Genomic DNA, 57671 nt, shown 5'->3' on the forward strand with positions numbered 1-57671 from the left:
TCAATGAAATGGACATTTCTTTCTCCCCTTCCTCTTTTATTACCTGGTACTAATATTACATAATAAAAAAGAAAAGTGCAATTCACACTTTTCTAGAGCGGACCAAGGAACAGCGTCGCAAGGCCCAGGTAGATGACGATGCTGATGATGTCGTTCAGTGTGGTGATGAACGGACCGGAAGCCACCGCCGGATCGATTTTCATCCGGTGGATCAGCAGCGGGACGAAGGAACCAGCCAGCGTCGCTACAAAAATGGAACTGAGGATCGCAGCGCCGACCAGCAGGGCGATCACAATATCCCCTTTCCAGAAGTAAACAAGGCCGATGACGACAGCCGAGCAGGCAATTCCGGTGATCAGTCCGGTCCCGGCTTCCCTTGCCAGCAATTTCAGTTTGCTTTCTTCCTCGATATCACCCGTCGCTATCCCACGGACGGCGACTGCCAGCGCCTGGGTTCCGCTGTTCCCCGCCATACCGGCGATAAGCGGAATAAAAACAGCCAGCAGGGCGACCTGATCCAGCGTCTCTTCGAAAAGCCCCATAAGATTCGCTGTCACCATTCCAAGGAACAGCAGGAGCACGAGCCAGGGCAGCCGTTTTTTCGCAGCCGTGAACGGGCCGCGGTCGAACGTTTCCATGTTGGATACCGCTGCGAGCTTCGAATAGTCATCGGAAGCTTCTTCTTCCATGACATCGATGACATCATCGACGGTGATGATACCGAGGAGGTGGTTCTGGAAATCGACCACGGGCAGTGCCAGGAAGTCATAATCCCGGATCATGCGGGCCACTTCCTCCTGGTCTTCGCTGACCGAAACGCTGACTACGCGCTCATTCATGATTGCGCTGATCAGCGTATCTTCATCTGCAATGATCAGGTCACGGAGTGTGACGATGCCCGCCAGGCGCTTCTCTTCGTCGATGACGAATACATAATAAATCGTCTCGGCATCCGGTGCGGCATTGCGGAGGATGTTCATCGCGGACCGGACAGTTGAGTTCATCGGGATGGCGACGAATTCAGTGGTCATGATCGAACCGGCCGTGTACTCCTCGTAATGCAGCAAGTCTTTGATTTCCTGTGCGGCTTCCTTATCCATCATGGTCAAGTAGCTTGCCACTTGTTCCTTGTCCAATTCATTCAGGATGTCGACCGCATCATCCGTATACATATCCGCCAGCAGGTCCGCCGCATAATTGGCATTCATTTCACGGAAATACATTTCATATTCATCATCATCGAGTTCGATCGCTTCGAAAATATCCGCCATTTCAGCCGGGGATAAGTACTGATAGAGCAGCTGCCGGGCTTCCTGTTCCGACTTCACGTAAAATGTCGCCTGGTCGTACGGATGGTGGGCGAGGAACTCTTCACGGAACGCCTCGACTTCTTCGCGCTCAAGCAGTTCCTGAAGGAGTTCTTCGTCCATCTCGCCTCCGGCCGCTGTCTGGTTCTGCTGTTCTTCTGTCATCAGCTGCTCCCTCCTTTCGGCTGAATGTATTCTTTCCACACCTTAAGATACAATATAATGCGAGGTGAGGAAAGGTGAAAGTTGATGTTATCGGAGATATTCATGGCTGCAGGGAAGAACTTCTTGAACTGATCGAAAAGCTGGGCTACCGCGAAGAGGGAGGCCTCTTCCGCCACCCGGAAGGAAGACAGCTTGCGTTTGTCGGGGATGCGGCGGACCGCGGTCCGGATTCAATCGGCGTTCTCCGGCTGCTGTTCAGCATGCAGGATGCCGGCATGCTTTCCTATTCCCCCGGCAACCACTGCAATAAACTGTACCGTTTTTTCAAAGGCAACAACGTCCAGATCACGCATGGACTCGAGACGACCATCGCTGAGTGGAGGGGGCTTCCTGAAACAGAACAGGAAGCGTTCAGAAAACGCTATAAGCGGTTTTACGAAGCGCTTCCTGTTTACCAGACATTCGAAGACCGGCTGATCGTCGCCCACGCTGGAATACGGGAAAACATGATCGGCCAGCCTTTGTCCAAAAAAATCATTTCCTTCGTCCTTTACGGCGATGTGACCGGTGATTTCCTTCCGGATGGACGGCCGGTGCGACGCGATTGGGCAAAGCACTACAGCGGAGAGCGCTGGATCGTCTACGGGCACACCCCCGTGGAACAGCCCTATTTCAGGAACCGAACCGTCAACATCGATACCGGATGCGTATTCGGCGGCGCGCTTTCCGCATTCCGCTACCCTGAAGAAGAAATCCTATCCGTCCCTTCACGGCAGCCGTTCGAGCCCGACCGGTTCCACCGGTATCATCCCTGAATCAGCCGGCTCATATCGTCAGGAAGCGGGACAGTGAACGACAGCAGTTCGCCGGAGATCGGATGGCTGAATTCCAGCCTGTCGCAGTGCAGCGCCTGCCGTCCGATAAGGTGCGCCTCCCCGCCGTACAAATCATCTCCAAGCAACGGATGACCGCAGTGCGCAAGGTGGACCCGGATCTGGTGGGTCCTTCCTGTTCCGAGCCGCAGCCGGACAGCGGTAAACCCGCAAAACCGGCCGGCCACTTCCGCTTCCGTCAGTGCCTGCTGGCCGTCCGGGCGGACTTGGCGCTCAATGATGGAACCGGGTTTCCGCCCGATCGGCGCATCGATCCGCCACTTCCCTTCTTCCGGCAGCCCATGGACGAGCGCTGTATATTGCCGTCTCATCGTGCCGCTTTTCTGCTGCCCGGAAAGCACATGGTGGATATGGCGGTTTTTCGCGATACAGACCAGGCCGGTCGTATCCCGGTCGAGCCGGGTGACGACATGTACGGTGGCGGGGGTTCCGGAGCGCTCCAAATACCCTGCTACGAAATTCGCCAAAGTCCCATCGGGGTGGTCACGGGAAGGGATCGTGCTTTGACCGGCGGGTTTCGAGACGACCAGTACTGCTTCATCCTCAAATATGATCTGGAGCGGACCCTGTTCGGCCAGCAGCCCTCCGCTCCGCTTTTCAACAGGAAAAACGACGGTCACGGCATCCCCGATATCCAGGAGATGCCGGACCGTCTTTTCTTCTCCGTTCACCAGGAGCTGACCGCCGTCATATTTGACGGCAGTAAGCGTCCTTTTCGAAAGGCCCCACTCCGCCAGCGCTTCCCGGAGGAGCTGGTTCCGCTTCGCGGTGAACGTCAGCCGGAACGGCTCCATCAGTACTCACTGCCCTCGATGAACGAATCGTGCACCCGCTGCCAGAACGGGAACGGACGGAACCTGGCGAACCGCACTTTTTCTTTCGCGACATGGTAACCGATCGCCTTGACATCTTTGTGCAATAAATGAAGGTGATCCACAGTGACCATGAAATCCTGGACTTTAACCGGTTTCAGGACGCATTCGTGATGGGAAGGGAGCACAAGTGACGATCCGACCGTCCGGAAGACGCGATTGTTGATCGACGCCATTTCCGTCAGCTGCATCGCCTGGAGAGACGGATGGATGATCGCGCCGCCGAGCGCTTTATTGTAAGCTGTGCTTCCGGAAGGGGTCGACATGCAAAGTCCGTCCCCCCTGAACCGTTCGAAATGGTCATCATTGAGGAACACGTCCATGACGAGCGTGACGTCCGGGGATTTTACAGTCGATTCGTTGAGCGCCAGGTAGCTTGCGGATTCATCGGGTTCTTCGCACATGATGTTCACTTCAAGGAGCGGATACTCGATCACTTTGTACTCCTTCTTGGCGATGGACAGCACCAATTTCTCGATCTCGATCGGCTTCCAGTCCGCATAAAAGCCGAGATGGCCCGTATGGACACCGACGAACGCCACCCGGTCCAGCTGGTCCCGGTACTGGTGGAACGCGTGGAGGAGCGTCCCGTCGCCGCCGATGGACAGGACGACATCCGGTTCCTCCTCATTCCACACCATCCCGAAATCCTCCAAATAGCCTCTGGCTGTCGCTGCCAGCTCGTTCGAAAGTTCATCGCTTCTTGACTGTATGTAAAAATTCATGATTCTTCACGGCCTCCTTTGCGTTCCGATGAAAAACGGCTTCCCGGCGCTTCCTTGTACTCACTGAAATATGCCTGCGCTTCCTGGATCTCATGCCGGATGAGTGACATTTCCTCATCCAGGCGGAATGCCGCTTCAGCGGCTCCCTGCAGCCGCTGCTTGATTTCTTCGGGAAAAGCGCCTTTATATTTGTAATTCATGGAATGTTCAATCGATGCCCAGAAGTTCATCGCGAGCGTCCGGATCTGGATTTCAACAAGAATGATCTTTTCCCCTTCGATCGTCTGGACCGGATATTCCGCGATGACATGATAGGACCGGTAGCCGCTTTGTTTTTTATGGGATATGTAATCTTTTTCTTCCACAATATGCAGATCTTTCCGCTGGCGCAGCAGCTTCACCACTGCGCCGATATCGTCGACGAACTGGCACATCATGCGGAGTCCCGCAATATCCTGTAGTTCACGGGCAAGACGGTCGGAAGGCTCAAATGGCAGCCCTTTCTCCATCGCTTTGTCGTAGATGCTCGGAAGCGGCTTGACCCTGCCTGTGACGAACTCGATCGGTGAATTGCGGTTCTCTGTCTCGAACTGTCCGCGCATTCCCCGGAATTTCACTTTCAGCTCATCCACCGCCTGCTTATAAGGCGCTAAAAATTGTTCCCATTGCCCCATTTTCCGATCCTCCTCACATGTCCTGCCGGCGGGCCGCAGCTGATTCCGGAAATGCCGCGCGCACCGCCTCAGCGAATTCATCCGTCCCCGGTGAACCGGTCAGCCGGCGGAGTTCTTCCTGGAAGCGCTGCAGCGGGACGGTCTGGTTTCCCCACACGAGTACAGGCAGCAGTTCCTGGTGAAGAGTGCGGGCCATGTCCGGCCAGAATTCTTTTCCGAACCGGATGTATACCGCTTTCTTACCCGTGCTGAGCCGATAAAGGAAAGCGCCCGTCGTACGGTCAGCTTCCATTTCACCGGTCGCTTCAAGCAGCTGGAACGGTTCCGTCTCCCGGACAGTGAATGTGCTGCCGGTTCCGCTCTGCTCTGCTGAAGAGATATCCGTCAGTTTATGCATCTGTATCCTCCATCCCCGTACAGCTGTTTTAATTCCATTTTAGCACAGCTTCCCTTCCGTTGCAGATTGAAGAAGATTGACCGATAATGGAAATCAGACGGGCCTGTCCCGCTGATTGGAGGATGTCCGATGACAAAAGAACTTGAAATTGAATATAAGAATATGCTGACCGAAGAGGAATACAAGAAACTGCTGCGCCACTTCGGTCTGGAACAGGAAAACGCCCGCGTGCAGGTCAATCACTACTTCGACACACCGGACGGCGAGCTGCGGAAAAAACGCTGCGCCCTCCGGATCCGCCAGACGGAAGACCGGGCGGAATGCACGCTGAAGACACCGGCGCCCGACGGCAACTATGAGACGACTGATCCCCTGACCGGTGAGCAGGCGGCCGCCATGCTCAATGGCGAACGCTTTTGTGCACCGGAAGTGGAAGAGGCACTGAGATCTATCGGAATCGGAACTGGCGCCCTTCAGCCATTCGGCACCTTGACGACCCGCCGTCATGAAGTGTGCCAGGACAAGGATCTCCTCGTGTTCGACCATTCCGAATACGGCACCCAAGAGGACTATGAATTCGAATTCGAGACGGAAGAGGCGGAAGAAGGAAAAGAACGGTTCCATGAATTCCTCCGCGCCCATCAAATCCCCGTCAGGCCAGCCGATAAAAAGATTGCAAGACTCGTAAATTCTTTAAAAAGAGGGTGAATCCGTGGATATCCGTCCTTACCGATTGCTCATGGAACTCCAGTCGCTGAATACACTCGGAGCGGTCCGTTCGTTTGCGGAAAACAGCGGGATGTTCGCCGGCCTCCTCGCTTCAATGCAGGATTCCGCCCCCGCATCCGGCAGCCGGCCTCCTTCCTTCACCTATTCCGGCTTTCCCGGCACGGGCCTCTCACCCGCTCCGCGGATGAACCGTCCCGAACAAGCGGCAGAAGGAGGAAATGGACCGTTCAGTGCAGAAATCACGAAAGCCGCGCAGACATATAATATTCCCGAGAAGCTCATCCGTTCTGTCATCCGGCAGGAATCGGGGTTCGACCCTGGAGCAAGAAGTCCGGCCGGCGCTTCCGGTCTGATGCAGCTCATGCCGGGAACCGCCCGGTTTCTCGGCGTTCAGGATCCGTTCGATCCGGCGGATAACATCATGGGCGGCACAAAATACTTGCGGCAGCTCCTGGATCAGTTCGATCAGGATCTCGAGACCGCCCTTGCGGCGTACAATGCCGGACCCGGCAATGTACGGAAATACGGCGGCATCCCTCCTTTCAACGAAACCCGGAATTATGTTGAAAAAGTCCTTGGCCACTACTTAGCCTGATCATCGGCCGGTCGATATATTTGTAGAATATGGCTGGCGTTGATAGAATGGGTACACAGGTTGAAGCAAAGGGGATTGTTATATGACTGAAAAACCGTTACTTCCGTACGATCAGATCGGTGCGGAAAAACTGTCAGAGCTGCTTGACGCTTTCTATGAGCGCGTCGGCAAGCATCCGAAGCTTAAGCCGATTTTTCCCGATGATTTATCTGAAACGATCCGGAAACAGAAACAGTTCCAGACGCAGTTTTTAGGAGGACCCAACCTCTATTCCGCCGAACATGGCCATCCGATGCTGAAAGCCCGGCATATGCCCTTCCCGATCACACCGGAACGGGCGCAGGCATGGCTTGAATGCATGAGCGAAGCCATGGATGAAGTCGGCCTGGATGGGAAATTCCGCGAAATTTATTATCAGCGGCTCGTAATGACCGCTAACCATATGATCAATCGGCCTGACGACGAGGAGGGATGGGAGTGAACAGCCGCGACTTGGCGCCGGATGTCTTTAACGCCTCTCAAGTCACGGACCCGGGAAAACCTTTGGAACTCTATGTATTCGTAAATCCGCTTTGTCCGGAAAGCTGGAAGCTCCAGTCACTCATCCGCAAAATGCAGATCGAATACGGCACTTATTTCACCGTCCGGATGGTCCTTGCCACTAAGCTTTCAGCACTCAACACATCCAAGGGCGGACAATCGGATGAAGCGCCAGCTATCACCCACCCTGTCCTTGCGTCGGTTGCCATCAAAGCGGCCGAACTCCAGGGGAAGAAAGCAGGGCTCCGTTTTCTTCAGAAACTGCAGGAACACTTGTTTCTGAAGACAGAAAAAATCCCATCCTATTCTGTGCTGCTGGAAATCGCCGATGAAGCGAAGCTGGATCTGGAAGAGTTTCAGCTGGATTTCCATTCAGCACAGGCTTCGAAAGCATTCCAGTGCGATTTGCAGATCTCGCGGGAAATGGAAGTCGATGAAGCGCCCAGCGTCGTGTTTTTCAACGAGAACATTGAAGATGAAGGCGTGAAAGTTTCCGGTCTTTATTCATATGATATTTACGAAGCGATTTTAAAGGAAATGCTCGGCAAGGAGAATCCTTCACGCCAGGATCCGCCGCCGATCGATGAGTTATTCAAAAAATACCAGACGCTGGCGACGCAGGAAATTGCGTCGATCTATAATATTCCGGAACAGCTTGCGGAGCGGGAGCTAAAAAAACACATGCTCCAGCAGAAGCTTACTTGTGTAAACCTTCCGGAGGGCACTCTCTGGAAAATGAAATAGTGGCACGAAAAAACCTCCTTCAAAAATGAAGGAGGTTTTTCAATAAATAAAGGGGATGGGAGAAATGTTCACGCTCAAACAAAGGGGTGTAAGTTTGGTTGTGATTTATTTCACATCCTTACTTTATCATGCCATAATTGTTTATGCAATATTTCACAAGTATTTTCACATCTTTGTCACAAACCGGCGATTTTCTTCTTCTCCATAAATTATTGTGGAGAAACAAGGGTGAACATAGTCAGCTCCGGTTTGCAGTTGAATCGGATGGGAATGGTGCTCATCCCGATTCCTCTATTGACGTAAAGCCGGTTTCCTTCAGCCCCATAGCCGTCAATCCATCCATCGGCGTGGACTTCCGTATTGGACGTCAGGGACATCCAAGACCATTCCGGCAAGCCCGGCAGCCGGATCTGCCCTCCGTGAGTATGCCCTGCTATGGCGAGAGGAGCGGCATCCGCTTTAATTTCATCGAACGAATTCGGATTGTGCATCATGACCACACGTGGTGCCTCAGCCGGAATGTCATTCAGCGCTTCAGCCGGGACATCGTTATCCGCCCATTCAGAGCCGATTCCGGCGATGAAAAGCCCCGGCTCTCCTTCAGGCAGCACAGCACCTTCTCCGTCGAGCGCCACCGCTTCATTGTGAAGAATCTGGATGCCGATGTCCTGCAGTGCGTTCCGCAGACGTTCCGCCGCTTCCGGATCGGGATTTCCGCCATTCTCTTTCTGCAGGCCGAAATCGTGGTTCCCCAGCACTGCGTAAACCGGGATGGATGCTTCCCCGATCGGCCGGAGCACTTCAAGCGCCTGTGCAACTTCCTGCTCGGACTGGTCGTTCACGTGATAAATAAAGTCCCCCAGCATCAGTACGGCCACGGGATCCCGCTCCACGATCTCCGCTACTGCTTCTTCGACCGTGCTGCCGTTATCGAGCCACATGCCGATCTGATAATCACCGATTACCGCTACTTCCTGCCCTTCCCATTCTTCCGGAAGGTTCGGAATGACCGCTGTTTCCTCTTCTACATCCAGCAGTCTCGGCTCAATGAGCCCGTAAATCAAAAAAGCGCCGATTGCCAGCGCAACTGCCACTAAAATCGTCTTGAGTGTCGCCCCCATACATTCTCCTCCTGTTCGGCTTCTTTTATAATTAGGTGCTTTCTATTCATAAATAGTTTTCCCAAGGCATTTCGGCCTAAACATTTAACCATACAGTCTATTAACGCAAAAAGGACCGGACAGCCGGCCCGGTCCTTTTCGTGCTATTCATGTTTCAGCAATAATTTTTCGAGTTCATCAAGTTTTTCTCCGAACACCCTGCAGGCTTCTTCGACTGGAGCTGCGGACGTCATATCGACTCCGGCCGCCTTCAGTACCTCTATCGGGTAATCCGAGCTCCCCGCCTTCAGGAAGTTGTCGATATACCGGCGCACGCCCGATTCGCCTTCCTCCAGGATTTGGTTGCTCAACGCTACTGCAGCGCTGAAGCCCGTTGCATACTGGAATACATAGTAATTGTAGTAAAAATGCGGAATCCGTGCCCATTCAAGCCCGATTTCCTCATCGGCCACCGCATCCTCGCCGAAGTATTTTTTGTTGAGTTCATAATAGACTTCCGTCAGACGGTCGGCAGTCAGCGCTTCACCGTTCCGATCCATTTCGTGGATCAAATGTTCGAACTCCGCAAACATCGTCTGGCGGAAAACCGTCCCTCTGAAACCATCCAGCCAGCGGTTCAGAAGGTAAATGTGCTCCTGTTCATTTTGCGTATTCTTGACGAGGTAATCATTCAGCAGCGCTTCATTACAAGTGGAAGCGACTTCCGCAACGAAAATGGAATAATCGCTGTAGACGTACGGCTGATTCTGCCATGTGTAATAACTGTGCACACTGTGGCCGAACTCGTGGGCGAGCGTAAAAAGATTTTCGATGTTATCGTTCCAGTTCATCAGGATATACGGATTCGTGCCGTATGCCCCTGAAGAATAAGCACCGCTGCGCTTGCCTTTCGTTTCGACCACATCCACCCACCGGTTCGCGATGCCTTCTTTCAGGATATTCTGGTACTCTTCTCCGAGAGGAGCCAATCCTTTGAGCATCAGTTCCTGCGCTTCTTCGTACTTCGTATCCATGTCCACTTCCTTCACAAGCGGCGTGTACATATCGTACATATGGACTTCATCGACGCCCAGCACTTTTTTCCGGAGGCTCACATACCGGTGCAGCAAGTGGAGGTTCTTATTGACCGTATCCACCAGATTCTCGTACACGCTTTCCGGAATGTGATCGGAAGACAGAGCAGCTTCCCGCGCGGATTTGTAGTTGCGGATACGCGCATTCACGTTATCCCGCTTAACTGTGCCGGCAAGCGTGGAAGCGAACGTGTTGCGGAACTTCCCGTACGTTTCATAAACCGCCTGGAACGCATCCTGCCTCACCCGCCGGTCGCCGCTTTCAAGGAACCGGATATACCGGCCGTGCGTCACCTGCACTTCTTCCCCGTCTTCGTCTTTGATGGATGGGAACTCGAGGTCCGCATTGTTCAGCATACCGAACGTCTGGGACGGCGCGGCGGTCACTTCCGCCAGCTGGGCCATCAGGGCTTCCTGTTCTGCAGGGAGCACATGCGGCCGCATATCGTTCAGTTCCTTCAGTTCCTGTCTGTAGACATGGAGTTTTTCATTTTCTTCAATAAACCCTGCCAGTTTTTCTTCCTCCATCGCCAGAATTTCAGGCGTCAGGAAAGACAGAGCGGCACCGGTAGCTGCCATCATCGATTTCATGCGGCTGTCCATCGCCTGATAGCGGGAATTTGCGGTATCCTGATCATAGCGCATGTGGGCGTATGTATAGAGCCGGTGAAGACGCTCTGTCAGCTCATCCCGGTAAGACAGCACGTGATACAGCGCATCGGAGCTTTCTTCCAGCGTCCCTTCATATGTGCCCGCTTTGGATGCAAGCGCTGAAACCTCCTCGAATTCCTTTTCCCATGCCTCGTCGGTCGGAAAGATGTCTTCCAGCCGCCAAGTCAGTTCCGTCGGCACTTCGGCCCGTGTCATCACTTTATTGCTCATTGTGCAGCCCTCGCTTTTCTTTTTCCAGTTTCATTCCTCTTTTATTTTCTCAACGTTCCTACTGTTTTGCAACTTTCAGCATAAAGCCGGCTGATGGCTTCCTCGCGTGTTGGTGCGTGACCGGCAAGGCGGCAAAGTTTTTTATAGCGACGCATCACGCCAGAGAGCGCTTCCGCACCGGTGCGCCCGCCATCAAACACCCGGGCAGGCAGCCGGGCAGGGTCGAAGGCTGCCCTTTGGGCCAGGAGCTGCCACTCCACCAGATGGCAGCGAAATAGCGCTCCGGCTTCAATCGGTATCCCGACGGACCATGGCAGATTTTTCGGATCATAGCCGAGCCGGTACATTGTCCGCCAGACCGGATTGGAAATGCTCTTTCCTTTATAGCTCTGCGATCGGAAAAATTTATCCCGCTCCGCTTCAAACAGCTGAAACAGCTCCGTGAATTCCGGCTTTGTCAGCCGCTTCGGCCGGGCGAAAGGATACACTTGATCGTTCAGAGGCAGCGTCTTCACTTTTCCTGCCCATTGTGTCGCAGAAATGCGATACAAATTGGACACGTAAGTGAATAAAGCGGTTTCAGGATCAAAGAACAGGATTTCTCCTTGCCGGGTTGCTGCTTCCTGTTCAAATGCTTTCAGCCTGACGAGCCGGATGCCTTCTTCCTGAGGAGCAGGTGTTCCGAAGAGCCATACCGGATGAAATCCGGCCGCTTCATACTGGTTTGTCCGTCTTGCGATTTCCTCTTTGGTGATGGGGCTGCACTGGTACTCGAGTATATCGGAATCTTGGACTTGGATGTCGGCACGCTGAGCAATGGAAGGGATAAAAACTTCAAGGCGGACCGGGATACCCCGCTCCTGGAAAAAACCGTAAAGTCTGCTTTTGCCTGCAAGATGTCTTGGGGATTCGGGTTCACTGTAGATGGAACATGAAGAAAAATGACGGTGAGCGAAATGGGGGGTTCTCACGCTGCCTGCTTTCAGGATAAGCTGTCCGAAGCACTGAGGACACGAAAAGGATTGTTTTTCCCTCAGCACTCTGAGGTGTGCCGGTTCCATGGAATTACATATGGTGAACAGCTGTCCGTTGGAAGTTCGGGCGACCAGTATAGGGATCACTCCTTTCCTTTCCAGTATAATTTTCCGTATCCGAATGCACAATGAGGCGAATTTGTGAAGAGTGGCAATTTTCCGCCGCTTGTCAGCGGAACAGCTATCCTCGCCGGCGGAATAGGGACTGCATGGCGAAAAAAGGAACAACAAAAAACCTCCTTCAGCAGGAAGGAGGTTTTCAGCCGAAATAATGTCCGATATTTTCAAGTGCCCGGTCTTTGAATATTTCCTGGCCATATTCCTGAAGGCGATGTACCGTTGTCATCGAACCTTCCAGGTGCTCGGAAATGATGCTGACGTAATTCTGGATATCCTCATCGGAGTGCAGAATTTCATCGAATGCCACATAAAGATAGTAGCTGCCTTCGAAGAAATAAAGCTGGGAATCCAGCTGGACATACTTCAAGTTCTTGGCAACCGGGACCAGTTCTTCCACTTCCGACAGGGAGAACGTATAATCCAGCCGGCCTGCGGTATGCTGATCGAATACCGGATCATATCCATCTGCACTGAAATCAGTGCCGTCTTCACCCATGAACATCTTTCTCCGCTCTTCCAGTTCGCCTGGAATGTCCATTTTCTGGCCGTCTTTTGTAAGCTGCGCTTTCGTAACTGTCACTTCAAGCCCTTTATCCATCGCCTGAACTTGGATCCACAGCGGTCCTTCCAGCTCGAAATCCGCTTCTTCGTGGACCTCGTCCATCATTTCCCAAAAGAGCTCTTCACTTTTTTCTTTATTGAACCATATCTCATCGCGCGTAAATCCTCGTTCTTCAACATCGACATAGGAAATGTAAAACTTTACTGTATTATCATTTATGCGCTCAATGTCCATTTTACATCTCTCCTCTCGAAATGGACTGGAAGAATCATTCTCCTAATCCGGGCTTTGAAATCCATCTATTCTTACCCTTCCCCATTTCAAGGCAATAAAATCATCACACGGGAAAGTAAAGTGAGTTTAACTTAAATAGGGTGCAGATGCAACTAAAAAAACCAGGAATGGGTTCTTCAATCGCTATCGTAAAAGAATACCGCATTGCCACCAAATCCGAAAAAGGATAGAAAAAAGCCGCCGGATTTATCGTTATGTGTTTTCAACGGATCCGGTCAGCTTTTGCATTTCTATTCTAATTCACCATGCGCTGTGCTTCGAGCAGCTGGTAAGCCCGCACTTTCCGCGGCAGGAACCGGCGGATTTCATCTTCATTGTATCCGACCTGCAGCCGCTTTTCGTCCATGATGATCGGACGGCGGAGCAATCCTGGATGCTCTTGAATCAGCTCATACAGACGCTGTAAAGGAAGCGATTCGAGATCGACATTCAGCTTCTGGAAAATTTTCGAACGGGTTGAAATGATTTCATCCGTCCCATCTTCCGTCATCCGGAGGATCTCTTTAATCTCACTGATAGTCAGCGGTTCAGAAAAGATGTTCCGTTCTGTATATGGAATATCGTGTTCTTCCAGCCACGCTTTCGCTTTTCTGCATGAGGTACAACTTGGTGAAGTAAACAATGTTACGATCACTGCGGACACTTCCTTTCGGATTCGGCGAAAATATGAACTATTTTCAAATTAGAATCACTTTAATTTAGAAGGCTAAACTCATTATACAACATACGTTCTCGTTTTCATATACAATGGTCATAAAAAATGTGACATTTTATTGTTGCGCTTACATAAGCAATACATCCCAATGAAACTCTTCTTCTAGTATGGTATTAATTTACCCTTCCCTTTTAAAAACTAAACTCTATTTTAGAGACAAAATTATTCTCATTTAGCCCGATTAAGCTGAAAAAGAATCCTTTACTGAATTATACGTTTGACAGCCTGAAAAGTTTCAGGAACCTCAAAAAAACCGCTCCGATTAAAGAGCGGTTTTCTTTATTCCGGCGTGTAATCCACGCCAGGCGTATAGCTGTTTCCGGCATTCCACAAAAGGAACTCCTCTATGCCGTTATCGTTCAGCGCGCGGATTTGGGCTTCCACTTCCTCTTTACCGTAGACTTTGTAATTCCCGTCTCCGAGATAAGAAGCGGTGAAGTCCTGGATCCAAGGACGGGAAACGGGTGGGGTCTCAAGCGTTTCCATGCGCTTGTTCTCGACTTTTGCATACTCTGCGACAAGCTCATAAGGATGCAGATCCGGTTTTTCAAGACCGAAGTACGGTCCCCAATGGCTCGGGTAGATCATAGCGGAGATTACATCGACATTCTCGGAGATTTTCGAGAAATTCTGTCCGATATTCGGCGCGGCAGGAATGGTCGCCGCATAGCCGAAAATATCGACGGAGACATCGACGTCATACGGCTCCAGTTTCTTCTCAGCATAGTCAACAAAATCAGTGACCGCCTGCACACGGGCTTGCACCGGATCTTCCATATCGGCATATTCGCCCATCTCAAAATTCAGGTTGTCGGCCAGGTAACCGAATCCTTCCGGAAAACGGACGTAATCGAACTGGATTTCCTGGAACCCCATTTTTGCCGCTTCAATCGCGATCTGCACATTGTAATCCCATACTTCCTTCATGAACGGACTTACGAACGCTTCTCCGCGTCCGTTTTTGTATACTTCTCCGCTGTCGTATGTGTAAGAGAGGTCCGGCCTTTTCTCGGCAAGCTCGGTGTCCTTGAACACGACGACACGGGCAATCGGATAGATCTGCTTTTCTTCCATTTCCTCGAGCAGCCGCGCGGGTCTCCGATATAGGGACGGCCGATTCCATAATCAGCGAGCGGTGAATCCGCTTTCGGTTCGTACGTCAAATTCCCGAAATCATCTTTTACATCAATGACCATGGCATTCAGATCAGTCGATCCGACATATTCTGCAAGCTGGTCGAAACGGGCTCCGCCAGCAGAGTGGCCTGTCAGGAATATTCCCCTTACCGCGTCCGGGTACTCAAAATCCAAACCTGAGTCGTAAAAAAACAATTCGGTGGACGCGACCAGTTCAGGATCAATAGAAGCCATACTGTATGTACGGGTTGAAAATTCCTCCTGGTTCTGCTGCTCTTCAGCGCTTACGGCTGGAACAGCGGTCAGAGTGAAAGCAGCAGCAGCGAAGGTAAGTTGTTTCAGCCACTTCATTCTTTGCAGCACCTCTTCTCTATAGTTCCTTCCATTTTAACAAGCTCTCCGCCGGATTGAAAGCAAAAAAAAGGTGACGCCCGAATAAGCGTCACCTCTTTCATCCTGTTATACAGTTGCCATTTCTTGCTGTATCGATTTGAATTCCCGTTCCGAGCAGAGGACGAAGTGGCCAGGAGTCACTTCACGCATCGAGAGTTCCTCGCCTTCTTCGTAATTATGCGAAGCCGGGTCATATGCCTTTCTCACCCGGTTCCGTTCATAATCCGGATCCGGCAGCGGAATCGCGGAAAGGAGCGATTGCGTGTATGGATGCAGCGGATTTTTGTACAGTTCATCCGCCGGTGCCAATTCGACGAGTTTACCGAAGTACATGACACCGATCCGATCGGAGATGTATTTGACCATCGACAAGTCGTGTGCGATGAACAGGTACGTCAGCCCTTTTTCTTCTTGCAGTTCTTTCAGGAGATTGACGACCTGCGCCTGAATCGACACATCGAGCGCGGAAATCGGCTCATCGGCGATGATGAATTCAGGATCGACCGCAAGGGCACGCGCGATTCCGAGGCGCTGGCGCTGTCCGCCTGAGAACTCGTGCGGATAGCGGTTTGCATGTTCTTTGCTGAGACCGACCGTTTCGAGCAGATCATGGACCATTTCTCTGCGATCCGTCTGATTTTTCGCCAATCCATGGATGTCAATGCCCTCGGCGATGATATCCATCACTTTCATTCTTGGATTGAGTGACGCATACGGATCCTGGAAAATCATCTGCATTTTCCTGTTGAATTTCTTCAAGTCCTTTTTGGATTTTTTCCCGTGTACGTCTTCGCCATTGAAGAACACTTCTCCGCCTGTCGCATTGTACAGGCGGATGATGGTGCGCCCGGTCGTCGATTTTCCGCAGCCGGACTCCCCAACGAGTCCTAGGGTTTCACCTTTATAAATGTCGAACGTAATATCATCTACAGCACGAACTTCATTCGCTTTGCCTTGATTAAAATACTGCTTGAGATTCCGTATTTCAAGGAGTTTCTCAGACATTCACTTTGCCTCCTTCATAATAGCGGCTGCCCGGGAAGCTCTTCATCCGTTCAATGATCGTACCCGGCGGCTCCACGTTAGGTGCATCCGGATGAAGGAGCCAAGTTGCGGCATAGTGGGTATCGCTCACTTTGAAGAACGGCGGCGGCTCTTCCAGGTCGATCGCCAGTGCATAGTCGCTTCTCAGGGCGAACGCGTCCCCTTTAGGCGGTGACAGAAGGTCCGGCGGTGTGCCTGGAATAGCATATAGTTTCTCATCATCCGTATCCGTGGACGGCATCGAACTCAGCAATCCCCATGTGTATGGGTGCTGCGGGTTATAAAAGATTTCATCCACCGTGCCGATTTCCACGATCTTTCCTCCGTACATGACCGCAACGCGGTCCGCCACATTCGCTACGACACCGAGGTCATGCGTGATGAAAATGATCGATGTATCGATTTTCTTCTGAAGATCCTTCATCAGCTCCAGGATCTGAGCTTGGATCGTTACGTCAAGGGCCGTTGTCGGCTCATCCGCAATCAGGATCTTCGGATTGCAGGCAAGCGCGATGGCAATGACAATCCGCTGGCGCTGACCACCCGAGAACTGATGCGGATACTGTTTCATCCGCTGTTCCGGATTCGGCATACCAACCATGCGGAGCAGGTCGATGGCAATCCTTTTCGCTTCCGCTTTCCCGATTTTCTGGTGTTTCAGGAGCGGCTCGGTAATCTGCTTGCCGATCGGCATTGTCGGATTCAAGGAAGTCATCGGATCCTGGAAGATCATTGAGATGTCCTTCCCGCGTATTTTCTGCATTTCTTTATCTTTCAATTTTGTCAGATCCCGGCCGTCGAAAAGGATTTCCCCGTTTTTAAATACAGCGGAATTTTCCGGCAGCAGGCGCATAATTGACTTTGTCGTCACGGATTTACCTGAACCGGACTCCCCGACGATTGCGAGCGTTTCCCCTTTATACAAATCGAAATTCACACCACGGATCGCTTTCACTTCACCCGCAAATGTATTGAAGGAAAGCTCAAGGTCTTTTACTTCCAGAATTTTTTCCATTGTCTGCTTTCCTCCTATCAGTCTTTCATTTTCGGATCGAGCGCGTCGCGCAGTCCGTCACCGATCAAGTTGAACGCAATCATGATGATGCTCAGCACAATTGCGGGATACCAAAGGATATGAGGCTGGAACTCGATCAGTTTATATCCATCGTTGATGAGAGTTCCAAGTGAAGCCGCCGGTGCCTGGAGACCAAGCCCGATGAAGCTCAGGAACGCCTCGAAGAAGATTGCCGTCGGAATCGTGAACATCGTGTTAATGATAACGATTCCAAGAATATTCGGAAGCAAGTGCTTCGAAATGATCCGGTAGTTGCTTGCACCCAACGTTCTGGAGGCTAGGACGAATTCCTGGTTTTTGAATTTCAGGATCTGGCCGCGGACAACCCGCGACATACCAATCCACCCTGTGATGGTCAGTGCGATGATGATCGCAGTGATTCCAGGGTCCATGACCATGATCATCAGGATGACGACGACCAAGTTTGGAATACCGATCAGAATTTCAACGATCCGCTGCAGGACGTCATCGATGCGGCCGCCAAAGTAACCGGAAATCCCGCCATAGATGACGCCGATTCCCATATCGATGATAGCAGCAGCAAACGCGATGAACAGGGATACTTGCGTCCCTTGCCAAACCCGGCTGAACATGTCGCGGCCGAGACCGTCCGTACCGAACCAGTAATCGACTTCGACATTTTTCATTTCATATAAGTCTACTTCCTGTCCGCCCAATACTCCGACGCCATCGAACAGCGGAATGAATTCCAGACCGGAAATTTTCGGCGGCAGATTCGCATGGATGAGTTCCTGATCAGTCGCATTATGAGGACTGATGACAGGGCCGAGGAAAGCCATGGCGACGACCAGCAGGAATACGACCAGGGAGACGACCGCTCCGGTATTCTTGCGGAGACGGCGCCAGGCATCCTGCCAGAAATTCAAACTTGGTTTTGCTATTTTTTCTGCCTGCGACGGGTCGATGGTCACCCGCTCGAACGCATTTTTCGGCAGCTGCTCTTGATGCTGTGTCATTATTCTTTACCTCCAGACAAACGGATCCGCGGGTCGATGATTCCGTACAGAATATCCACCACGAGAATGATGAAAATCAGGAACGCCGAGAAGAACAATGTCGTTCCCATGATGACTGCAAAGTCGTTGACCATGATCGCTTTTACGAACTGTTCACCGATTCCCGGGATTGCGAAAATTTTCTCGATGACGAGGGAACCGGTCAGAATTGCGACGGCCAGCGGGCCGAGGACAGTGACGAGCGGGATGAGCGCATTGCGGAAAGCGTGCTTGAACGCTACTTCTCCCCGGCTCGCGCCTTTCGCCTTCGCAAGTGTGATGTAATCGGAACTAAGTACTTCAATCATCTCCGTCCGGATAAAACGGGCTGCAACGGCCAGCGGAGACATGGCGAGTGCAATCGTTGGCAGCACACTGGACATGAAACCGTCATCCCAGAGAGCGACCGGGAACCATCCGAGTTTCATGGCAAGCGAATACTGGAGCATTGTAGCAAAAACGAACGACGGGATGGAAATGCCCAGGATCGCGGTAAAGGTGCTTGTATAGTCGATCCAGCTGTTTTGACGAAGGGCAGCGATCATCCCGAGAAGGATTCCGATAACAGTGCCGACAAGCATGGCCTGGAAACCGATCTGGAATGACGGTCCGAGTCTGTCAAGGATGAGCTGGGTTACAGGCACTCCCATGAACTGGTTGATGGAAACTCCAAGATCGCCCTGGAAGATTCCGGTGATGTAATCAAAGTACTGTACCGGCAGTGGTCTGTCTAGCCCGTACTTAGCTAGCACAATTGCCTCTTGCTCTGCGGTGAGTTTAGACGCGGCGGCTAACGGGGAGCCTGGCAGGATTTTCATCAAGAAAAACGTGGCTGTCGCGATCAGGTATAGCGTGATCAGCATATAAATCAGCCGCTTTCCAATATACTTTAACATTGTTGCACCTCCTGAAAGATTACTTCTATTATACAAGCATTCCTTTTGTTTAAAAAGGCTGTTCTCGTCATTTTCTAAATTTAAGTTCAAAAAGTGTAATCTTCAGTGAACTTTTTCCCATCAAAAAAAGAGTATACCGCGCAATACAGCGATATACTCTCTTTTTTGATTCTTAACAGGTTCTTACTCTTTACCGTCGATGTACGCCCACTGGTAGCTGTAGTCGCTTCCGAATGGATGTGAAACGAGGTTATGCACATATGGCTTCTGGAGTGACATTGTTCCGCGCTGATAGATCGGAGCGATTCCAGCGTCTTCCAGGAGAATTCTTTCTGCTTCAGCCATTGCTTCCCAGCGTGCTGCCGGATCCAGAGCAAGTTCAGTTTTAGCAGCTTCAACAAGCGCATCGAATTCTGGGTTCGAGTAGCTCATTTTGTTGTGAGCGCCATCAGTGACGAACAGGTCGATGAATGTCATCGGATCCTGATAGTCAGGAGCCCATCCAGCGTTCTGGATATCGTAGTCCTGAGCTTCATCCGCTTCGAGACGTACAGCGAATGGAACCTGGCGGAGTTCGATAGTCAGACCTGGCAGGTTTTCTTCAAGCTGTGCTTTCAGGTACTCGTCCATTTTCTTAGCGAGTTCCGAGTCACCGCCGAGGAGTTCGAGCGTGATTTCTTCTACGCCGAGTTCTTCAAGGCCAGCTTCCCAAGCTTCAAGCGCCGCTTCAGGATCGTAGCCGAGAACGTCACCGTTGATATCACGGAAGTCTTCCCCTTCTTCATTGAACGCGAAATCAGTCGGCACCAGGTAATCTGCAGGGAGGGATCCGTTTGCAAGGATGACGTCAGTCAAGTCCTGCTTGTTGAAGCCCATTGCGATCGCCTGACGGATGTTTTCATTTGCAAGCGGAGTCGGTTCACCGTTGCGCTCCTGGTTGAACTTCAGGTAGAACAAAGTCGGCTCAAGTTCAGTGATCAGGTTCGGGTCGTTTGCGTACTGCATCGCAAATTCACCAGAGAGTCCAGTACGGTCTTTTTCACCAGACTGGTAAAGGTTGATTGCAGTCGAAGTTTCCTTAACAACATCGAATTTGATTTCGTCAAGGTTCACTGTGTCTGCATTCCAGTAGTTTTCGTTCTTCGCCAGTGACCAGCTCAGGCCAGTTCCATCCCAGTTCTCGAGAGTGAACGGTCCGTTGTAGAGAAGAGCGTCAGAGTTGGATGCGAACGCATCGCCCTGTGCTTCTACGAATTCCTGGTTAAGCGGGAAGAACAATGGGAATGACATGAGTGATTCGAAGTATGGAGTCGGACGCTCCAGCTGAACTTCGAGAGTCTTGTCGTCGATAGCAGTGACGCCGAGCTCGCTTGGCTCCAATTCGCCGGCTGCGATTTCAGAAGCGTTCGCAATGACACCTGACATCATGTATGGACCGTAAGAAGATCCAGTTGCAGGGTCGATGCTGCGCTGCCAAGAATAAACGAAGTCTTGCGCTGTGACAGGTGTACCATCTGACCACACTGCATCGTCACGGAGCTTGAACGTGTAAGTCAGTCCGTCTTCGCTGATTGTTGCAGGTTCAGCCGCAACTGCCGGTACCGGCACATTGTCCGGGCTCAGGCGGTAGAGGCCTTCGTTTACGTTACCAAGGATATTGAAAGATACTGCGTCTGTAGAAAGTGATGTATCGAGCGACGGGATTTCCGCGCCTTCCATCAGGTTGAGCACCTGCGGCTCGTCGAGCTCAGGCACTTCTTCAGCAGGAACGAATTCAGTCGCCTCTTCTTCAGGCGCTTCTTCTGCCGGCTCTTCTTCATCGACTGGCTCTTCGACATCTGTCTCTTCTACATCTTCTTCAGGCGCTGCCGCATCGTCGCCACAGGCGGCGAGGAACATGCCAAGAACAAGAACCAGACCGAGAAGCCAAAAAATCTTGCTGCTTTTCACTTAGTTGACCCCCTTAAATTTTCTGAAAAATTGGTACAAGGTTAATTATACATATTCTGTTTTCGATGTACAGTCTTTTCAGGAAAAAAATTTAAATCAAAATAATTTATAGTTCACATTTTTGTCATAAAAGTCACTTAATTGTTACGTAAAATCCCGTGTGATGAGTAAATACAAACAGGATTTGCTTTGATTTTCACTCCGTTATCTTCTACAATAAGATGAAAAAGAGGTGCATCATTTGAAGAAAATAGCAATTGGCGCCGCCATTGTCCAAATCCTCATTTTCGTCACGATCGCCCTTCGGGATGAGCCGTTCTCCCTGCTGTCCTATATTAACACTTCTTTCATATTCGGCGGGATCCTCACATTTATCGGCGCCACGATCTACGTGGTCCAGAGCGGATTCTTCGATATCTTCACCATCAGCATACGGAAAGCTTTCCATGTCCGCTCCACTTTTGATCGTGATGAGATGCGGGCACCATCCGAGCTTCTTTCCATTCCGTTCATCCCGGTCCTGTCCATCGGATCCTTTACCATCCTTCTCATGGGCGTCGCGCTGTTTTCCTACTATCAGTAAGGGCTTCACAGGATGCCGCCGATGCTATATAATTTTCTGTATCAGTAAGGACCATCAGCAACGATGAAGAGTAGTACGCGGAGCAGCTTCCAGCAGAGAGCCTGTGGCAGGTGGAAACAGGCGCAGCACTCCGCCGAATGGACTTCGGAGCTGGGCCGGTGAACGCCATGTAGCCGGTCCCGTCACTTCCGCGTTAAGGAACAGAGCGGCCGGCAACGGCAATCAGGGTGGTACCGCGGAACCAGCACATCATTCGTCCCTTTCCATACGGGATGGATGATGTGCTTTATTTAGTTGGGAGGAAAAGGGAATGAAACGGATTTTTTCAGGAGTCCAGCCGACAGGTACTGTCACACTCGGCAACTACATCGGGGCTTTCAAACAGTTTACAGAACTTCAGCACGACTATGATTGCGTCTTCTGCATCGTGGACCAGCATGCGATCACGATGCCGCAGGACCGCCTGGCATTGCGGAAGAACATCAAATCCCTCGCAGCGCTTTATCTGGCAGTCGGAATCGATCCGGAAAAATCGATCCTGTTCGTCCAGTCGGAAGTGCCCGCACACGCGCAGGCGGGCTGGATGATGACGTGCATCGCGCATATCGGGGAACTTGAACGGATGACCCAATACAAGGACAAATCCGCCGGCAGCCAGGGCGTATCGGCCGGACTCCTCACCTACCCGCCGCTCATGGCGGCGGATATCCTGCTTTACCAGACGGATATCGTACCGGTCGGAGACGATCAGAAGCAGCATCTTGAACTGACACGCGACTTGGCCGAACGGTTCAACAGCCGGTTCAATGATATCCTGACCGTACCGGAGATCCGGCTGCCCGAAAACGGCGCGCGGATCATGGCCCTTCAGGATCCCCTGAAGAAGATGAGCAAGTCCGATCCGAATAAAAAATCGACCATCACCCTGCTCGATGACTTGAAGACGATCGAGAAAAAAATCAAGAGCGCGGTGACCGATTCCGGAACTGACGTCCGATTCGATAAGGAAGAAAAACCGGGGATTTCAAATCTTCTTACCATCGAAGCGGCACTTACCGGCCAGCCGGTCAAAGAACTGGAAACGAAATACGAAGGGGCGAGTTACGGGGATTTCAAGGCCTCTGTCGCCAAAGCGGTGACCGACCACCTCGCCCCTATCCAGGAACGGTACCATGAACTTGTCGAGTCCGATGAACTGGACCGGATCCTGGATGAAGGAGCTGAGAAAGCCGCGCGGATTGCGAATAAGACACTCCGTAAAATGGAGAACGGCATGGGACTCGGCCGGAAACGAAAATAAAACAGGACAGCCCGTGCCGGATGAACGGCACGGGCTGTTTTTCTGTATTTTATGCTTCCGCTTTTTTGAACACAAGTGACGCGTTATGGCCACCGAATCCGAGCGAATTGCTCATCACGAAATCAAGTTCCTTCTCACGCGCGCTGTTGGCGACGTAATCCAAATCGCATTCCGGATCGGGTTCAGCCAAGTTGATCGTCGGCGGCATGATCCCTTCTTTAAGAGCCAGTACAGAGAACACAGCTTCGATGCCGCCGGCTGCTCCGAGCAAATGGCCTGTCATTGACTTCGTCGAACTCATACCGAGCCGGTACGCATGTTCGCCGAACACTTCCTTGACCGCCATCGTCTCATAAAGATCGTTATAAGCTGTACTCGTCCCGTGGGCATTGATGTAGCCGATCTGTTCCGGTCCGATGCCCGCATCCTCGATCGCCTGGGCCATGGCACGGGCTGCTCCTTCTCCGCCCGGCGCAGGTGCTGTGATATGGTGAGCATCGCCGGTTGAACCGTAGCCGATGATTTCGCCGTATATTTTTGCCCCACGCGCTTTCGCATGGTCATACTCTTCCAGGATCAGGATGCCTGCCCCTTCAGCGATGACGAATCCGTCCCGGTTCTTATCGAACGGCCGGGAAGCGCTGTCAGGGTCGGCATTGGTTGTCAGCGCCGTATTCGAACTGAAACCGGCGACAGCCAGGCGGGTGATCGGCGCTTCCGCTCCCCCTGTGATCATGACATCGGCATCGCCCCGCTGGATCACTTTAAAAGCGTCGCCAATGGAATTGGTACCTGAAGCGCAGGCTGTCACGGTACAGGAATTGATCCCTTTCGCACCGAAATAGATGGATACCTGTCCGGATGCCATGTCCGGGATGATCATCGGCACGAAGAACGGGCTTGTCCGCCGGTACCCGCGTTCGTTCAAAATGTCATGCTGCTTCTCGATCGTTTCCATCCCGCCGATTCCGGAACCGATCCACACACCCGTGCGGAGCGCGGTCTCCTCATCGAGCTCGAGAGAAGCATCTTTCATTGCCATAATGGAAGCCGCAAGTGCGTAATGCGTGAAGCGGTCCATTTTCCGGGCTTCTTTCCGTTCAATGTAATCTTCGATATTGAAATCCTTTACTTCCGCTGACACTTTCGCAGGGAATTCAGCCGGATCCAGCCGACTGAGCGGGCCGATCCCCGATTTCCCTGCCTTCACCGATTCCCACGATTCTTCGGCGGAATTCCCGACCGGCGATACCGCACCGATCCCTGTTATCACTACACGACGATTCGTCATTTCGTTTCCGTCCTTTCGCATACCGATTATTTACCCCATCTCATGGCGATGGCCCCCCATGTGAGCCCGCCTCCGAAACCGACCATGACAATCAAATCATCATCGCGGATTTTTCCCTTTTCCAATTCCTCAACAAGCGAAATCGGAATGGATGCAGAAGATGTATTCCCGTATTTATGGACTGTTTTGGACATTTTATGTTCCGGCAGTTCGAGCCGGTTCCGGGAAGATTCCATGATGCGGATATTCGCCTGGTGAGGAACCAGCAGGTCGATGTCCTCTTTTGTCAGCCCGGCTTTTTTTAAGACATTTTCAGCTGATTCCCCCATCTGGCGGACAGCGAACTTGAACACTTCGCGGCCGTTCATGGCAATGTAAGGCCCGTCCTGGAACAGGTACTTCCCGCCGCGCCCGTCTGTCCCCAGCTCAATCGACAGGATGCCGCGCCCTTCCGACACTTCACTGACCACCGCAGCGCCGGCACCGTCACCGAACAGCACAGCCGTGTTCCGGTCTTCCCAGTCCGTAATTTTGGACAGTTTCTCAACGCCTACCACGAGAATGTGGGAATAGACGCCGCCTTCGATGAATTGCTTGGCGGTCGCGAGCCCGTACATGAAACCGGCACAGGCGGCAGACAGATCCATAGCTGCCGCGTTCACCGCGCCAACTTCCTGCTGGATCATGCTGGCGACTGAAGGAAAGCCTTTGTCCGGCGTGACCGTCGCGACGAGAATCATACCGATTTCCGCAGGATCCACTCCTGCGCCCGCAATCGCCGTTTTTGCCGCTTCGATGGCCATGCGGGAAGTATCGACTTCATCAGACGCAATCCGCCGTTCTTCGATTCCGGTTCTTGTGCGGATCCACTCGTCCGTCGTATCCATCCGCTGCTCGAGTTCATGGTTGGTCACAATTTGTTCAGGCAAGTATCTGCCGATTCCGATGATTCCTGCATTCATAAGAATGACCTCTTTTCGTTAACATCAATTACTATTACCTGGTACCAATTCTACTCCACTGACCGGCCGATTTCAACTGTCTGACATACTTTCGCCACATTCCAGCCGGAATGACTGAACTTTCCTTATAGGCGGTTTCCTGTTATGCTAAACTACAGTTAGTCTATTAATGCAGAGGTGAATTCCGAATGGCCTACCTGATGACTTTCATCTGGTCAGCATTGCTGATCTCGATGGTGAATTACGTTGTTAGCGCAATTCAAGGAACAGATATGAATCTGGTGCTCGGTCTGATCATATCGGTTGGCGTCTCCCTGCTGATTTTCGCGCTGGACGCCATCATGCCGGGTGATCTGAAACCCGAAAAGCATCATTAAGATGTTAAAACCCCGGAAGCTCACCGCTTCCGGGGTTTTGTCATTTCTGTTCTGCATGGAGACGGCCGTCTTTCATTGTCAACATCAGTTCACTGCCTTCTGAAATGCCGCCTTTGATCAGTTCACGAGCGACCAGCGTTTCAATTTCCCGCTGGATGAACCGCTTGAGCGGTCTCGCGCCGAATACCGGATCCGTCCCTGCTTCAACAATATGCCGGATGACGGAATCGTCGACCGTCAGGCGGATTCCCTGCTGACTGACGCGGCTGATCAGCTCTCCCGTCATTTTTTTGGCGATGCCATAGAAATGTGCATTGCCGAGGGCATGGAAAATGATGATGTCATCGATCCGGTTCAGCAGTTCCGGCCGGAAATGCTTCCGCAGTTCCACCATGACGACATCTTCGGCCTCATGACTGCCGGCTTCTGAAATAAACGAAGATCCGATATTGGAAGTCATGATGACGACTGTGTTCGAGAAATTCACGAGCCTGCCCTGACTGTCCGTGATCCGGCCGTCATCCAAAATCTGCAGGAGGATGTTCGCGACGTCCGGATGGGCTTTTTCGATCTCATCGAGAAGCACGACCGAATACGGGTTGCGGCGCACCGCTTCTGTCAGCTGACCGCCTTCCTCAAATCCGATGTAGCCGGGAGGCGCGCCGACGAGCCGTGAAACGCTGTGTTTTTCCATGTACTCCGACATGTCGATCCGGATGAAATGGTCTTCGGAATCGAATAGATTAGCAGCAAGTGCTTTCGCCAGTTCCGTTTTGCCGACGCCGGTCGGACCAAGGAAAATGAACGAACCGATCGGCTTATTCGGATCCTTGATGCCGGCGCGCGCACGCCACACTGCCTCCGTCACCAGCTGGACCGCATTGTCCTGACCGATGACGCGCTCTTTCAGCGTATCGTTCAGGCGCAGCAGCTTTTCCCGCTCCCCTTCCACGAGTTTTGTCACCGGAATGCCGGTCCAGCGGGCCACGATATGGGCAATTTCTTCTTCAGTCACTTCTTCCCGAAGCAGCCGCTGTCCGCCTTCTTGCTGAAGGGCCGTCTCCAGCTGCTGCAGCTCTTTTTCCAGCTGCGGAATCTTCCCGTGGCGCAGTTCCGCAGCCCGGTTCAAATCGTACTTGCTTTCCGCGTCCTCCAGTTGACGGCGGGCTGTGTCCAGATTTTCCCGCTTGTCCTGGATCGTCTTCAGCGCGCTTTTCTCTTCCTGCCACTGCGCTTTCATCGTATCTGCCGTCCCACGGAGCGAACGGATCTCTTCCTGGAGCTGGGTGAGCCGCTTCTGGCTCGCTGCATCTTTCTCTTTGATCAGTGCCTGTTCCTCGATTTCCAATTGCATAAGCCGTCGGGTCGCTTCATCCAGTTCCTGCGGCATCGAGTCGATTTCCGTCCGGATCAGCGCGCATGCTTCATCCACCAGGTCGATCGCTTTATCGGGCAAAAACCGCTCTGTGATGTACCGGTCTGATAAAGAGGCTGCCGCGATGATGGCCCGGTCATGGATCCGCACACCATGATGCAATTCGAACCGTTCCTTCAGTCCGCGGAGGATGGAGACCGAATCTTCCACAGAAGGCTCCCGGACCATCACTTGCTGGAAACGGCGTTCAAGCGCAGGATCTTTCTCGATATTCATCCGGTACTCGTCAAGCGTCGTGGCCCCGATGCAGTGGAGCTCACCGCGCGCCAGCATCGGCTTCAGCATGTTCCCTGCATCCATCGCACCTTCCGTCTTGCCCGCGCCGACAATCGTATGGATTTCATCGATGAACAGGATGATCTGTCCGGCGGAGTCTTTCACTTCCTTCAGGACGCCTTTGAGCCGCTCTTCGAATTCGCCGCGGTACTTCGCTCCGGCAATCAATGCGCTCATATCCAATTCGTACAGGATATGGTCCTTCAGTCCTTCCGGCACATCGTTCTTCACAATCCGCTGGGCGAGCCCTTCCACGATCGCCGTCTTGCCGACTCCGGGCTCCCCGATCAGCACCGGATTGTTTTTCGTTTTGCGGGACAGGATCCGGATGACATTGCGGATTTCCTGATCCCGGCCGATGACCGGATCCATCTTTCCGGACTTCGCCTGCTCGATCAGATTCCGTCCGTACTGTTCAAGCGGTGATTTCTGTTCTTCATTGATATTCATCATGAGAGGTCCCTCCATCTGCAAGTTTGACCTTATTTGACTTTTATTATAAGCACTCTTTCTTTCTTTTGCAAACAGGAACAGCTCTCCGGGACGCAGCGGCCGGGGCATTTTTCTCCACAAAAAAAGACCGGAAACAGAGGGGATCCCTCCATTTCCGGGCTTGAGATTCTATTATCGGACGCCGAGCGCCATCTTCGCATAGCGGGACATCTTATCTTTCGACCATGCCGGCTGCCAGACGATATCAACCTGCACATCTTCCACTTCCGGCAATTCTTTCAGCGATGTCTTGACCATATCGACGATCATCGGTCCCATCGGACAGCCGAGAGATGTCAGCGTCATCGTGACGGTCGCTTTTCCTTCTTCATCCAGCTCCACGTCATATACAAGACCGAGATTGACGATATCGATGCCAAGCTCGGGGTCGATCACTTGTTCAAGAGCACCCATCATGCTGTCGCGCATTTCCTGATCCATTCGAGATCCCTCCCTTTTCGTATATAACCAGTTTATCAAATTCCTCTATGAAATAAAATCAGAGAGCTCCCCTACGGATTCTGGTGAGTTCCCTGCTTTATGAGATGCCTGCCGAGCCAGTCCGCTGCTGCGAGCATGCCGGCACGGGAAACCGCATGTCCCGCCTGGCGGTCGCGGATGAACCGGATCCGTTCGGGATAGTCGGCATAATCCTCCATGAGCTGCTCGATGAATGCGGACGTCGGTTCGAATGGGACGGTCGCATCCTGCTCACCATGCCAGAAAAAGACCGGACGGCCAGCCAGCTTCTGCCGGTCTTTCGTCAAATCGAACTGCTCGAGCGATTTCAGCATCGCAGCCCGTTCATCTGGAGTGAGCGGCAGCTTGAAGCCGCGCGACTCGAACTGCTCCATCTGGGCTTCCGCGAATTCCACGTAACCGGCTGAACCCATCATGATCGACGCCGCGCTGATCCATGGATAAACCGCAAGCGCCCCCAAGGCTGTGATGCCGCCCATCGACGTTCCCGCCACACCGATTTTCCCGTCGGTCAGCCTTTTGTCGGTCAAGTGCTGTTTGATCTCCGCCAATTCATCAATCGACGTCAGGATGATTTCCCAGAACCGGAGGCTCTGCTGCACTTCATCGATCGGTTCTGTCCGGTCACCGTGCAGGAGCGCATCCGGCAGGATGGTGCGGATCCCTTTATCCGCCAATTGATAGGCGTAGTGCAGGTTGTGCTCTTTCGCGCTAGTAAAGCCGTGCAGAAAAATGACGGTCGGAAGAGGTTCGCTGAACCGCTCTTCCGGGCCGGTCATGATCAGCGGCAATTTCCCCCACTGCTGTTTCTGTATCTTCATCAAATTGCCCACTCCTTTCTTCCATTTTAACGGCATTGGATGAAAAGTGCATCCCGCACCGGTAGTTTTTGACGGAATGCCCCTATTATCGCTAAACTGGAAAGTAGAGAGAAAGGGGATTTCCGACATGGAACAGCATTTGATAGTCCTCGATTTGGACGGAACACTGTTGACAGACGAAAAAGTCATTTCAGAAAAGACGAAACAGACACTGGCAGACGCGATGGAAGCCGGACATGAAGTGATGATCGCGACCGGACGGCCGTACCGGGCAAGCAGCCTTTATTACGGAGAACTCAGCTTGAGGACGCCGATCGTCAACTTCAATGGCGCCTTTGTGCACCATCCGACCGACCGCCGTTGGGGTGTCCATCATTCGCCGATCAGCCTGGATGTCGTGCATGAAGTCGTCGAGTCGCTCCACGATTTCGATTTTCATAACGTGGTGGCGGAAGTCATGGACGATGTGTATGTCCACTACCACGACGAGCAGCTGCTGAACATTTTCAAGTTCGGTGATCCGGCCATCACAACAGGTGATTTGCGGGAATACTTGAAAGCGGATCCGACGTCCATGCTGATCCACGCGCCTGTGGAAAAAGTGCCGCTCATCCACGAACACCTCGATGCTGTGCACGCCGAAGCGATCGATCACCGCCGCTGGGGAGCGCCATGGCATGTCATCGAAATTGTCCGGAGCGGGATGAATAAGGCGGTCGGCATCGACCGCGTCGCCAAATCACTCGATATCCCCCGCAGCCGCATCATTGCGTTCGGTGATGAAGACAACGACCTGGAAATGATCGAGTATGCCGGGACCGGAGTCGCGATGGGCAATGCCATCGGTCCATTGAAGTCGCTTGCGGATGAAGTCACACTTTCCAATAATGAAGACGGAATCGCTGCTGTGCTGAAAGAACGCCTGAAACTATAAGAGAGCCGGAGGGGTCATGATGAAACTATTCGCAGACAGTGCATGTGATTTATCAAAGCCGTTTTTTGAAACAAACGGTGTCGGGCTGTTCCCGCTCCGGGTACATATCGGAGACCAGGAATATAAAGATGTCCTGACCATCGATTCCAAGCAGGTGTACGAAGAGATCCGCAACGGCCATCATCCGAAGACATCGCAGGCCTCGCCTGAAGAAATGATGGCCGCCTTCGAAGAATTGGCGGCAGCGGATGAAGAAGGCCTCTACATCGCGTTTTCTTCCGAGCTGTCGGGGACGTACAGCACCGCCGTCATGGTCGCGGAGCAAGTCCGCGAAGAGCATCCCGGCCTGAAGCTGACGATCATCGACACAAAATGTGCTTCCCTCGGTTATGGGCTGATTGTGGAAGAAGCGGCCCGGATGCAGCAGGAAGGAAAGCCGGCCGAAGAAATCATTGCCCGTGTCCGTTTCATGGCGGAACATATGGAGCACTTGTTCACCGTGGAAGACCTCGACTACATGGCACGCGGCGGAAGGGTGTCCAAAACGAGCGCATTCGTGGGCGGCCTGCTGAACATCAAGCCGCTCCTGCACGTGGAAGACGGAAAGCTCGTGCCGCTGGAAAAACTCCGGGGCCGCAAAAAAGTGCTGAAACGCATGCTTGATGTGATGGAAGAACGCGGAGACAGGCTGGGCGAGCAGCGCATCGCGCTCAGTCACGGCGATGATGAGCCGTTCGCGCTCGAGATGAAGCAGCTCATCGAAGAGAGGTTCCATCCCCTCGACATCGAAATCCACCTCATCGGCTCCGCTGTCGGTGCGCATGCCGGTCCGGGAACTTTGGCACTGTTTTTCCTGAATAAACTTGAATAACAAGGCAAATTGAAAGCCGCCCGGAAAATCAGGGAAACTGATTTTCCGGGCGGCCTTTTCATTTTTCAGCCGGCTTCTGCTGCCGGCCTTTCCGCCAGACGAGCCATAGGAATCCGGCGAACAGGACGAACACAAGCGCCAGCGCAATAAAGTAGCCGGCATTCAGTCCGCGTTCTTCCGTCACGTGATAAGCTTCCGCAAGTTCACGGTTCAGCGTGATGCGGTATACCCCGTCATCCCCCTGGCGGACCACATCGTTCTCGAACAGTCCGCGCATCTCCATCCCTTCTCCGATCGCTTCAGCCGGAATGGCCAGATGCTGCGTTTCGGATGTGTTGTTGATGGCGATGATCCATGATTCTTCATCGTTATACCTCTTGTACACCAGCCAGCCATCATCGGCCGCCAGCACTTCCAACTCGCCGGTCCGGAGCGCTTCCGAATCGTTGCGGAGCGACGACCAGTCCCTGATTTTATTGATCAGCTCTTCATCCACCCGCAAATTCAGGAGCGGATGGGATTCCGGCGGTCCGGCTCCGTTCACGGCAATCTCGGATCCGTACTGGATCACCGGGATGCCCGGCATGGTCAAAAGCTGGGCCATCACAAGTTTCCAGCGGGTCGGCGGGAACATGTTCTCTTCTGCCGAATCCAGCGTGAACCGGGAACTGTCGAGCGAATCGATGCGGATCAGGTGTCCGGCACTTTCCTGCATCAGTTCGGCCAGTGCCGCGGTGTCTGTATCGGTCGTCCGGTAAGCATCCCGGAGTATGGCTTCCGCGCCGGGCAGGACGGCCGCATCCAGCCCTTCCACCGGTTCCATTTCGCTGTCGCCGATCAAGTACAGCGGCCGGATGTTCTCAAGCGCTTCGGCAAAATTCCGGATGAACCCGGAATCGAGGACATCCGTGTCCTGAAGGCGCAGACCGTCGACCGGGAATTTCTGGACAAAATCCGCAAACACTTCAGTGAGCGCTTCCTGCACTTCCGGGTTGGCCGTATCGAGTGCGAATGTGCCGTCGCTGTTCTCCGTCACCCACTCCGGATGTTCGGTAACCCATTCATGTTCACTGCTGAGGGATTGTGTCGGCACGTCGACCATCAGCCGGATTCCCCGTTCGTGCGCTTCACTGATCAGCGTCTTCAACTCCGCTTCCGTGCCGAAATGCCGTTCAAGCTTCCTGTAGTCGATGACTGTGCGGCCGTCATACGTCTCAGTCGAGAACACCGGACCGATCGACAGCATCGTGAACCCCATTTTTTCCACGTGATCCAGCTCTTCAATCAAGCCGTTGAAGTCGCCGCCATGGAAAGCGGTCTCAAGCTGGGTATCGACATCGAAGTCGTTCTCGATAGTTTTATTGAAAAAACGGTCAGTCAATGTATCATATATCGTTTCGTCATTCAGTGTCCGCTCTTCTTCCGCCATGACCGGCGGGATAGCGGTCAGAAGCACCAGCCCGGCAATGACGCCGGCCATCCATTTTCTGACCATGTCTGACTCCCCTTTCAGATGGCGGTATTCTTCACCGTCATTTTTCATTTTAGCAAACACATCGCGGGCTCCTGAGTACACTCCATGAACTTTCCGTGAACAGACGGCACAGATAGGAAACGGAACCAGCAAAAAAACAGGCGCGGGGCGCCTGTTTTTTTATGCAAGAAAATTGATGCCGATCGGCAGTCTGAACCCGAAGAACAGTGTGACGAACAGGAAGATCGCGAACAGCAGCCAGACCAGGCCGGTCGATTTCCCTTTCTTCCCGCGGATCAGCACCATTTCCATCATCCCGATTGTCAGGAGACCGAACAGGAACTTCAGCCCGTACTCCATTGCATCGGCGGACGAGTAAGCGAAGAACAGCACGCCGCCTGTGATGAGGATCAGGACATAAAACAGCCGCAGAATCATCTGTGTGATTTTGCGTCCTTTCGAGTCCGCAGCCATTGCGGCAGCCGCGAAGAACAGGATCAGTCCGATCACCCAAGTCGTGATGTGCAAGTGCGTTGAATCAGTAAACAAATCCAAAATCTCACCCCATTAGCCAATTCATTCCGTACCAGTATAACATATCGGCAAAAAGGGGCTTATTCGAAATGTGTCACTAATGTGCCAATGCCTTCCACAGACACTTTCACGGTATCGCCCGCCTTCAGGAATTTCGGCGGATTGAACCCTTTTCCGACACCTGCGGGAGTGCCGGTCAATAAAATATCACCCGGCTCGAGCGCGACATACTTCGATACTTCCGAAATCAGCTCATCGACAGCACGGATCATGTTTCCGGTCGATCCATTCTGGCGCACTTCGTCATTCACTTTCGTCACGATCGACAGCTGCTGTGTCGGGGCGATTTCATCTTTCGTGACAAGGTAAGGCCCCATCGGGCAGGAACCGGGAAGGCTTTTCCCCAGGAAGAACTGCTGGTGCTTCGCCTGGAGGTCCCGGGCAGTAAGATCGTTCGCGATCGTGTAGCCGAATACGTAATCGTACGCCAGCTGCTTCGGAATCGCCCTGCCGGCCTTGCCGATGACCACCGCCAGTTCCCCTTCATAATCGTAGGAATCGGTCAGGTCTCGGTGGACCGGAACGGTCTCGTCATCTGCGGCCAGGGCGGTCGGTGATTTCGTGAAGACGACGACAGCGTCAGGAGCTGAATCAGCCCCCATCTCTTTTGCATGGTCTTCGTAGTTTTTTCCGATGCAAATGATGTTTTTAGGCGGGCGCGGAATCGGCGCCAGCCATTCGATTTCTGAGAATGAGTGTTTGAATTGGCCGGGATTGTCAGACTGTTTGGCGGCTTCTGTCAACTTACGGATCTGCTCGACAAATTCCATCCCGAGTGAGATGGCGTCCAGCAGCTGCTCCGGAAATGACTTCAGCGGCGACAGTTCCTTTTGGATTTTCACGACATCCCATACTGCTTCTTCCTTTTTCACTTTCGGACCAAAACGGATTTCTCCTTGGTAGCGGAATGATAACAGCTTCATCCAATAAACACTCCTTCTGATGTGATTGCTATTCATTATACACGTTCAAGGACCGGATGGGGTGCTTTTTTTTATTCCATAAGTCGCTTTCCGCCAGAGGATTTCGAGCGGGCCCTGCCTGAATTTCATCAGCCACAGCTCCGCAAAGATCATGAGCAGCGCATAGATGCCGAGCGCGATCCACGTGCCGGTCATGACATCGATCTGTCCATAGAGCCCGAAGCCGTAGTTATAGAAAATAGCGGTCGCGATGACGGATTCCGCAATGTATGTCGTCAGCGACATGCGCCCTGTTTTCGCGAGCGGCTGCATCAGTTTCGCGAGGAACCGCTGCTGCGCAGCAAGCGCCACCGCGGCGGCGTAGCCGATGGCGACAAGCGGCCCGCCGATGAAGTCCTGCAGATAAACCGTGAAGTAATCCGCCTGCCAGATGAACGGCAGCGCCTTCAGCACGAGCCCTCCTATCCCCATTGCGAGAAGTGCCGCCCATACTTTCCAAAGCCGCCTGGCCTGTTCGATCATCCGCCATTTCGCGGCTGCCGCCCCCGCCATCATGTAAGGCAGGATCGTCACGGTGAAAAAGAACGCGTTACCCAAGTTATTCGTGTGGGACCAGTCAGCGAAACGCTGCTGGAAAATATCCAGGTACGAGCCTTGCGCATAAGCTTCGAGCGAACTGATCACCTCTTCGATCCCGGTATAGAACGGTGCGCCGGTCTGCGCCGCCAAGTAAGAAGTCGTTAAGAACAGCGCGTGCGGGATGGAATAAATGAGGAATCCGATCACCAATAAAGCGGCGGACGGCAGGCGCAGCATAAAGATGAGCAGGAAGCCGAGCAGCGCATAGGTAATCAGGATATCCCCGTACCAGATCAGGAACGCATGGACCAGGCCGATGGCGAGCAGCGCAACGAGGCGGCGGACCGCCAGCGGAATGAACGGCTGCTGCCGCTTTTCCGCCCTCATGAACTGCATCATGAGCCCGTAACCGAACAGCATGGAGAAGAGCGGATAAAAACTCGTCTGTACGAATATGTCGAGATACATGAACGCCGACTGGTCGGCCGGCGCCTGGAAATAAGTGTAGGGATCGATATACGAAAACGGCAGATGGAACGCCAGCATATTGATCAGCAGAATGCCGAGCAGCGCCACCCCTCTCATCATATCGATCGCCTCGATGCGCTCATCCGGCGCAACCGGCTGCATTCTCATCAGACCCCTCCTTACAAATGGACTTCCCGGTCTCCGTTGAACAAGTACAGGATCCGCTCCTTGATCGGGATGTGCAGGATGCGGCTCACCGCTTCTTCATAAGCGGAAAGCTGCACTCCGTACCGCTGCGCCATTTCCTGTTCCACGTTCCCGATTCCCCGGATCCGGTCCGTCTTGTAATCAAGCAAAATCCAGCCATCCGGTTCTTCGATCAGGCAATCGACGATTCCCTGAATGATCTGCCGGTCCCCGTCCGCATCTTCACGGCCATATGTGAACGGCACTTCCCGGCTGACCGATTCCGCCGCCAGCATCCGCTTGCCGATCGGGCTATCGAAAAACCGGGCGACAGCTTCCGCCTTCACCGCGTCGCCTTCATCCGGCGTGAGCAGTTCGCGGCCGACCAGCTCCCGGATGAACGCGGTGACTTCATCGGCGTCCAGCGGCCTGTCGAGCGGCAAATGCTGCATGACGGCGTGGTAAGCCGTGCCGATGTCAGCGGATGACAGCTGTTCCTGCTGCATGAAGTCCGGCCGGTGGTAAAGGAGCGGCCGCATCGGGACGGCGGGATCCATGAATATTTCCGGTTCCTCCAGCCGCTCCAGCGCCTGAAGCCGTTTCAGTTCCGTCACGGACTGCTTGGATCGTTTCTCCACAGCATGCTGATAGGCATAGCGGTAACCGAATTTCCGGCGGATTTCTTCCTTGATGTCTTCCGGCTCCTTCTCCCGCGGCTCTTCCTGTTCTGTGAAGATACTGACCGGCTGCAGGCCGGCCGCATCCGCTATGGTAAGCCTGAACTTGGACGGATGTTCCAGCGCCTGGCCGTCCGGCTGCAGGATTCCTGCTGTATCGGGATGTCGCATGAGCGCCGGCCCGATCCAATCCAAGTATCCTTTTGCCCGTGACCGGACAAAGTCAGGCAGCCGCATATCCTGTGAAAGATGGTTCCATGATTCCGTCTGTTTTTCCAGTTCGCCGGTCGCAGCCGTCAAATACAGCCGTTCTTTCGCGCGGGTCATCGCCACATACAGAACCCGCATTTCTTCCGCCCGCATCTGCAGCTGCTGTTTTTCCTTTACGGCCAGGAACGGAAGCGACGTATACGCGAGCCTCGTATCGGGATTGATGGCTTTGACCGCCAGCCCGTACTCCCGGTCGAACAGGTACGATTTCGCGAAGTCCTGCTCGTTGAATTTTTTCCCCATGCCGGCCAGGAATACGACCGGAAACTCCAGCCCTTTCGATTTATGGACCGTCATGAGACGGACGACATTCTCCTGTTCGGCAAGCGACCGGGCAGTGCCGAGGTCATCCCCGCGGGTATCCATCCGGTCGATGAATCGCAGGAACCGGAACAGCCCCCGGAAGGATGTTTTCTCGTATTCCAGCGCACGGTCGTGCAGCGCCCGCAAGTTTGCCTGGCGCTGCCTGCCGTTCGACATGGCTCCCGCCATTTCCAAGTAATTCGTATCCATGTAGACCTGCCAGATCAGATCCGCCAGCGAGCCGCGCCGCGCAAGATTCCGCCAGTCCTCCAGCTGCACTGAAAAGCGGCGGAGCTTCTCGGCGGTCTCCGGCCGGATGCCTGTGCCGCCGCGCATGAATTCCTTCAGTGCATCGTAATACGTCCCATCAGGCAGCGCAAGCCGGATCTGGGCGAGTTCGTTCTCCTTCATGCCGATGAACGGCGACCGGAGCACGGCCGCGAGCGGCACATCCTGGTAAGGGTTATCGATGACACGCAGTGTATTGAGCATGATCATCACTTCAAGCGCTTCGAAATAGCCGCCATTCACTTCCGCGTAGAGCGGAATGCCGGCCAGCTTGAATTCATCCGCCAGTTCACCCGCCCAAGACATCGAACGCATCAGCACGACGATATCCCGGTATTCGAGCGGACGGTCCTCACCGGTCCACGGATCCTGGACGGTCGTTCCCGATTCCATCAGTTCACTGATTTTCCGGGTGATGTGGCGGGCTTCCCATTGCGATTTTTCAAGCTCTTCCTCCAATTCTTCCCCCTCTTGCCCATCGGCGGGATCGTGGATGAGCGTCACATCGACCGGCGGACCGTCTCCGCTGTACGGTGCCTGATGATAAAGGGCTGCCGCTTCGTCGTAATCGATTTCACCGACGCGTTCCCCCATTATCTGCGAAAAGAGGAAATTCGTTCCGTCAAGTATTTCTTTCCGGCTCCGGAAATTCGAATTCAGGTCGATCTTCAGGCCTTCTTCTTCAGGCTCGCGATGAAAACGGGCATACTTCTGCAAAAACAGCATCGGCTCCGCAAGCCGGAATCTATAAATCGACTGTTTGACATCCCCGACCATGAACAAGTTCCCGTCCGACTCCCCGCCCGACTTCACGAGCTGGAGGATCGCTTCCTGAAGCAGGTTGATATCCTGATATTCATCGACGAGCACTTCCTTGAACGCCTTCCGGTAATCTTCCGCTACAGCGGACGGGCGTCCGTCTTCCTGCAGGATCTGGAGGGCATAATGCTCGAGATCCGCGAAATCGACGATGGCCCGCTCGGTCTTCAGCCGGCGGTACTGTTCGCCGAATTCCTTCGTCAGCCTGACCAGCGTCCGCATCATCGGAGCCATTTCCCGCATTTCCCGGATGAGCCGGTCCGGCGGGCGAATAAAGTACGTATCCTTGATATCGGCGACGATCTTCTGCATCTGCTTCCGCTTCTTTTTGACTGCATCCCCCAGTTCCGGACTGCAGGATCCTTTCCGGATAGCGGCTGCCCGCTGCCAGCCGAAGCCGCTGAAATACTGGTAAAGGCTTTCCCACGACTGCCCGAGAGCGTCCAGTGCGCCCCGGATCATAAACAGATCCGTACGGAGCGTCTCCGCGAATGATTCCGGGCCATCCGGCAGACCGGTGATCCGGAGACCTTCTTCCGCCACCTGCATCGCTTCTTCCAGCGCATGGCGGATGGACTGTTTCAAATCGCCGGCAAACGGCAGGTCATCCACAGTGAATCCATCCGGCACCTCATACAGGGCCGGCACACTATCCAGCCACAGATCAGGATCCGGGTGTGCGCGGGAACTGCTGAACAGCCGGTCGATCAGCTTTTCCATGTCCGCATCGCTTCTGTCCGATGTAAAGCTGTCCGCCAGCCGGTATACCGCTTCCGAATCTTCACTGTCGAATGCGCGTTCCAGGACCGCCGCCATCACATCGTCACGGAGCAGGGCGGTTTCCATATCATTCGCGATGCGGAAGCCCGGATCGATATCGAGCAGGTAGGCATATTGCCGGACGACCTGCATGCAGAATGAATGAAGGGTCGAAATCTGCGCCTTGTTGATCAATCGGAGCTGTTTCCTCAAATGGGCGGAATCCGGCTGTTCAGCGAGCGCTTTTTCCAGCGCGGCCGCCATCCGGTGACGCATTTCCGCCGCTGAGGCATTGGTGAACGTCACGACGAGGAGTTCATCGACGTCCAGCGGATTTTCCGGATCCAAGACCCGTTCGATCATCCGGGTAATCAGTACGGCCGTCTTGCCGGAACCGGCTGCAGCCGATACAAGCATGTCCCGTCCCCTGGCCCAGATCGCCCGCCACTGTTCATCCGTCCACGTCGCATCGGATGGCTTATTCGGTATCATCTTCTTCCAGCTCCTTTCTCATCAGGCCGATGGATTCATCCGGTGAATGGGATGGCAGCCTCCGGTAGTTCTGGTCCGGGTCGGCCGGATCGAACTGGCACACGGGCCGGTACGAGCAGAATTGGCAAGGCGTCGCGTCTTTCATCCTGTATGGATCGATGCGCGTATCACCTTCGAGAATGCCGTTCCCTGCCTGCCGGTGCTTGTGCCGTGTAAACTGCCGGATCAGCTGGATATCTTCAGGACTGGCCGTTTTCGACTGGCTTGAAATAATTTCACCTGTCTTTGCGCTCAGCCGGACCGGAATGATGTCCGAGTAGCCGTCAATCTCTTTATCCATCGTGCGGATCACATCCGGATCCTCCACGACGAGGCCGTTCATTTTGTATTCTTTCAGCAGTGCCTCTTCCACTTCTTCCGCCGTCAGCAGCTTCGTCTGATTGAGGATCGGGTTGTGCATGTGGAAATACAGGACACCGGCCGGTTCCGCTTCAGTCCCGAGCCACCTGCCGGCATTCGTCAGCGCCACATCCAAGTAAGTGAACGTCTGAAGCGACAGTCCCCGGTAGACTTCGTTCAAATCAAGTCCCCGTTTCGACATCTTGTAATCGACGACACGCACGTACGGCTTCCCGCCGATCTCCGCCGAATCGATCCGGTCGATGCGCCCACGGACGAACATTTTCCGTCCCCGGTGCAACTCGACTTCGAGCGGCGGAACCGGATCCTGGGGCCCGAACATGACTTCCATCGCCACCGGCGCGAACCCCGTCGCTTTTGCATGCTTTGACAGCATCGTCGCGGTCTGCCGGATGATGCCTTCCAGCTTGTACTGAATGTACCGGTACCGCGAGGAGCTGATCAGGATTTGATTCACGAAATGAGGCGACAGTACGTCCATCGCCTGTCTCGCCAGTTCCCGGCACTGTTTTTTTGACAGCGATGACCAGGAGATGCCCAGGCGTCCGATTTCATCAGCGATCCATTTCACGGCAGCATGGAACAAATCGCCCATCTGCGGCGGTTCGAGTCCGTGCTGCTCCCGGTCCTTCAGCTGCAGGCCGTACGCCGCGAACTGGGCGAACGGGCAGCCGAAATAGCGTTCGACCCTTCGGACGCTCGAAGAAATCGGTGTCCCGTAAAGCGGTTCAGCCACATCCGCATCCAGCGGTTCGGCCGTATTCGGCTTGATCGGTTTCAGGATTTTTTCAATGACCGAAGAAAACAGGAAATCCTCTTTATAGTAATCCAGCACTTCCTGCCAGACCGGTGACAGGGCGCCTTTCCTCACTTGGCTCGTCAAGTAGTACAATGTCGGCCGAGGATGCGAAACGTAGTCCAGGTGCCGGCTTTCCGGGAGTTCCTCCGGATCCATCACGGCGGGCTCGGGCACGATGGCGAACATCGATTCCAGCTGACGGACATAGAGGGACGGCAAGAGTGCCTTCCCTTCCTCGTCCGCAATCGGGTAAGTCACTGTCAGCCTGTCGGAAGCGGAGGAAAATGCCCGATAAGCAACATAGGCTTCATCGAGCAGGCGCATCCGGGTTGTCGGCGCAAGCTCATAGCCGACATTCATGAACCACTCCCGTTCCGTATCCGTCAGGATCCCTTCCGCTTCGATCCGCTTCGGCAGAATGCCGTCGTTTGCGCCGATGACGAACACCGAACGGATATCCGTCAGGCGGGCGATATCTAGCGACTGGACCGTCACTTGATCGATCGACGGCGGGATACGGGAGAACTCCAGTGTATCGAATCCTTCATCGAGGATTTTCACGGCCGCCGCCGGCTCCAGTTCCTTATCGCCGAACATTAGCACGAACTGATCGAGCACCTCGATCCACCGGTCCCACGCCTGCTCGTGTTCAGTCGCCGACAGAAGCCGGTGCTGACGCTCTTCCCGTTCCTTCAGGCGCTGGATTTTCCCATAAACTTCTAAGTTCTCGATGAAGACGTACAGGGCTTCCGCAACGTCCCGGCCCGTCCTGCAATCTTGGATCCGGTCGCGGAGTCCCGCAAGCGGGCCGATCACCATATCCCGCACCGCGTGCAGTTCCGCCTCCCGCGCTTTTTCTTCATCGGTCTGCACAGCCGTATGCAGCTCCAGGCCCCGGTACTTTTTATAGAACCAGCGCCCGCTGTCGAACCAGCGGGAACCGTAAATGCCGTTGGCGATGACGAAATTCTCGAGGATATCCCCCCGTTCCCGCCACTCTGCGACACTGTCCCTCGGGAAGAACAGATCCGTCTTCACTGCCCGGAAAACCGGTTCGTATGCCAGGCCGCCGATCGCGGCTTCAAGCGCGGACCGGCTCAGTTCAATGAGCGGATGGTGGAGCATCGGTTTCTTGCGGCTGATGAAAACCGGAATTTCGTATTGAGGGAAAATGGTTTCGATCAATTCATCGTAAACTTCCGGCTGTCTGTACAAGAGAGCGATTTCGCGATAGCGCATCCCTTCCATGGCCTGTTCCCTGATCCTGCGTGCAACAGCATGCACTTCCGCTCGCCGTGTCGCCGCTTCCGTCACTGCTACGCTGCCGCTCCCTTCGATGGCAGGCACAGGGTGGACATCGAAATTGCGCTCAAGGTGGGCTGTGTCCCTTGTGTTGAACCGGAGCTGTTCAGTCATATGTACTGGGGGTTCCAGTTCAACGCCTTCCTCACGCGCCAGTTCATTCAGCCGCCACGCGGCTTGTGCCGGCCGGAAAAACAGCGCCTGTTCTTCGATGCGTCCGCCGATTTCATCCATCGGAAGCGCGACCGTCACGGATTTGGCATATTTCAGCAGCTCGCGGATGATCTCGTACTCCTGAGCTGTGAAGGTGACGAAGCCATCGATATAGATGTCGGCCTTCCGGATCAGTTCCGAATGCTTCACCCGCTCTGCCAGCATGCGGAGGTGGCCTTCCGAATCGACGTATGTTGTGCCGAGCCGGCTTTCGACTTCCGTCAGGATCAGTTCCAGATCTCCCGCCTTATCGAGCAGCGATTTCGGTGCCCCCGCCGCAGACAGGGCCGACCGAAGTTCCGACAGTTCCCCGCAGTCGACGCAGTAGCGGGCGAATTCCTTCAATAAATCCTCGATTTGGTCAGTGAATCCCCGTTTCCCCGCTGCCCGCCGGAACAGCTGGAATTCGTCCTTATGCTCTTCCAGGAGGCTGCGGATCAGCATCCGGTAGCCAAACGTATTCACTTCTTTCCGGCTGATGCCCCCCACTTCCTGCAAAACACGCCAGGCGAGCCGTTTGAATGTCACGGCCTGCGCCCGGATGAGTCCTTCCATGCTGTAACCGGTCGACAGCCGGTACTCCGTGGAGAAAGACATCTGGTCCGGTACGACAAAAAAGATCGGATCCCCGTCAGCGTCGTAGTGAAGCATTTCCGCAATCTCTTCCTGTATGAAGCGGGTCTTTCCGGAACCCGCCCGTCCGTATACGATCCGTAAAGACACGGTCAATCCCCCTAAAAAGAACGTTTGTTCCTGTTATTATACACTAAAAATCCCCGATATCCAATCGTTTCCGGATATCGGGGCCGCTTTTCAGCCGTCCTTTTCCTGTTCTTCCTGCAGCTCTTCTGCCTGCACTTTTTCGAATTCTTTGTCCGCTTTGGCATTGAGCCGCTTTTCAAGGACTTTTCCGAGAACGTACAGTACGGCCACGATCGTGATGACGACCGCCGTTCTTCCCGGCTGGGTGATGAGCGCGCGGATATCGTAGCCGACATAACTGACGGTCAGGATCATCACGAACTTGCCGGCCAGCACAGCAAGCAGGTACTCCCCTTTTTTGATGCCGGACAAACCGGCGACGACATTGACGATGGATGAAGGAGTGAAAGGGAAACAGAGCAGCAGGAAGAGCGGGCCGAAGCCGTTGCGGTCCACCCAGTGGATCAGCTTCCGGACCCGCTCGTGACGGGTCATGAAATTAAGGAAGCGGGCCTGCCCGAACCGCCTGACGATGAGGAACACGACATAGGCACCGGCTACGGACCCGCCCCAGGAAAGAAGGAAGCCGATCCAGAGTCCGTAGGCCGAAGCGTTCGCCACCACGAACACGAACAGCGGCAGGAACGGCAGGAACGATTCCAGGAAAGGCAGCAGGACACTGATGAGCGGGCCGAACGCCCGGTAGGAATTCTGCAGTTCTTCTATATTTTCAAGTGAGAAAAAATCTGTCATAGAGGGCTCCTTGTGCCGTTGTGGGAATTTCTTTGTTTATTGCCTTCAAACTTTGACGGAACTTTGGTAATGTTATTATTTAGTTTACCTAATTGCGCCGCCGCCCGAAAGCGGAAACACTCAGAAAGAGGAAGATGACCATGGAAGAATCCCACCGCTACACGTTCACTGCCGGCCTCAAGGCGGGAACAAGCATCGCGATCGGCTATTTCCCGATCGCCCTGACGTTCGGGCTGCTGGCGAAGACGACCGGTCTGTCGGTGATCGAAGCGACAGCCATGAGCATTCTCGTTTTTGCCGGCGCCGCCCAATACATATCCTTATCACTGATCGCCGCGGGAGTCAGCCCGGCTGTGATCGTCATCAACACGTTCATCGTCAATATCCGCCATTTCCTCATGACCGCTTCGCTCAATGAAAAGATGGAGCCCGATGCGGTATGGAAAAAAGCGCTTTACGCGTTCGGTGTGACGGATGAGACGTTTTCCGTCCTCGCCACCCGTAAAGAGGACCGGATCCGGACCCCGTTCGCGGCCGGCGTCATCCTGATCGCCTACTCCAGCTGGGTCATCTTTACGGCGGTCGGACACCGGATCGGCGCAAACCTTCCGCTGTTCCTTCAGGCAGCCATGTCCATCGCGCTTTACGCCATGTTCGTCGGACTTCTTGTGCCTTCGATGAAAGGGAACCGGAAAGTGGTCATGCTGGCGCTGACCGCCGCCCTTGTGAATTCCCTGTTCTACTTCACCGGCTGGCTGTCCACGGGCTGGGCCATCCTTGCCGCCACGCTCATCTCAGCTGTGTTCATCGAATACGTCTACGCACGAAAGGGGAAATCCTGATGGATACTTGGTATTGGTGGATGATCATCGGCATGGCCGTCGTCACGTATGTTCCCCGGGCCATTCCGCTGACGTTCCTGGAAGGGCGGGAACTTCCGCGCCCTGTACAGAACGTATTGCGCAACATTCCGTACGCCGTCCTGGGCGCGCTTATTTTCCCGGCGATTTTCTTCGTCCAGGAAAACATCTGGTTCGGCATCATCGGAGCGGCCGCCGCCTTCGGGCTCGCCTTCAGCGGCGCCAACGTCATGGTCGTCGTCCTCGGTTCGATTGCGGTTCTCGCCGGATTCAGTCTGTTGCTGTAAAGAATCCTGCCCGGTGGCCGTGAATAAAACCCGCGACTGCGAGGAATGCTCCATGCGCACAAAACAAAAAGCCGATCTTCAGTCAGTCCTGAAGATCGGCTTTTCGCGCGTGCCTGACCATATAAGAAGCATAGGAAAAACCTGCAGTCAGCGAGAACGCATTAACGGCAAACAGAAGCCACGTATGTGTGTAACCCGCATACACAGCGGCCGCGATGAGTGAAACGGTCAGCACCAGGCCGACGACATGATGATACGTCACACGCGTGAACAGGATGACAAGGAGTCCAGGGATAAAAAGCGACATGAAGAACTTGGTCACCATAGATTCCATTGCTTCGCTCTCCTTTTCAGCAGCCGGCTGCTTCGAACGCTTCTTTCAGCCGGCCTGTGATATCTTCCAAATCCTCGATTCCGGCAGACAGGCGGACGAGATGTTCACTTATGCCGAGCGCTTCCTTTTCTTCCGCTGACAGTGCCCGGTGACTGGTGCTGTACGGGTGTGAGACAGTCGTTTCCACACCGGCGAGCGTAGGGACCACCTTGATCCAGCCGAGAGAGCGGAAAAACGCCGCAACGTCCGCCTGTTCCGGCAGTTCGAAGGTCACCATGGCCCCTGCATCCGGGTGCCAGACCTTCATCCGGTTCCTGACGAATTCGGCGATTCCCTTGGCATTCCTGCACTGCGCGTTCATCCGCAGCGCCAAGGTCCGCACGCCTCTTGCAGTCAGCCAGGCTTCGAACGGGCTCAAGTTCAGCCCCATTCCGGTAATCCGCTCCTTAGCCGCACCGATGAGTTCTTCACTTCCAGTCAGTACGCCGGCCGTCACATCGCTGTGGCCGCCGAGATACTTCGTGGCGCTGTGGGCGACGAGGTCGGCGCCGGCTTCGTAAGGACGGATGGTGTACGGAGTGGCGAATGTGTTATCGATCAGCAGCCGGACGCCGTAATACTTTTTCAGCTGCACCAGCACATCAATGTCTTCGATCCGCAAAAATGGATTCGTGATCGATTCGCTGATCATCAGTTTAATCTCCGGGTGGTCCATCAATTTCTGCTCAATTTCCCCGGTATCCGCAAAATCAGCGAAATGGACCGTCACACCGAGCCGGCTCAGTTCATTTTTCAGGAGTGCCACCGTTCCGCCGTACACATCGCGGGCAGCCAGAAGATGATCCCCTTCACCGACGGCGGCCAGGATGCCGGCCAGAATCGCGCCTGTGCCCGAGGAAGCCGCCACACCTGCCGGGGCACCTTCAAGGCCGGCGACCGACTTTGCGAGCGTATCCGTATTCGGATTGCCGTTCCGGGAGTACAGGTAAGATCCGTCCCCCTCGTAATAACCGTTCATCGCTTCGAGCGAGTCGAACGCGAATGCCGATGTCTGATAGACCGGCTGGACAAGCGGTTCGATCGTTCTTCCCTCGAGTGTTCCTCCATGTACTGTACGCGTCACAAAAGATTTCATCCATTTTCCTCCTGTCTTCATCCAGCGGTCAGTTCCCTAAGCATTTCCTCGTCCACCGGCCCTCTGATCTGTGTCTGGAGCCGTCCTTCTTCATCGATGAGAAACGTCGTGGGAATCGCAAGGACTCCGTATGTCTCGCTGACATTCCCCGATTCATCGAGCGGCACGGGGAATGTCATTTCATATTCTTCCACAAATTCCTGGATCTTATCCAGTCCGTCATCTTTATCCGTCAAGTTGACAGCGAGTATCTCCACATCCGCCCCTTCAGGCAGCGATTCATAAAAATTCTGCATCTCCGGCATTTCCTTTTTACACGGTTCGCACCAGGAAGCCCAGAAATTCAGCACCACTTTCTGACCGCGGTAATCCGACAGCTTCACAGAATCCCCCGAAAGTGTTTCCAGTGAGAAGTCAGGCGCCAGCGCTCCCTGTTCAAGGTCTGCTCCACCGAATTCATCGAACGGCACTTCTGTTCCGAGGTCGTCAGCCGGGATCAGTTCGTTGCGTTCGAGCCTGTCCTGCACCACACCGACCACAAAATAAATGATGAGACCCGCCAGCAGCAGAAGCGCCAATGTTTTTTTGATCACAGCTCTGTTCACTCCAATCGTATCTATCATACGACACATTCCGCCGCTATTCCACAGCGTTTCCAAAACAAAAACCGGAAAGCGCGGGGCTTTCCGGTCGGATTCCGTTTTTGATTAGAATGATACGTAGTTAAGCGGGTTCACTGCATTCGTCCGGGCACCGTTCCATGAACCGATATGCAGTTCAAAGTGGAGGTGGGAACCGGTCGAGCGGCCTGTGCTGCCCATGCCGCCGATATACTGGCCGCCGGAGACCGTCTGGCCCGGGCTGACGCCGATCGAGCTCAGATGGGCGTAAACCGTCGTATATTGCTGGCCGCCCACGGAATGGACGATCATGATCATGTTGCCGTACGTACCCATCGGTCCGGCATGGACCACAACGCCGTCACGGGCTGCGGAAATCGGCGTTCCGATGCTGTTCGCCACATCGATCCCTTTATGGGATTCGAATCCGGCACCGATATTCCGGCCGCCGACACCTGAAGTGATGCGTCCGCTGGTCGGCGAGACCCAGCCACCGCCGCTGTATGCCGGTGCGACAGCTGCAGGTGCAGCCGCCACTGGTGCGCTTTGTTCTCTTGCTGAAGAAGACTGGGCTGCCGCCCGCTCCGCTGCAGCGCGCTCCGCTGCGGCGCGTTCAGCTGCCGCTTTTTCTGCTGCGGCACGTTCAGCTGCGAGACGGCGCTGCCGCTCTTCTTCCTGGCGGCGGGCGATTTCCGCAAGCCGTTCCTGTTCAGCGATGATCTTCTGTTCCAGGTCCGAACTCACTTCGACAGATTCCGCATGGGCCGCTTCCAGCTGGTTCTTCTCTTTTTTCAGGCGGGCCTGTTCAGCTTCCAGCTGTTTTTGGAGTCCAGCCATTTCCTTTTTCTGAGTATCCAATGAACCTTTCAGTGTGACAAGCTCGTTCCGGCGCTGTTCCTGCTCAGCCAGTTTCTGTTCCACCTGCGCTTTCTGTTCAGCGAGGAGTTCCTTGTCTTCCGCCTGCTGGCGCATGATTTCCCGGTCTGCTTCGATCAGGGTATTGACTGCGGAAACGCGGTCAATGAAGTCGACAAAGCTGTTTGCCCCCAAAAGGACGTCGATGTATTCCGCCGGTCCGCCGGTCTTCTGGATCGCACGGGCGCGCTCCTTAAGAAGGGCTTCCCGTTCAGCGATCTTCTGTTCCAGATCAGCGATCGATTTCTGCAGCGCCTCGATTTCGGTAGTCGTCTGGGCGATCTGCTCCTCCACCGTTTTGATCTTGAGCTCCGTCTCCTGGATCTTGCCATTCAGTTCCTGGATCTGTGCCATGATCTTTTCGAGTTCGGACTGGTTCACGCTGATCTGATTCGCTTTATCGCTGATATCCGAACGGAGTTCCGCCTGTTTCTGTTCCGCCTGCTGCTGACGCTCTTTCAGTTCATTCAATGTGCTCGCTTCCGCGGCTGGAAGAAACATGCCAGCAGCCAGCAGAGAAGATAAACCGGTCACCATCCACTTTGATCTCGCCTTCAAATTCCCCATTCCCCTTTCACAGTCATCCATTTATATCTGTTTAAACTTTCAAGAATTTCCGTATCGACATGAAGCTGCCCCACACTCCGATGAATACGCCCATCAGCAGGATCAGTCCGTTCACCTGATAGATGAACGGGGTGAAATCCAGGAGCTGGATCAGCTCGTCATTCAGCCGGGGCTGCGCGTATTCCGTGACATTATAGTAAAGCATCGTGACAAGTGCGATCGGGATGATCGCTCCGAGGACGCCGAGCCACATCCCTTCTAAAATGAACGGGATCCGGACGAACCAGTTGGTCGCACCGACCAATTTCATGATTTCGATTTCGTGCCGCCTTGCCACGATCGTGATCCGGATCGTATTGGAAATGAGGAACATCGCCGTAAACAGGAGGGCCAGGATCAGGACGAGCCCGACATTCCGGCTGAGATTGAGGAAGCTGAACAGCTTTTCAATCTTCCCTTCCCCGTATTTGACATCTTCGATCCCTTCCAGAGCGGCGATCCCTTTCGCCACTGATGCCGTCTGCTGCGGATTTTCCGCTTTCACATAAAAGACGTCATACAGCGGGTTGCTCTGTTTGTAGAGGCTCAGTTCATCCCCGTAATCGGTGATGAGATCCTGGAGTTCCTCTTCTTTCGTGGAGAAATCGACCGACAGGACACCCGGCATTCCATTGATGGCTGTCTCGAGCGACTCGGTCGCCGCTTCATCGGCAGTCAAGGAGACGAAAACTTTGATTTCCACATCCCGCTCCAGATCGTCCGCCACTTTATTCAAGTTCATCATGATCAGGACGAATACCCCGACCAGGAGCAGCGTGACAGTGACGGCACTGACCGAGGCGAATGTCATCCAAGCGTTGCGTCCGAGGCTTTTGAAGCTTTCACGGAAATGCCTTGCAGTTGTTCTAGGCTTCATATCCGTAATCCCCTCCAGCCGCATCCCGGACGATCAGTCCGTCCTCGATGGCGATGACCCGGTGACGGATCGTGTTGACGACTTCTTTATTGTGTGTAGCCATGATGATTGTCGTGCCCCGCGCATTGATCTGTTCGAACAGGTTCATGATGTCCCAGGATGTCTCGGGATCCAGATTTCCTGTCGGCTCATCGGCGATGACCACTTTCGGCACATTGACGATTGAACGCGCGATTGCGACGCGCTGCTGCTCACCGCCGGACAATTCAGCCGGCAGCATCTTCGCTTTATGCCGGAGACCGACAAGGTCCAGCACGTCCATGACCCGCTGCCGGATCGCTGCCGGAGATTCTTCGATCACTTCCAGGGCGAATGCGATGTTCTCGTAAACCGTCAGCCGCGGGAGGAGCTTGAAGTCCTGGAAGACTACCCCGATCTGACGGCGCAGATAAGGGACACGCTTCCGTTTCAGTTTCCCGAGACTCAGGCCGTTGACCGTAATTTTGCCGTCTGTCGGCTGTTCTTCACGGTAAATCATCTTGATGAACGTCGATTTTCCTGCACCGCTCGGCCCGACCACATAGACGAATTCTCCCTGTTTGATCTCGATGTTCACTCCGTTGAGCGCCACGATACCATTCGGATACTTTTTATAAATATTTTCAAATTGAATCATTGGGTTACCACCTATAATTAATCCGCTGAATTCAATACATTCAAAACCAGCAGAATCATTATAACACTTGAAACCTCTCTTTTTATTACAGTTGTGTATCAATTCTGATTCAAAATTGCATCATTTTTAGGCCGTTTGTTCTAAGGTGATTCTTTTATATCGTGCCAATCGATTTATTTATTCTGTTTTATTCGACAAATAAATTGAATTCCCTCTTTTATATCACCAAGATTTTTCCATACAAAAAACCGGCTTTCGCCGGTTATTCCGCTCTGTTCGATGGAACCATGCCGCTTCAATTATTTAAGGGTCGATAAGTACTGGGCCACTGCTTCCGCTTCTTCACCTGTGATGATTTCCGGCGGCATCGCCCCCGGTCCTTCATGGATGACCGTCAGAATTTCATCTTCCGTCAGTCTGGAACCGACATCGTTCAGTGCCGGGAAGTTCCCTGATCCTTCGAGGTCCTGGCCGTGACAGGATGTGCAGTTCTGCTGGATGATTTGTTCTGCATCGATAGCGGCCACTTCACCTTCCGCTTCCGAACCTTCCGCATCGTCTTCCGCAGGTTCATCTTCCGGCGCATCCGCTACAGGGACATCTTCACCTTCTTCACCTGCCGCTTCATCTCCGTCGATCGCTTCATCTTCCACCACTTCATCATCGATGACCTCTTCATCCCCGATTTCCGCTTCTTCCTCGTCGAGTGCATCCGCATCTGTGAAATCCGCTTCCTCTTCGCCGCATGCGCCGAGCAGGAGCGCCGTGCCGAAAAACGCAGCCATCAGCTGTTTTTTCATTTCTTTCCCTCCTTTTGATCCGCGCGCAACTGTCACGCGCGCTTAAAGCCTTCCCCAAGCACTTCGGAGGCATCGGAAACGATAACGAAAGCCTCCGGATCCACCCGCTTGATCACTTGCTTCAGGCGGGAAAATTCCGTCTGGTGGACGACGACCATGATGATCGGCTTTTCCGATTCGGTATAGCCGCCGGTCGCCGTCAGCTTCGTTACGCCACGGTCGATATCCTCGAAGACCGCATCACGGACGGCTTCTTGTCTATTAGTTATGATATACACCAATTTGGAACGGCCTAAACCCACTTGGACGAGATCGATCGTCTTAGTCGTCACGTACAGGCCGATGAGCGCATAAAGGCCTTTCTCGATATCGAAGACGATGGCTGCCGACAGGACGATCAGGCCATCGATAAGCGCGACGCTCGTGCCGAGCGTGAACCCGGTATACTTCGTGATGATCTGAGCCGCCAGATCCGTACCGCCCGTCGAAGCCCCGCCCCGGAAGACGATTCCGAGCCCGAGCCCGACGCCGATCCCTCCGAACAGCGCACCGAGCAGCGGATTCAGCGTCCATGGTTCCCACGAATCCGTCAAATAAACGACGAACGGCAGAAAGACGGTTCCGACCGCTGTCTTGGCTCCGAACTGCTTACCAAGCAATACGACGCCGGATATAAACAGCGGGATATTGAACGCCCACTGGACGAACGCCGGCTCCCAGCCGAACAATCCGTAGAGCAGGGTGCTGATTCCGCTCACTCCGCCGGACGCCACTTCGTTCGGCAGCAAAAAGACATTGAAGGCAACGGCGACAAATGCCGATCCGAGCAGGACCATGAGGTACTCGCCCGCCAACTTCGCGTGCGGATGCGGCTCCGGACGGTTCCTCCTGTTCTTTCGTTCCATAGCTGTTCCTCATTTCACTTCAGTTTCAAATCCCTGAACGAGTATAGCAGAGAGGTGACCGGTTGTGAACTTCACTCCAGCAGAGAGAGCGGATGAGACGGGCTGAAAACCGGGAAACCGGCATGACGGAGCCGGCCGCTCTTAATGTCGGATGGGAACCTTTTAATGTCGGATGGGAACCTTCTAATGTCGGATGAACTGCTTTTAATGTCGGATGGGAACCTTTTAATGTCGGATAAGCCGCTCGCGACCCCTTTCCCCCGGAAAATAAAAAAAGCGTCCGAGGACGCTTTCCATACAAATCCTTTTTCCAGACGGCGCAGCTTAATCCATCCGTGAACGCAAGTAAGCATTGATGAAGCCGTCGATGTCGCCATCCATCACGGCCTGCAGGTTACCGGTCTCGTAATTCGTCCGGTGGTCCTTCACCATGGAATACGGGTGGAAGACATACGAACGGATCTGGCTGCCCCAGCCGATCTCTTTCTGTTCGCCGCGGATTTCCGCCAGCTGGGCTTCCTGTTCTTCAATCCGCATCGCATACAGTTTCGCTTTCAGCATCTGCATCGCTTTTTCGCGGTTTTTGATCTGGGACCGTTCCTGCTGGCAGGAGACGACAGCGCCCGTCGGGATATGGGTGATCCGGACGGCGGAGTCGGTCGTGTTGATGTGCTGGCCGCCGGCGCCGCTCGCGCGGTACGTGTCGATTTTCAGGTCCTCGCTCCGGATTTCGATTTCGATTTCTTCATTGAATTCCGGCATGACATCGATTGAAACGAACGACGTATGGCGGCGGCCGGAGGAGTCGAACGGCGAGATCCGGACGAGCCGGTGCACGCCTTTTTCGGCTTTCAGGTAGCCGTATGCATTATGACCTTTGAAATTCAGTGTCACTGATTTGATTCCGGCCTCATCACCCGGCAAGTAATCGAGCGTCTCGACTTTGAAACCGCGCTTCTCGCCCCACCGGGTGTACATCCGGAGCAGCATCGAGCCCCAGTCCTGTGATTCGGTGCCGCCCGCTCCCGGGTGCAGTTCGAGGATTGCGTTGTTTTTGTCGTACTCTTCGCTCAGGAGAAGCTGCAGTTCGAAATCATCGAGCTTTTGCGTGAACTCTTTCAGTTGGCTGCCGAGTTCTTCCTGCAGTTCCGCATCCTGTTCTTCCCGAAGGAGTTCGAGTGTCGTTTCCAGGTTTTCCTGGGTTTCCTCGAACCCGCGGTACGCGCCGACCAAATCCTTCAGTCCGTTCAGTTCGGCGATGACTTTTTGCGCCGTTTCCTGGTCGTTCCAGAAATCGGGGTCGAGCATGAGTTCGTCAAGCTCCTGAATGCGTGCCTCTTTGTTTTCTAAGTCAAAGAGACCCCCTGTAGTCCGCCAGTTTCCCGGCTGTATTGTCCAATTCGTTCCGCACTTCCGCTAATTCCATCATATCTGTTCCTCCTCAAAAGTAAGCCCGAAGAGCCTCGGCTCTCCGGTGCCTTTTCACTGCTGGGCTGCTTCCGCACCGTGGCAGTTCTTGAATTTCTTCCCGCTTCCGCATGGACAGAGGGCATTCCGCCCGATGGTCATCACTTTCTTGACCGGTTTGCGTTTTTTCTTTTCCGTGCCTTCTTCTTTCGGGTTCACCGCCTGGCTCTTCGCGACTTCCTGGCGTTCCAGGTTGCTCTGGATTTCCGACTTCAGGGCATACTTGGCGACATCTTCGTCGATGGATTCCACCATCGCCTCGAACATCGCGAACCCTTCGTTCTGGTATTCGCGCAGCGGGTCGTTCTGCCCGTAGGCGCGCAGGTGGATCCCCTGCCGGAGCTGGTCCATCGCATCGATGTGGTCCGTCCACTTCGTGTCGATTGTCCGGAGCAGCACGACTTTCTCGAATTCGCGCATCCGTTCCGGCGTCAGCGCTTCTTCTTTTTCATCGTAATAACGGAGCGCTTCGGATTGGATGAATTCCGTCAGCTCCTCCTGCTGCTTCCCTTCCAGGTCGGCCAGCGTGATGCGGTCTTCCGGCAGGTAATTCGCATGGATGACGTCAAGCATCGGCTTCAGGTGCCATTCCGCCTGGCTTTCCCCGAGCGTATGCGCCTGGACGGTCCGCTGGATCGACCGGCGGATCATGTCTTCGACAAGCTGGCGCATGTTCTCCGTCTCGAGCACTTCGTTCCGCTCCTTGTATATGACTTCCCGCTGCTGGCGCAGCACGTCATCATACTGGAGAAGCCGTTTCCGGGCGTCGAAGTTATTGCCTTCCACGCGTTTCTGGGCGGATTCGACCGCACGCGACACCATGCGGGACTGCAATGGCTGGGAATCATCCATGCCGAGCCGGCCCATCATCGAGCGCATCGAATCGGAACCGAAGCGGCGCATCAGGTCGTCTTCGAGCGACAGGTAGAACTGGGTGACACCCGGGTCTCCCTGTCGTCCGGACCGGCCCCGGAGCTGGTTGTCGATCCGGCGCGATTCGTGCCGTTCCGTACCGATGACGGCAAGTCCGCCGAGATCCGTGACGCCTTCCCCGAGCTTGATGTCGGTACCGCGGCCCGCCATGTTCGTCGCGATCGTCACGGCGCCTTTCTGTCCGGCATGCTGGATGATCTCCGCTTCCGTGCCGTGGTTCTTGGCGTTCAGGACGCTGTGCCGGATGCCGAATTTCGTCAGGTAGTTCGAAATGATTTCGGACGTTTCGATCGCGACCGTGCCGACGAGGACCGGCTGGCCTTTTTTATTGCGCTCGCGGATATCTTCGGCCACGGCTTTATACTTGCCGTCGATCGTCGCATAAATGAGATCCGCCCGGTCATCCCGGATGACGGGTTTGTTCGTCGGGATGGATACGACATCCATGTTGTAGATGTTGCGGAACTCCTCCTCTTCCGTCTTCGCTGTACCGGTCATGCCGGACAGTTTTTCGTAGCGGCGGAAGTAGTTCTGGAAGGTGATGGTCGCCATGGTCATCGATTCGTTCTGGATTTCGAGGCCTTCCTTCGCTTCGATCGCCTGGTGCAGGCCGTCCGAATAGCGGCGGCCTTTCATAAGGCGCCCGGTGAACTGGTCGACGATGATGACTTCGCCTTCCTGCACGACGTAGTCGACATCCAGGTGCATCGTGACATGGGCTTTCAGCGACTGGTTGATGGCATGGTTCAGCCGGACGTGCGAAATGTCGAACAGGTTGTCGATATTGAACGCTTTCTCCGCTTTTTCGATGCCTTCCTCAGTCAGCACGACCCCTTTTGTCGTTTCATCATGGGAATAATCCGTCTCTTTCGAGAGCATGCGCACGAACGCGTTCGCCTGCTGGTACAGCTGGGCGGATTTCGCCGCCTGCCCCGAGATGATGAGCGGCGTCCGCGCTTCATCGATCAGGATGGAGTCGACTTCATCGATGACCGCATAATGCAGCGGCCGCTGAACGACGTGCTCTTTATAGAGCACCATGTTATCGCGCAGGTAATCGAATCCGAGCTCATTGTTCGTGCTGTACGTGATGTCTGCGCCGTACGCTTCCCGTTTTTCTTCCTTCGTCAGGCCGCTCTGGTTCAGGCCGACGGTCAGTCCGAGCCATTCATACAGCTCGCCCATTTCCGTCGCATCCCGGCTGGCCAGGTATTCGTTGACTGTCACGACATGCGCGCCTTTTTTCGTGATCGCATTCAAATAGACGGCCATCGTCGACGTCAGCGTTTTCCCCTCACCGGTTTTCATTTCCGCGATATTGCCGCCGTGGAGCGCCGCCGCCCCCATGATCTGCACGCGGAACGGATAAAGGCCCAGGACGCGGCGGGCCGCTTCCCGGACGGTCGCGAACGCTTCCGGAAGGAGGTCATCGAGCGATTCGCCATTCGCATGGCGTTCAATGAATTCCGGTGTTTTCGCTTTCAGTTCTTCATCGGATAATGCCTCATATCGGGATGCGAGAGCTTCGACACTGTCTGCTGTCTTTTCCAGTCTTTTCAGGTCCCGTTTGTTCGGGTCGAATACTTTATTTAAAACTCCAAGCATGTTATAACCGCTCCCTGCTTAATTTGCCTCGTTGAATCTCAACCTCCATTTTACCACTTTAATCAGAACTGAAGCAAATGGTTGACAGTCATTCCCGGCGGGCCGCCAAAAATCCGAGCAGGTCCCCGTAAGGCAGCGGCCGGCTGATCAAGTATCCCTGAGCCGCTTCCGCTTTCCAGTCTTTCAGCAGTCGGAGTTCCCCTTCCTGTTCGACCCCTTCCGCAACCACTTCCATTTCCAGCGAATGGGCCAGCCCGATGACAGTCCGGACAATCGCCTGCATGCGGGTGTCCTGTTCCATCCGGCTGATGAAGGACCGGTCGATTTTAAGCCGGTCGACCGGCAGCTGGCGCAAGTAATTCAGGGAGGAATAGCCGGAACCGAAATCGTCGAGCGCCACAGTGATGCCGATCGTTTTCAGCGCATGCAGAGTCCGGTGGGTTTCACCCAGCCGGTCGGCGATGACCGATTCTGTGATTTCGATTTCCAGCGCTGCTGCCGGAAAGCCGTAAAACGCGAGAAGCCGTCCGATTTTCCGGGGCAAGTGCCGGTTCTGCAATTGGCGGGCGTTCAGATTGACAGAGACCGTCCCGATTTCGGGATGTCGCGTCAGCAGCGCCGAACCGCGCCGGATGCTTTCCTCGAGCACCCAATGGTCGATCTCTGCGATCTGACCGCTCCTTTCCGCAATCGGGATGAATTCACCGGGAGCCAGCACGCCCTTCTCCGGATGATTCCACCGGAGAAGGGACTCGACGCCGGTCAGCTTTCCTGTCTCCAGGCAGAGCTGCGGCTGGAAGTATAATTCCAGCTCACCGTTTTCCACAGCTGTGCGGAGTCCGTTCTCCACGTCCGTCTGCTGCTGGAATTTCCGCTTCATGTCGCTGCTGAAGAACTGGACACGGTCTTTTCCCGCCTCTTTGGCATGCGCGAGTGCAGTGTCCGCCGCTGCCAGAAGTTCTTCTTTATTCCCTGCGTCGTACGGATAGACCGCCACGCCGAACGACGAGGCCGTATGGACCAGCTGACCGCGGACTTCGTACGGGCCGGACAGCTGGGCATGGAGTTCGCCGAGCGACACGTGCATGGCAGCGGCGTCATCGATGCTGAGCCGGAGAAGGAGAATGAATTCATCACCGCTGAACCGCCCGACGAACGCATCAGACGGGACGGATGCCCGGAGCCGGTCGCCGAACCGGCAGAGCAGCTCATCCCCGAACGCGTGGCCGCTCATATCATTGATCTGTTTGAAACGGTCAAGGTCGAGGAAGGCGATGACGACCGCTTCATCGGTCCCTTCCGCTTCGCGGATCGCCGCGGTGATTTCCTCTTCTATATAAAGGCGGTTCGGCATGCCGGTCAGCCGGTCATGGAGCGCCCGGTGATTCATCTCCTGAACCTGATTATGGATCAGACCCGCGAAGCGGTCGACCGCCCGGGCGATCGCGCCGACTTCATCGTTCCGTCCGACCGCTGTCGTGATGCGGTGGCCGGGATTCTCCGCCCGGCGGATGTCCGTCAGCAGGATCGGGATGTCCCGCAGCAGGTATTTCAGCGCAGCCGCAAGGGCGAGCAGCATGACAGCCGCCCCCGAAAGCCACAGGAGGAGCGAAAACGTGCGGAGCTGTTCGATCGGCCGGAGCGCCGCTTCCGCAGGCAGCGCAGTCGCCACAGACCAGCCGAGGTCCGGTACGACTACCCGCTCGGCGAACAGCCTCTCTCCGTCCGCCCGGATTTCCTCCACTTCCCCTTCCTGGAGCGACAGCACATCCACTTCCCCGCTCAGCCCGGCGGGGTCGTAGACGACGGCCCCCTCATCCGTCATGATGACGAGCTGCTGTTCGTACGATTGGACAGAGCTAAGGACCGGCAGAATGGCATCCAAGTGGATATCAAGCCCGACGAACCCGAGCCGCCTGTCATCCCCGAAAACGGGATGGACGATACTGATCGTGGTCTTCGACGTCAGCAGATCTTCATAAGGCTGCGAATAGATCGGACGGTAAGCACCCGACGCCTCCGCGAACCAGGGTCTTCTATGTACGAGCGTCCCTTCCACCACTTGCCCGTGGTCGGCGATCATGAATCCTCCGCCGATATGGGTCACCCAAACGGAACCGATGCTTTCATTATTTTCGCTGATTTCGGTAAGCGCAGCGTTCAGTTCACTGTAGCGCGGATTGCCGGTCGGATCTTCCGACTGTGAAGTGCCGGTGAGGAACGCCTCGGTGATCGGCCGTTCCGCGAGCTGGACCGCGATTTCCGCGTTCACTTCCAGGCGTTTCGATAAATCGAGCGCCGTCAGTTCGCTTTTCAGCAGCAGCTCGTGTTCGATATGTTCCGTCAGGTACGCCTCGTACCGGTCAGTCGCCACCGCCCCGAGCAGGCACAGGAGCACGAGGACGACGGCGAGCACCGCCAGCACCACTTTCCCGGTGAGCCCGATCTTCAGTTTATCCGTCCATCCGGGCATTCGGCATCCCCCCCTTCCCGTAGTCCGCAGAAATAAAACAAGCCTCTCTTCGCTAGAGAGGCTTGTTGCCTTCGTCAAGTTGTTTCAATCAGTCCGTATGTTCCGTCTTTCCGCTTATAGACGATGTTCGTGCCGTTGGAATCGGCGTCCGTATAGACGTAGAAATTGTGGCCGAGCATGTTCATCTGCAGGACCGCTTCCTCTTCATCCATCGGTTTCAGGTCGAACTGCTTCGTGCGGACGATGGTGAGGTCCTCATCTTCCTCTTCCTCCATCCGCTGCTGCTGGGCTTCCTGCTCCAATGCCGCAAATGCCAGCCCGATTCCGTCGCGGTCACGGAATTTGCGGTTCACGCGTGTTTTATATTTACGGATTTGCCGTTC

General features: G+C 54.2%; 52 protein-coding genes, 1 pseudogene and 1 other annotated feature (2 of these 54 cut by a window edge). Of the genes and pseudogenes, 12 read left to right on the forward strand and 41 right to left on the reverse strand.

All coding sequences use genetic code 11. The annotated features are described in order from the left end of the window. Together fabI and mgtE are read right to left on the reverse strand one after the other, a co-directional pair. Positions 1-16, reverse strand: the 5' end (the start) of a protein-coding gene (gene fabI, locus CCE92_RS00865) for an enoyl-ACP reductase FabI (RefSeq protein WP_088005649.1). The gene continues 755 nt to the left of window position 1, outside the view; 16 of the gene's 771 nt are visible here — the first part of the coding sequence; its start codon is at positions 14-16; the stop codon falls past the left edge of the window. A 76-nt stretch (positions 17-92) separates the two neighbouring features. After that, on the reverse strand, positions 93-1472 hold the full coding sequence (gene mgtE / locus CCE92_RS00870) for a magnesium transporter (protein ID WP_088005650.1): 1380 nt from the start codon (positions 1470-1472) through the stop codon (positions 93-95). A gap of 74 nt (positions 1473-1546) precedes the next feature. On the opposite strand from mgtE, the gene prpE reads away from it, so the two are divergent. Continuing rightward, positions 1547-2287 carry a bis(5'-nucleosyl)-tetraphosphatase PrpE gene (gene prpE / locus CCE92_RS00875; RefSeq protein WP_088005651.1) on the forward strand — a complete coding sequence of 247 codons (741 nt, stop codon included), beginning with the start codon at positions 1547-1549 and terminating at the stop codon, positions 2285-2287. Here prpE and CCE92_RS00880 read toward each other — a convergent pair. From CCE92_RS00880 to CCE92_RS00895, 4 genes are read right to left on the reverse strand one after another with little or no spacing between them, the layout of a single operon-like run. Further along, on the reverse strand, positions 2278-3159 hold the full coding sequence (locus CCE92_RS00880) for an RluA family pseudouridine synthase (protein ID WP_088005652.1): 882 nt from the start codon (positions 3157-3159) through the stop codon (positions 2278-2280). The two genes, prpE and CCE92_RS00880, sit on opposite strands and share 10 nt — an antisense overlap. After that, a complete protein-coding gene (locus CCE92_RS00885) occupies positions 3159-3962 on the reverse strand; it encodes an NAD kinase (RefSeq protein WP_088005653.1) in 804 nt (267 codons plus the stop codon). Before CCE92_RS00885 ends, CCE92_RS00880 begins: the two co-directional genes overlap by 1 nt. After that, positions 3959-4636 (reverse strand): GTP diphosphokinase, encoded by a 678-nt coding sequence (gene yjbM, locus CCE92_RS00890; protein WP_088005654.1) that lies wholly within the window; start codon positions 4634-4636, stop codon positions 3959-3961. Before yjbM ends, CCE92_RS00885 begins: the two co-directional genes overlap by 4 nt. A 13-nt stretch (positions 4637-4649) precedes the next feature. Further along, the gene (locus tag CCE92_RS00895; RefSeq protein ID WP_088005655.1) at positions 4650-5033 is read right to left on the reverse strand and encodes a UPF0738 family protein; all 384 of its coding nucleotides are present in this window, start codon (positions 5031-5033) and stop codon (positions 4650-4652) included. A 129-nt stretch (positions 5034-5162) separates the two neighbouring features. Between CCE92_RS00895 and CCE92_RS00900 the strand changes: the two genes are divergently transcribed. The 4 genes from CCE92_RS00900 to CCE92_RS00915 all read left to right on the forward strand — a co-directional run bounded on the left by CCE92_RS00900 (position 5163) and on the right by CCE92_RS00915 (position 7641). Then, on the forward strand, positions 5163-5741 hold the full coding sequence (locus CCE92_RS00900) for a CYTH domain-containing protein (RefSeq protein ID WP_088005656.1): 579 nt from the start codon (positions 5163-5165) through the stop codon (positions 5739-5741). A 4-nt stretch (positions 5742-5745) separates the two neighbouring features. Continuing rightward, positions 5746-6357, forward strand: a complete 612-nt coding sequence (locus tag CCE92_RS00905; RefSeq protein WP_241535811.1) for a lytic transglycosylase domain-containing protein — start codon at positions 5746-5748, stop codon at positions 6355-6357. An 82-nt stretch (positions 6358-6439) separates the two neighbouring features. Then, on the forward strand, positions 6440-6838 hold the full coding sequence (locus tag CCE92_RS00910) for a globin domain-containing protein (RefSeq protein WP_088005657.1): 399 nt from the start codon (positions 6440-6442) through the stop codon (positions 6836-6838). Continuing rightward, positions 6835-7641, forward strand: a complete 807-nt coding sequence (locus tag CCE92_RS00915) for a ClpXP adapter SpxH family protein (protein ID WP_241535812.1) — start codon at positions 6835-6837, stop codon at positions 7639-7641. The genes CCE92_RS00910 and CCE92_RS00915 overlap by 4 nt, the downstream gene beginning before the upstream one ends. A gap of 209 nt (positions 7642-7850) precedes the next feature. Here the strand turns inward: CCE92_RS00915 and CCE92_RS00920 are convergent, their stop codons facing one another. From CCE92_RS00920 to CCE92_RS00970, 11 genes and pseudogenes are all read right to left on the reverse strand, one after another. Continuing rightward, positions 7851-8762: a metallophosphoesterase gene (locus tag CCE92_RS00920; protein ID WP_088005659.1), complete on the reverse strand. Its 912-nt coding sequence runs from the start codon at positions 8760-8762 to the stop codon at positions 7851-7853. A gap of 143 nt (positions 8763-8905) precedes the next feature. Next, positions 8906-10717 carry an oligoendopeptidase F gene (pepF, locus tag CCE92_RS00925; protein WP_088005660.1) on the reverse strand — a complete coding sequence of 604 codons (1812 nt, stop codon included), beginning with the start codon at positions 10715-10717 and terminating at the stop codon, positions 8906-8908. Between the two features lie 41 nt (positions 10718-10758). Next, a complete protein-coding gene (locus tag CCE92_RS00930; protein WP_088005661.1) occupies positions 10759-12069 on the reverse strand; it encodes a competence protein CoiA in 1311 nt (436 codons plus the stop codon). Further along, on the reverse strand, positions 12011-12667 hold the full coding sequence (gene mecA, locus CCE92_RS00935; protein ID WP_088005662.1) for an adaptor protein MecA: 657 nt from the start codon (positions 12665-12667) through the stop codon (positions 12011-12013). The genes CCE92_RS00930 and mecA overlap by 59 nt, the downstream gene beginning before the upstream one ends. 295 nt (positions 12668-12962) lie before the next feature. Continuing rightward, positions 12963-13358 carry a transcriptional regulator SpxA gene (gene spxA / locus CCE92_RS00940; RefSeq protein ID WP_164474933.1) on the reverse strand — a complete coding sequence of 132 codons (396 nt, stop codon included), beginning with the start codon at positions 13356-13358 and terminating at the stop codon, positions 12963-12965. 363 nt (positions 13359-13721) lie between these two features. Further along, a pseudogene (locus CCE92_RS00945) lies at positions 13722-14929 on the reverse strand (putative glycoside hydrolase). Positions 14930-15037: 108 nt separating this feature from the next. Continuing rightward, positions 15038-15976: an oligopeptide ABC transporter ATP-binding protein OppF gene (oppF, locus tag CCE92_RS00950; protein ID WP_088005663.1), complete on the reverse strand. Its 939-nt coding sequence runs from the start codon at positions 15974-15976 to the stop codon at positions 15038-15040. Then, a complete protein-coding gene (locus tag CCE92_RS00955; protein ID WP_088005664.1) occupies positions 15969-17030 on the reverse strand; it encodes an ABC transporter ATP-binding protein in 1062 nt (353 codons plus the stop codon). The genes oppF and CCE92_RS00955 overlap by 8 nt, the downstream gene beginning before the upstream one ends. Before the next feature lie 17 nt (positions 17031-17047). Continuing rightward, positions 17048-18067: an oligopeptide ABC transporter permease gene (gene opp3C, locus CCE92_RS00960; RefSeq protein ID WP_088005665.1), complete on the reverse strand. Its 1020-nt coding sequence runs from the start codon at positions 18065-18067 to the stop codon at positions 17048-17050. Then, entirely contained in the window at positions 18067-19002 is a 936-nt protein-coding gene (opp3b, locus tag CCE92_RS00965) for an oligopeptide ABC transporter permease (RefSeq protein WP_088005666.1), read from the reverse strand. Before opp3b ends, opp3C begins: the two co-directional genes overlap by 1 nt. A gap of 183 nt (positions 19003-19185) precedes the next feature. After that, a complete protein-coding gene (locus CCE92_RS00970; protein ID WP_088005667.1) occupies positions 19186-20952 on the reverse strand; it encodes a peptide ABC transporter substrate-binding protein in 1767 nt (588 codons plus the stop codon). A gap of 241 nt (positions 20953-21193) precedes the next feature. On the opposite strand from CCE92_RS00970, the gene CCE92_RS00975 reads away from it, so the two are divergent. After that, positions 21194-21535 carry a DUF3899 domain-containing protein gene (locus CCE92_RS00975; RefSeq protein WP_088005668.1) on the forward strand — a complete coding sequence of 114 codons (342 nt, stop codon included), beginning with the start codon at positions 21194-21196 and terminating at the stop codon, positions 21533-21535. A gap of 51 nt (positions 21536-21586) precedes the next feature. Continuing rightward, positions 21587-21799 (forward strand) — a binding site (T-box leader). Between the two features lie 46 nt (positions 21800-21845). Beyond that, positions 21846-22835, forward strand: a complete 990-nt coding sequence (gene trpS, locus CCE92_RS00980; RefSeq protein ID WP_088005669.1) for a tryptophan--tRNA ligase — start codon at positions 21846-21848, stop codon at positions 22833-22835. Between the two features lie 49 nt (positions 22836-22884). Here trpS and fabF read toward each other — a convergent pair whose 3' ends face one another. Beyond that, the gene (gene fabF, locus CCE92_RS00985) at positions 22885-24126 is read right to left on the reverse strand and encodes a beta-ketoacyl-ACP synthase II (protein ID WP_088005714.1); all 1242 of its coding nucleotides are present in this window, start codon (positions 24124-24126) and stop codon (positions 22885-22887) included. Positions 24127-24152: 26 nt separating this feature from the next. Continuing rightward, entirely contained in the window at positions 24153-25088 is a 936-nt protein-coding gene (locus tag CCE92_RS00990; RefSeq protein ID WP_088005670.1) for a beta-ketoacyl-ACP synthase III, read from the reverse strand. A 188-nt stretch (positions 25089-25276) separates the two neighbouring features. Between CCE92_RS00990 and CCE92_RS00995 the strand changes: the two genes are divergently transcribed. Further along, the gene (locus CCE92_RS00995) at positions 25277-25465 is read left to right on the forward strand and encodes a YjzD family protein (protein ID WP_088005671.1); all 189 of its coding nucleotides are present in this window, start codon (positions 25277-25279) and stop codon (positions 25463-25465) included. Between the two features lie 40 nt (positions 25466-25505). Here CCE92_RS00995 and CCE92_RS01000 read toward each other — a convergent pair whose 3' ends face one another. The 3 genes from CCE92_RS01000 to CCE92_RS01010 all read right to left on the reverse strand — a co-directional run bounded on the left by CCE92_RS01000 (position 25506) and on the right by CCE92_RS01010 (position 28969). Then, positions 25506-27629 (reverse strand): ATP-dependent Clp protease ATP-binding subunit, encoded by a 2124-nt coding sequence (locus CCE92_RS01000; protein WP_420913215.1) that lies wholly within the window; start codon positions 27627-27629, stop codon positions 25506-25508. 171 nt (positions 27630-27800) lie between these two features. After that, complete coding sequence (locus CCE92_RS01005; protein ID WP_088005672.1) at positions 27801-28109, reverse strand: metal-sulfur cluster assembly factor; 309 nt, start codon at positions 28107-28109, stop codon at positions 27801-27803. A gap of 71 nt (positions 28110-28180) precedes the next feature. Continuing rightward, entirely contained in the window at positions 28181-28969 is a 789-nt protein-coding gene (locus tag CCE92_RS01010) for an alpha/beta fold hydrolase (RefSeq protein WP_088005673.1), read from the reverse strand. 127 nt (positions 28970-29096) lie between these two features. Here CCE92_RS01010 and CCE92_RS01015 point away from each other — a divergent pair, with 127 nt between their 5' ends. Together CCE92_RS01015 and fakB are read left to right on the forward strand one after the other, a co-directional pair. After that, positions 29097-29903 (forward strand): Cof-type HAD-IIB family hydrolase, encoded by an 807-nt coding sequence (locus CCE92_RS01015; RefSeq protein ID WP_088005674.1) that lies wholly within the window; start codon positions 29097-29099, stop codon positions 29901-29903. A gap of 19 nt (positions 29904-29922) precedes the next feature. Beyond that, the gene (gene fakB, locus CCE92_RS01020; RefSeq protein ID WP_088005675.1) at positions 29923-30774 is read left to right on the forward strand and encodes a fatty acid kinase binding subunit FakB; all 852 of its coding nucleotides are present in this window, start codon (positions 29923-29925) and stop codon (positions 30772-30774) included. A 58-nt stretch (positions 30775-30832) separates the two neighbouring features. Here fakB and CCE92_RS01025 read toward each other — a convergent pair whose 3' ends face one another. From CCE92_RS01025 to CCE92_RS01055, 7 genes are all read right to left on the reverse strand, one after another. After that, positions 30833-32329, reverse strand: a complete 1497-nt coding sequence (locus CCE92_RS01025; RefSeq protein ID WP_241535814.1) for an alpha-amylase family glycosyl hydrolase — start codon at positions 32327-32329, stop codon at positions 30833-30835. Positions 32330-32428: 99 nt separating this feature from the next. Further along, on the reverse strand, positions 32429-32803 hold the full coding sequence (locus CCE92_RS01030; protein ID WP_088005676.1) for a YisL family protein: 375 nt from the start codon (positions 32801-32803) through the stop codon (positions 32429-32431). A 59-nt stretch (positions 32804-32862) separates the two neighbouring features. After that, positions 32863-33765 carry a fumarylacetoacetate hydrolase family protein gene (locus CCE92_RS01035; protein ID WP_088005677.1) on the reverse strand — a complete coding sequence of 301 codons (903 nt, stop codon included), beginning with the start codon at positions 33763-33765 and terminating at the stop codon, positions 32863-32865. Between the two features lie 45 nt (positions 33766-33810). Beyond that, positions 33811-34980 carry a DUF418 domain-containing protein gene (locus CCE92_RS01040; RefSeq protein ID WP_088005678.1) on the reverse strand — a complete coding sequence of 390 codons (1170 nt, stop codon included), beginning with the start codon at positions 34978-34980 and terminating at the stop codon, positions 33811-33813. 11 nt (positions 34981-34991) lie between these two features. Next, entirely contained in the window at positions 34992-38606 is a 3615-nt protein-coding gene (addA, locus tag CCE92_RS01045; RefSeq protein WP_088005679.1) for a helicase-exonuclease AddAB subunit AddA, read from the reverse strand. Further along, positions 38593-42063, reverse strand: coding sequence for a helicase-exonuclease AddAB subunit AddB (gene addB / locus CCE92_RS01050; RefSeq protein WP_088005680.1), 3471 nt, complete (start codon positions 42061-42063; stop codon positions 38593-38595). Before addB ends, addA begins: the two co-directional genes overlap by 14 nt. A 90-nt stretch (positions 42064-42153) precedes the next feature. Then, positions 42154-42795, reverse strand: coding sequence for a TVP38/TMEM64 family protein (locus CCE92_RS01055; protein ID WP_088005681.1), 642 nt, complete (start codon positions 42793-42795; stop codon positions 42154-42156). Between the two features lie 140 nt (positions 42796-42935). On the opposite strand from CCE92_RS01055, the gene CCE92_RS01060 reads away from it, so the two are divergent. Further along, complete coding sequence (locus CCE92_RS01060; protein WP_088005682.1) at positions 42936-43637, forward strand: AzlC family ABC transporter permease; 702 nt, start codon at positions 42936-42938, stop codon at positions 43635-43637. Further along, positions 43637-43942: a branched-chain amino acid transport AzlD family protein gene (locus tag CCE92_RS01065; protein ID WP_088005683.1), complete on the forward strand. Its 306-nt coding sequence runs from the start codon at positions 43637-43639 to the stop codon at positions 43940-43942. Before CCE92_RS01060 ends, CCE92_RS01065 begins: the two co-directional genes overlap by 1 nt. Positions 43943-44024: 82 nt before the next feature. On the opposite strand, the gene CCE92_RS01070 is transcribed toward CCE92_RS01065, so the two are convergent. From CCE92_RS01070 to hpf, 12 genes are all read right to left on the reverse strand, one after another. Further along, a complete protein-coding gene (locus CCE92_RS01070; protein WP_088005684.1) occupies positions 44025-44276 on the reverse strand; it encodes a CsbA family protein in 252 nt (83 codons plus the stop codon). A 16-nt stretch (positions 44277-44292) separates the two neighbouring features. Next, the gene (locus CCE92_RS01075) at positions 44293-45411 is read right to left on the reverse strand and encodes a trans-sulfuration enzyme family protein (RefSeq protein ID WP_088005685.1); all 1119 of its coding nucleotides are present in this window, start codon (positions 45409-45411) and stop codon (positions 44293-44295) included. Positions 45412-45428: 17 nt separating this feature from the next. Then, complete coding sequence (locus CCE92_RS01080; RefSeq protein WP_241535816.1) at positions 45429-46004, reverse strand: peroxiredoxin family protein; 576 nt, start codon at positions 46002-46004, stop codon at positions 45429-45431. 114 nt (positions 46005-46118) lie between these two features. Continuing rightward, positions 46119-47513, reverse strand: coding sequence for a murein hydrolase activator EnvC family protein (locus CCE92_RS01085; protein ID WP_088005687.1), 1395 nt, complete (start codon positions 47511-47513; stop codon positions 46119-46121). Positions 47514-47544: 31 nt separating this feature from the next. Beyond that, positions 47545-48429, reverse strand: coding sequence for a permease-like cell division protein FtsX (gene ftsX, locus CCE92_RS01090; protein WP_088005688.1), 885 nt, complete (start codon positions 48427-48429; stop codon positions 47545-47547). Continuing rightward, a complete protein-coding gene (ftsE, locus tag CCE92_RS01095) occupies positions 48419-49105 on the reverse strand; it encodes a cell division ATP-binding protein FtsE (RefSeq protein ID WP_088005689.1) in 687 nt (228 codons plus the stop codon). Before ftsE ends, ftsX begins: the two co-directional genes overlap by 11 nt. A 299-nt stretch (positions 49106-49404) precedes the next feature. Further along, a complete protein-coding gene (locus CCE92_RS01100; RefSeq protein WP_241535817.1) occupies positions 49405-49905 on the reverse strand; it encodes a c-type cytochrome in 501 nt (166 codons plus the stop codon). A 32-nt stretch (positions 49906-49937) separates the two neighbouring features. Further along, positions 49938-50810: a YitT family protein gene (locus CCE92_RS01105; protein WP_088005690.1), complete on the reverse strand. Its 873-nt coding sequence runs from the start codon at positions 50808-50810 to the stop codon at positions 49938-49940. A 324-nt stretch (positions 50811-51134) separates the two neighbouring features. Then, positions 51135-52236, reverse strand: a protein-coding gene (gene prfB / locus CCE92_RS01110; protein WP_144390959.1) for a peptide chain release factor 2 whose coding sequence is annotated in 2 segments (ribosomal slippage) — positions 51135-52163 and positions 52165-52236 — 1101 coding nt in all. Because the reading frame shifts where the segments join, the coding sequence is not laid out codon by codon here. Positions 52237-52292: 56 nt separating this feature from the next. After that, positions 52293-54815 (reverse strand): preprotein translocase subunit SecA, encoded by a 2523-nt coding sequence (gene secA / locus CCE92_RS01115; protein WP_088005691.1) that lies wholly within the window; start codon positions 54813-54815, stop codon positions 52293-52295. 88 nt (positions 54816-54903) lie between these two features. Then, the gene (locus CCE92_RS01120) at positions 54904-57288 is read right to left on the reverse strand and encodes a putative bifunctional diguanylate cyclase/phosphodiesterase (RefSeq protein WP_088005692.1); all 2385 of its coding nucleotides are present in this window, start codon (positions 57286-57288) and stop codon (positions 54904-54906) included. Between the two features lie 74 nt (positions 57289-57362). Beyond that, on the reverse strand, positions 57363-57671 hold the 3' portion of the coding sequence (hpf, locus tag CCE92_RS01125) for a ribosome hibernation-promoting factor, HPF/YfiA family (RefSeq protein WP_088005693.1). It continues 255 nt past the right edge of the window; 309 of the gene's 564 nt are visible here — the last part of the coding sequence; its start codon lies beyond the right edge, outside the window — the gene reads right to left on this strand; it ends in the stop codon at positions 57363-57365.

This window comes from Indiicoccus explosivorum (genome assembly GCF_002167005.1).
In the GTDB taxonomy this organism is placed as follows: Bacteria; Bacillota; Bacilli; order Bacillales_A; family Planococcaceae; genus Indiicoccus; species Indiicoccus explosivorum.

Excerpts from the sequence above, each read along its gene's own strand:
- mgtE (WP_088005650.1), bottom strand. The coding sequence starts at position 1,472 with ATGACAGAAGAACAGCAGAACCAGACAGCGGCCGGAGGCGAGATGGAC.
- CCE92_RS00880 (WP_088005652.1), bottom strand. The coding sequence starts at position 3,159 with ATGGAGCCGTTCCGGCTGACGTTCACCGCGAAGCGGAACCAGCTCCTC.
- CCE92_RS00885 (WP_088005653.1), bottom strand. The coding sequence starts at position 3,962 with ATGAATTTTTACATACAGTCAAGAAGCGATGAACTTTCGAACGAGCTG.
- yjbM (WP_088005654.1), bottom strand. The coding sequence starts at position 4,636 with ATGGGGCAATGGGAACAATTTTTAGCGCCTTATAAGCAGGCGGTGGAT.
- CCE92_RS00895 (WP_088005655.1), bottom strand. The coding sequence starts at position 5,033 with ATGCATAAACTGACGGATATCTCTTCAGCAGAGCAGAGCGGAACCGGC.
- CCE92_RS00900 (WP_088005656.1), top strand. The coding sequence starts at position 5,163 with ATGACAAAAGAACTTGAAATTGAATATAAGAATATGCTGACCGAAGAG.
- CCE92_RS00910 (WP_088005657.1), top strand. The coding sequence starts at position 6,440 with ATGACTGAAAAACCGTTACTTCCGTACGATCAGATCGGTGCGGAAAAA.
- CCE92_RS00920 (WP_088005659.1), bottom strand. The coding sequence starts at position 8,762 with ATGGGGGCGACACTCAAGACGATTTTAGTGGCAGTTGCGCTGGCAATC.
- pepF (WP_088005660.1), bottom strand. The coding sequence starts at position 10,717 with ATGAGCAATAAAGTGATGACACGGGCCGAAGTGCCGACGGAACTGACT.
- CCE92_RS00930 (WP_088005661.1), bottom strand. The coding sequence starts at position 12,069 with ATGGCCAGGAAATATTCAAAGACCGGGCACTTGAAAATATCGGACATT.
- mecA (WP_088005662.1), bottom strand. The coding sequence starts at position 12,667 with ATGGACATTGAGCGCATAAATGATAATACAGTAAAGTTTTACATTTCC.
- oppF (WP_088005663.1), bottom strand. The coding sequence starts at position 15,976 with ATGTCTGAGAAACTCCTTGAAATACGGAATCTCAAGCAGTATTTTAAT.
- CCE92_RS00955 (WP_088005664.1), bottom strand. The coding sequence starts at position 17,030 with ATGGAAAAAATTCTGGAAGTAAAAGACCTTGAGCTTTCCTTCAATACA.
- opp3C (WP_088005665.1), bottom strand. The coding sequence starts at position 18,067 with ATGACACAGCATCAAGAGCAGCTGCCGAAAAATGCGTTCGAGCGGGTG.
- opp3b (WP_088005666.1), bottom strand. The coding sequence starts at position 19,002 with ATGTTAAAGTATATTGGAAAGCGGCTGATTTATATGCTGATCACGCTA.
- trpS (WP_088005669.1), top strand. The coding sequence starts at position 21,846 with ATGAAACGGATTTTTTCAGGAGTCCAGCCGACAGGTACTGTCACACTC.
- fabF (WP_088005714.1), bottom strand. The coding sequence starts at position 24,126 with ATGACGAATCGTCGTGTAGTGATAACAGGGATCGGTGCGGTATCGCCG.
- CCE92_RS00990 (WP_088005670.1), bottom strand. The coding sequence starts at position 25,088 with ATGAATGCAGGAATCATCGGAATCGGCAGATACTTGCCTGAACAAATT.
- CCE92_RS00995 (WP_088005671.1), top strand. The coding sequence starts at position 25,277 with ATGGCCTACCTGATGACTTTCATCTGGTCAGCATTGCTGATCTCGATG.
- CCE92_RS01000 (WP_420913215.1), bottom strand. The coding sequence starts at position 27,629 with ATGATGAATATCAATGAAGAACAGAAATCACCGCTTGAACAGTACGGA.
- CCE92_RS01005 (WP_088005672.1), bottom strand. The coding sequence starts at position 28,109 with ATGGATCAGGAAATGCGCGACAGCATGATGGGTGCTCTTGAACAAGTG.
- CCE92_RS01010 (WP_088005673.1), bottom strand. The coding sequence starts at position 28,969 with ATGAAGATACAGAAACAGCAGTGGGGGAAATTGCCGCTGATCATGACC.
- CCE92_RS01015 (WP_088005674.1), top strand. The coding sequence starts at position 29,097 with ATGGAACAGCATTTGATAGTCCTCGATTTGGACGGAACACTGTTGACA.
- fakB (WP_088005675.1), top strand. The coding sequence starts at position 29,923 with ATGAAACTATTCGCAGACAGTGCATGTGATTTATCAAAGCCGTTTTTT.
- CCE92_RS01035 (WP_088005677.1), bottom strand. The coding sequence starts at position 33,765 with ATGAAGCTGTTATCATTCCGCTACCAAGGAGAAATCCGTTTTGGTCCG.
- CCE92_RS01040 (WP_088005678.1), bottom strand. The coding sequence starts at position 34,980 with ATGAGAATGCAGCCGGTTGCGCCGGATGAGCGCATCGAGGCGATCGAT.
- addA (WP_088005679.1), bottom strand. The coding sequence starts at position 38,606 with ATGATACCGAATAAGCCATCCGATGCGACGTGGACGGATGAACAGTGG.
- CCE92_RS01055 (WP_088005681.1), bottom strand. The coding sequence starts at position 42,795 with ATGACAGATTTTTTCTCACTTGAAAATATAGAAGAACTGCAGAATTCC.
- CCE92_RS01060 (WP_088005682.1), top strand. The coding sequence starts at position 42,936 with ATGGAAGAATCCCACCGCTACACGTTCACTGCCGGCCTCAAGGCGGGA.
- CCE92_RS01065 (WP_088005683.1), top strand. The coding sequence starts at position 43,637 with ATGGATACTTGGTATTGGTGGATGATCATCGGCATGGCCGTCGTCACG.
- CCE92_RS01070 (WP_088005684.1), bottom strand. The coding sequence starts at position 44,276 with ATGGAATCTATGGTGACCAAGTTCTTCATGTCGCTTTTTATCCCTGGA.
- CCE92_RS01075 (WP_088005685.1), bottom strand. The coding sequence starts at position 45,411 with ATGAAATCTTTTGTGACGCGTACAGTACATGGAGGAACACTCGAGGGA.
- CCE92_RS01085 (WP_088005687.1), bottom strand. The coding sequence starts at position 47,513 with ATGGGGAATTTGAAGGCGAGATCAAAGTGGATGGTGACCGGTTTATCT.
- ftsX (WP_088005688.1), bottom strand. The coding sequence starts at position 48,429 with ATGAAGCCTAGAACAACTGCAAGGCATTTCCGTGAAAGCTTCAAAAGC.
- ftsE (WP_088005689.1), bottom strand. The coding sequence starts at position 49,105 with ATGATTCAATTTGAAAATATTTATAAAAAGTATCCGAATGGTATCGTG.
- CCE92_RS01100 (WP_241535817.1), bottom strand. The coding sequence starts at position 49,905 with ATGAAAAAACAGCTGATGGCTGCGTTTTTCGGCACGGCGCTCCTGCTC.
- CCE92_RS01105 (WP_088005690.1), bottom strand. The coding sequence starts at position 50,810 with ATGGAACGAAAGAACAGGAGGAACCGTCCGGAGCCGCATCCGCACGCG.
- secA (WP_088005691.1), bottom strand. The coding sequence starts at position 54,815 with ATGCTTGGAGTTTTAAATAAAGTATTCGACCCGAACAAACGGGACCTG.
- CCE92_RS01120 (WP_088005692.1), bottom strand. The coding sequence starts at position 57,288 with ATGCCCGGATGGACGGATAAACTGAAGATCGGGCTCACCGGGAAAGTG.